This is a genomic window from Mumia xiangluensis (genome assembly GCF_010994095.1).
Lineage (GTDB): Bacteria > Actinomycetota > Actinomycetes > Propionibacteriales > Nocardioidaceae > Mumia > Mumia xiangluensis.
Genome location: NZ_WJYO01000003.1, coordinates 229,494 through 286,855, shown reverse-complemented (window position 1 = coordinate 286,855; position 57,362 = coordinate 229,494). Strand labels below are relative to the sequence as shown.

Below are 57,362 nucleotides of genomic sequence, written 5' to 3'. Positions count from 1 at the left end.
GCGACTCGTCGCCGGCACGCTCGAACCGGACAGCGGCCGGGTGAAGCGGGGCAAGACGATCTCGGTCGCCTATCTCTCGCAGGCCCTCGACGAGCTCGACCCGCAGGAGCGCGTCCTCGACTCGGTGAGCGGCCCCGAGCTGCGGGCGACGTCGTTGCTGGAGGGGTTCGGCTTCACCGGCGACCTGCTCACCTCGCGCATCGGCGACCTGTCCGGTGGCGAGCGGCGCCGGCTCCAGGTGATGCGGCTGCTGCTGTCGGAGCCGAACGTCCTCCTGCTCGACGAGCCGACCAACGACCTCGACATCGACACCCTCACCGTGATCGAGGACTACCTCGACCGGTGGCCCGGGACCCTGGTGGTCGTCTCGCACGACCGCTACTTCCTCGAGCGGGTCACGGACACCGTCTACGAGCTGCCGGGCGACGGGTCCGTACGCATGCTCGTCGGCGGTGTGGACGCGTACCGTCCCCGCGATGCGGCGGCGCGTGGGGCCGCCGCAGCAGGTCCGACACCGATGGACCTGGTCGCGGGAGCGACGGCCGCGGCGCCAACCGAGGGTGCTGGTCTGTCCGGCGCCGAGGAGCGTGCGGCTCAGAAGGAGATGGCGCGGATCGACCGTCGCCTGGCCAAGATCTCGGAGCTCTCGGCCGCGGTCGCTGAGGAGATGACGGCCCACGCGACCGACGGCGCGAAGCTGTCCGAGCTGCAGGCCAGGCTGACCGAGCTCACCGACGAGAAGGCCTCCTTGGAGTCAATCTGGCTGGAGCTCGCAGAGGTGTTAGGTTGACCGGGCCCATCGCCCGTCAGCACCCCCCTCCGGAGTAGAGCGTGGCCCGTTCCGAACCCGCCCGAGGCTCGCACTCACGAGTCCGGTGGGTCCTGCCGGTCGTCGTCGTCATCGTCTGGCTCGTGCTCGGCGGGCTCGCCGGCCCGTTCGCCGGGAAGCTGGGCGAGGTCGCGGAGAACGACACCGCAGCCTTCCTCCCCGAGAGCGCGGAGTCGACGGAGGTCGCGGCGATCCAGGCGAGGTTCGCCCCCGACTCCGTGCCGCTCGTCATCGTGTGGGAGTCGGACGAGCCGATCTCTGCCGAGGGTCGTGCGGCTGCGGCCGACCAGCTCGCCGCCGTCGGCAGGATCGACGGCATCGAGGGGCCCGGACGCGGACCCGTCCCGTCGGAGGACGGCCGCGCGCTCGCCGGCTACGCACAGATCGACCCTGAGGCTGCGGGCGAGGTGGAGACCGTCGTCGACGACGTCCGGGCCACTGTCGACGACGTCGACGGCGCCACCGCGTACGTCACCGGTCCGGGCGGGTTCGCCGCCGACATCGGTTCCGCGTTCGGCGGCATCGACGGCCTGCTCCTGGGCGTCGCCCTCGTCGTCGTCCTCGTCATCCTGCTCGTGGTCTACCGGAGTCCGCTGCTGCCGTTCGCGGTGCTCCTCACCTCGGTGCTGGGCCTCGGGCTGGCGGCGTTCGTCGTCTACCAGCTTGCCGACGCCGGCGTGCTGGATCTCAACGGGCAGAGCCAGGGGATCATGTCGATCCTCGTCGTCGGGGCTGCGACCGACTACGCCCTGCTCCTCGTCGCGCGCTACCGCGAGGAGCTGCGCGCGCACGAGGACCGCTTCACCGCGATGCGGGTCGCCTGGCGCCGCGCGCTGCGGCCGGTCCTCGCCTCCGGCAGCACCGTCATCCTCGGCCTGCTGTGCCTGCTGCTGTCAGACCTCACCTCGAACCGCAGCCTCGGTCCGGTCGCCGCCCTCGGCATCGCGGCGGCGATGTTCTCGGCGCTGACGTTCCTCCCGGCGGTGCTGGTGCTCCTCGGACGCGCCGCGTTCTGGCCGTTCCGCCCGCACGTCGGGAGCGCCAAGCCCGAGGAGTCCGGCATCTGGGGCTCGGTCGCACGGCTGGTCAAGAACCGCCCGCGCCGGCTGTGGGCCGGTGCCACGCTCGCCCTCGTGCTCGCAGCCGCGTTCGCGCCCACCTTCAGTGCTTCGGGCGTCTCGCAGAGCGACATCCTCCTGGGCGAGTCGGAGGCCGTCACGGGCCAGGAGGCGGTCGCGCGTCACTTCCCGGGCGGGTCCGGCTCTCCCGCGGTCGTCGTCGCTCCCGAGGGTGACCTGGAGGAGGTCGAGCGCATCGTCGCGCAGGTCGACGGCGTCGCGACCATGGCGCCGATGCCGGCGGGCGGCGACGCCGACGCGGCCGACGCGCCACCGAAGGTCGTCGACGGGCTGGTGATGCTCGAGGTGACCCTGGCGGACCCAGCTGACAGCCACGCCGCGGAGGAGACCGTGCGCAACCTGCGCACCGAGCTCCACGAGCTCGGTGACGGCGTCCTCGTCGGGGGCGAGACCGCCCAGCAGGTCGACGGCAACGACGTCGCCGAGCACGACCGTACGCTGATCATCCCCGTCGTTCTCCTGGTGATCCTGCTGGTGCTGATCGTGCTGCTCCGGTCGGTGCTCGCTCCCGTCCTCCTGGTGGCGACGACGGTGCTGAGCTTCTTCTCGACCCTCGGGGTCGCCGGGCTCGTGTTCGACCACGCGTTCGGCTGGCCGGGAGCCGACCCCTCGGTGCCCCTGTACGCGTTCGTGTTCCTCGTCGCGCTCGGTATCGACTACAACATCTTCTTGATGACCCGGGTCCGGGAGGAGTCCGTACGGCGGGGGACCCGTGAGGGCATCCTGCACGGGCTGGTCGTGACGGGCGGCGTCATCACGTCCGCAGGTGTGGTGCTCGCGGCGACGTTCTCGGCGCTCGCCGTGATCCCGATCCTGTTCCTGGCGCAGATCGCGTTCCTGGTCGCGTTCGGGGTGCTCCTCGACACGTTGATCGTGCGGTCGCTGCTCGTGCCGGCGCTGTCGTACGACATCGGGTCGCGCATCTGGTGGCCCAGCGGGCTCCAGCGCCGGCGCTGAGCGAGTCCGGTCAGGACCCGTCGGGGGCGTCGAACGGGAGCAGCAGGCCGCGCAGCAGGGCGGAGAGCCTGCCGGCGTCGTCGTCGCCGAGCGCCGCGAGCAGCTGACGCTCGCGGGACAGCAGCGCCTCCAGCGCCGCGTCGACGACGGATCGGCCCTCGTCGGTGAGGCGTACCTGGACGCCGCGACGATCTGCCGGGTCCGGCAGGCGTTCGACGAAGCCACGCGACGTGAGCCGGTCGATCCGGTTTGTCATGGTGCCGCTGGTGACGAGGGTCTCGCGCAGGAGCTGGCCGGGCGAGAGCTGGTACGGCTCGCCCGCGCGCCGCAGCGCCGAGAGCACGTCGAACTCCCACCCGTCGAGATCCTGGTCGGCGAACGCCTCGCGGCGAGCGAGGTCGAGGTGGCGGGACAACCGCGAGACCCGGCTCAGAACCTCCATCGGCTCGACATCGAGGTCGGGGCGTTCACGTCGCCACGCCGCGACGAGGCGGTCCACCTCGTCGTGCCCAGCACCGGATGCCCTTCCTGCGTCTCGCACCCGCCCAGCCTACCGTCAAGATTCTCGACGTCGAGAGTCTGCGTGCAAGCCGGCAGGAGTGCGCATCGAGCGCGTCAATGAATGTTGACGACCTGCAAAGCGTCAACTAGAGTTGACGCATGGCTGACATGGCAGGCACCACTGACCCCGACCCCGCCGTCGGGCTCCGCGCCGTCCGCGCGCTCGGCGAGCTCGCCGCACGACTGGAGCGGCTCCAGGTCGAACGGGCGCGCGAGCTCGGGTGGTCGTGGCAGCAGATCGCGGACGCGCTCGGGGTGTCGCGCCAGGCCGCCCACAAGAAGCACGGCGGCCTCGAGCGCCGAGGATCCGCACGACAGGGAGAGGACTGACATGTTCGAGAAGTTCACGGCGACCGCGCGCACCGCGGTCACGGAGGCTCAGGCGGAGGCGCACGACGTGGGGGACCGGCGCATCGAGCCGGTGCACGTGCTGGGTGCGCTGGTGAAGCACGATCCGGCTGACGGGATCCTGTCGCGCCACGGCGTCACGTACGCCGCCGTCCGTGCGCAGATCGCCGGCAGCGGCGACGGCACGCTCGACGCTGCCGCGCTCGCGTCCCTGGGCGTCGACCTCGACGCCGTCCGCGAGCAGGCGGACACGACGTTCGGACCGGGTGCACTCGACCGAGCGGGTCGCGGCCGTGGACATCTCAGGTTCGCTCGCGGCAGCAAGGCCGCGCTCGAGCAGGCACTCCGTGCGACCGTGGCTGGGCCCGGGCGGGAGATCGGCGCACCGCAGCTGCTCGCCGGCGTCCTTGCGGTGAACGACCCGCGGACGACGGCCGTGATCGCGGCCGTCTGCGACGACCCGGCGGCGCTGCGCGACGAGGTGGCACGCGCCGTCTCAGGAAAGGCGGCCTGAGTGCCCGGGTGGGACCCGAGCCTCTACCTCGCGTACGAGTCCGAGCGGGCGCGCCCGTTCCTCGACCTCGTGGCGCGTGTCCCGATCGAACCCCGCACGATCGTCGACCTCGGCTGCGGGCCGGGTCACCTGAGCGGGGTCCTGCGCCACCGGTGGCCCGATGCCCTCATCTCCGGCGTCGACTCGTCGCCGGAGATGATCGAGCAGGCTCGGCGCGATGGCGATGTCCCGGGAGTCTCGTACGCGCTCGGTGACATCGCCACGTGGGAGCCGAGCGAGCCGGTCGACCTCGTCGTCTCGAACGCCGCGTTCCAGTGGGTCCCGCGCCAGCTGGAGGTCGTCCCGAGGCTGCGTCGACATGTCGCGCCCGGTGGGGTGCTCGCGTTCCAGGTCCCGGACAACCACGACGAGCCGAACCACGTGCTGCTGCGTGAGCTCGCGGGGCGTGCGCCGTACGCCGCCCACACCGCGGGGCTCGCGGCGGCCCGTGGTGTCTCGCCAGCGGCGTACCTCGAGCGTCTGGTCGACGACCGCTGGGACCTGGACGTGTGGGGGACGACCTACTTCCACGTGCTCGACGGCGAGGACCCGGTCTTCCGCTGGATCTCGGGGACGGGAGCAAGGCCGGTGCTGCAGGCACTGCCGGACGACCTGCGCGCGCGGTTCACGGCCGACTACAAGGCCGCGCTCCGGGACGCGTACCCGAGACGGGAGTACGGGACGGTGCTGCCGTTCCCGAGGACGTTCGTCGTCGCGAAGCGGCGCGTCTGAGGGAGTCGCGAAGCGGCGCGTCTGAGGGAGTCGCGAAGCGGCGCGTCAGTCCTCGTCGTGGGGGGTGAGCAGGACCGGCTTCATGTCGAGGTTGGAGAGGCCGTTCCACGCGAGGTTGACGAGGTGCGCGGCCACGACGTCCTTGCTGGGCTTGCGCGCGTGCAGCCACCACTGGCCGGTGGTGGAGACCATGCCGACGAGCATCTGGGCGTACATCGGTGCGAGCTTCGAGTCGTACCCGCGTCGTTTGAACTCGCCGGCCAGGATGTCCTCGACGCGGCTGGCGATGTCGCCGATGATGCTGACGTACGACCCGGTGGGCGACCCGACGGGCGCGTCCCGTACGAGGATCCGGAAGCCGTCGGAGCTGGTCTCGACGTAGGTCAGCAGCGCGAACGCCGCCTGCTGCAGGAGCTCCCGCGGGCCGCCGCTGGTGAGGGCGGCGCGCATCATGTCGAGCAGGGTGCGGACCTCGCGGTCGACGACCACGGCGTACAGCCCCTCCTTGCCGCCGAAGTGCTCGTAGACGACGGGCTTCGAGACGGAGGCTCGCGCCGCGATCTCCTCGACGGTCGTCCCGTCGACGCCCCGGTCGGCGAAGAGCGTGCGCGCGATCGCGATCAGCTGTTCGCGCCGCTCGGCCGCGGTCATCCGCTTGCTGCTGCGCTTGGTCTCCGGCTCAGGGTTCTTCGCCACCTGGGCATTCTGCCGTACTCGGGCGAGCGGCTCCGCTTGCGTCATCGGCTCGACGGGTCGACCGTGGAAGGACAGCCTCGTGAAGGGGACGCCATGCACATCAGCAGACTTGCCAAGTGGGCCGCGGTCGTCGTGGTCGTCGCAACCTTCGTGATCTCCGGCCTCACGGTCCTCGCGCTCGCCCGCAGCGGCGCGATCGACAGCTATCCGTGGGAGTCGGTGGGCACCGCGCTCGCGATCTTCGGCGCGGTGACCGCGCTGATCGTCGGCATCGCCGAGGCAGACATCGGCACGCACAAGACCAAGCGGGACGCGCAGCCCCACTGAGTCACGGCCGAGGTCGTCCAGGACGCCGTACGTCGGTGGTCACCGCCGGCGTACGTGCCTATGCCGCCGCAGGTGCCTCGACGCGCTTGGACTCGAGCCGGGAAGCCACCGGCCAGCGGACGTCGCGGACCCAGCCCGCCTTCTCCATCAGCCAGATCAGCCGGGCCGAGATGTCGACCTGACCGCGCAGCACGCCGTGCCGGGCGCACGTGGGGTCGGCGTGGTGGAGGTTGTGCCACGACTCGCCCATCGAGGGGATCGCCAGCCACCAGACGTTGCCGGAGCGGTCGCGGGACTTGAACGGCGCCTCGCCCATCGTGTGGCAGATCGAGTTGATCGACCAGGTCACGTGGTGCACGAGGAAGACACGGACGAGGGAGCCCCAGAAGAACCCCGTGACAGCGCCCTGCCAGGACCAGGTGGCGAGCCCGCCGATCACGGCCGGTGCGGCGAGCGAGACGAACACCCACATCGGGAACTGGCGAGAGAGCCGGACGATGTCCTGGTCCTTCAGGAGGTCGGGGGCGTACTGGCGCTGAGGCGTCTGCTCGGCGTTGAACATCCAGCCGAGGTGGGCGTACGCGAAGCCCTTGGTCAGTGCCGGGATCGTCTCGCCGTAGCGCCAGGGCGAGTGCGGGTCGCCCTCGCGGTCGGAGAACTTGTGGTGCTTGCGGTGGTCGGCCACCCATCGCGTGATCGGGCCCTCGATCGCGAGGCTGCCCGCGACGCCGAGGGCGATCTTCACGGCACGGTTCGGCTTGAACGACTTGTGGGTGAAGTAGCGGTGCAGCCCGACGGTCACGCCGAGCGACCCGGTCAGGTAGAAGAAGACCAGCAGGGCGAGGTCCACCGGCCCGAGCCAGCCGCCCCACGCCACCGGGATCGCTGCCAGCAGGGCGATGAAGGGGACGCCGACGAAGACGGCGAGCGTCAGCTGCTCCGCCTTGCCAGGAGGCGCGCCTTCGGCACCGTGTCCGGCTTCGTTGCGTATCGGGGTCGCGACTTGGGTGGTGGACATCGGGATCTCCTCGAACTTTGGGCGACCTCAGAAGGATCCAAGACCTACGGTTGCGTAGGTTTCAGTGTCTCTGGTCGGTCGCGGAGCGGCAAGCCTGCGCGGCGCGTTGCTCGTCACGCCCTTCCGGTACCCCACGCCGTGGACGCGATGTATGCGCTCGGTCACGGATTCCGTACGCTGGGGGCGGATGATCCCCGGTTGGTCTGCCGGCAGGGCCCGCCGCACTTTGAATGCGGATAAAGCGACGTAGGTTCGACTCCTACCCGGGGAGCTCATCCGATCCTTGCGACGGCGGCAGAGAGGGACCCGTGAGCGATCAGGCTCCGACCACAGTGATCGTGCTGGCCGCCGGGGGCGGCACGCGGATGCGGTCCAAGACCATGAAGGTGCTGCACCCGCTGGCCGGGCGCACGCTGCTGGGCCATGCACTCCATGCAGCCCGCGGCATCTCGCCCGACCACGTCGTCGCCGTCATCGGCAACCAGCGCGAGCAGGTCGCCGAGCACCTCGCCCAGGTCGACCCGGACGTCGTCCAGGCGGTCCAGGAGGAGCAGCTCGGCACCGGTCATGCGGTCGCGGTCGGCCTCGCGGCGCTCGGGGACGCCGGCAGCGGGACCGCGGTCGTCCTGTACGGCGACGTGCCTCTGCTCGAGCCCGAGACGCTCGCCGCGTTCGTGTCCGACCATCGCACCGGAGGCCGTACGCTCAGCGTCCTCACCGCCCGCGTCGAGCAGCCCGCCGGCTACGGGCGCGTCCTGCGGGCCGCCGACGGCTCCGTCACGGCGATCGTCGAGGAGCGCGACGCCACGGACGAGCAGCGGGCTGTCGACGAGATCAACTCCGGGATCCTCGCGTTCGACCTCGCGTGGGCGCAGGAAGCACTGCGCACCATCGGCAACGACAACGCCCAGGGCGAGTACTACCTGACCGACCTCGTCGGCGTGGCCGTCTCGGAGGGACGCTCCGTCGGCGCCTTCCAGATCGAGGACGCGCTCCAGACCGAGGGCGTGAACACCCGTGTCCAGCTCGCACGCCTCGCCACGGAGGCCAACCGGCGCATCGTCGAGCGCCACATGCTGGCCGGGGTGACCGTCGTCGACCCGGCGACGACCTGGATCGACGCCGACGTCTCGATCGGCGCGGACACGACCGTCCTCCCGGGGACCCAGATCCTCGGCGCCACCAGCATCGGGGAGGACGCCGTCATCGGGCCGGACTCGACCCTGCTCGACATGGAGGTCGGCGACGGAGCGAGCGTCGTACGCACGCACGCCTCGCTGTCGGTCGTCGAGGCCGGCGCGAGCACGGGGCCGTTCACCTACCTGCGCCCCGGCACGACCGTCGGACCCGGCGGCAAGCTCGGCGCCTTCGTCGAGGCCAAGAACACCCGCCTCGGCGCGGGCGCCAAGGTTCCCCACCTGTCGTACGTCGGCGACGGTGACATCGGTGAGGGCGCGAACGTCGGCGCGGGCACGATCTTCGCCAACTACGACGGAGTGAACAAGAACCGTACGAGGATCGGCGCCCACGCCCGGACCTCGTCCAACAACACCTTCGTGGCCCCTGTGACGGTCGGCGACGGAGCCTTCACCGGCGCCGGCGCGACGATCCGTGAAGACGTCCCTCCGGGGGCACTCGCGGTGTCGGCCGGATCACAGCGCACCATGGAAGGGTGGGTGGCCCGGAAGCGTCCGGGCACCCCGTCTGCGGAGGCCGCCTCGCGCGCCCTCGCGGAGCACGAGAGCGACGACGACGTCCAGGAGACCACGCCGTGACCGGTATCAAGCGGACCACCGAGAAGAACCTCATGCTCTTCTCGGGCCGAGCCCACCCCGCGCTCGCCGAGGAGGTGGCGAAGGAGGTCGGGACCGCACTGGTGCCGACGTCGGTGTACGACTTCGCCAACGGCGAGATCTATGTGCGCTACCAGGAGTCGGTGCGTGGTTCCGACGCGTTCGTGATCCAGAGCCACGCCGCTCCGATCAACGAGGCGATCATGGAGCAGCTGCTGATGGTCGACGCGCTCAAGCGCGCCTCGGCGAAGCGGATCACGGTCATCCAGCCGTTCTACGGGTACGCCCGCCAGGACAAGAAGCACCGCGGTCGCGAGCCCATCTCCGCACGGCTCATGGCCGACCTGTTCCTCACCGCCGGTGCCGACCGGCTCATGGTCGTCGATCTCCACACCGCGCAGATCCAGGGCTTCTTCGACGGTCCCGTCGACCACCTGATGGCGATGCCGACCCTCACCGACCACGTCCTCGAGCGGTACGGCGACAAGCGTCTCGCCGTCGTCTCACCAGACGCCGGCCGGATCAAGGTCGCCGAGAACTGGGCCGAGAAGCTCGGCGGTGTCCCGCTGGCGTTCATCCACAAGACGCGGGACATCGACCGTCCGAACGAGAGCATCGCCAACCGCGTCGTCGGAGAGATCGCCGGCCGTACGTGCGTCCTGGTCGACGACCTGATCGACACGGGCGGCACGATCGTGCAGGCGTGCGAGGCCCTCATGCAGGCAGGGGCCGCCGACGTCGTCATCGCCGCGACCCACGCCGTCTTCTCCGGGCCGGCCATCGAGCGGCTCGAGGGCTGCTCGGCGTCCGAGGTGATCATCACCAACACGCTGCCGCTGCCCGACGAGAAGCGGTTCGCCAAGCTCACCGAGCTGTCGATCGCCCCGCTGCTCGCACGCGCGATCCGCGAGGTGTTCGAGGACGGCTCGGTCACGAGCCTGTTCGACGGCAAGGCGTAGAGCCCGTTTCGACAGGGCTCGGCCTGGCCTTGTAGGATGGGGAAGTTGCCTCGGCGAGGGTTGGCTTTCCGTCAGCCGTGATCGACTTGGTGTCTTGGACACTCCGTGTGTCGGACCGCTGCGCGATGCGGCCGTCCGAAAGACCACCGTCGCCGGGGTGCGACCTCTGAAGATCGTCCAGAATCCTGAAGGAGCAGTACCCCGTGTCCGAGATCAAGATCAAGGCAGAGACGCGTACGGAGTTCGGCAAGGGCGCCGCCCGCCGCATCCGTCGCGACAGCAAGGTTCCTGCGGTCCTCTACGGTCACGGCATCGACCCGATCCACGTCGTGCTGCCGGGCCACGAGCTGATGCTCGCGCTCAAGCAGCCCAACGCGCTGCTGTCGGTCGACATCGAGGGTGACGCGCAGCTCGCACTCCCCAAGCAGGTCCAGCGCGACCCGATCAAGGGCTTCATCGAGCACGCCGACCTGCTGGTCGTGCGTCGCGGCGAGAAGGTCACCGTCGACGTCCCGATCGTCGTGACCGGCGAGGTCATCAGCGGCGCGATGGTCGTCACCGAGCACGCGTCGGTCCCGATCGAGGCCGAGGCGACGCACCTTCCCGAGACCATCGAGGTCGATGTCGAGGGTCTCGACGCCGGTGCGCAGATCCACGCGTCCGACCTCAAGCTCGCCAAGGGCTCGTCGCTCGCCGTCGATCCTGAGCAGCTGATCGTCAACGTCGTCCCCGCACCGACGGCCGAGCAGGTCGAGGCCGAGCTCGAGACCGCCGAGGCCGAGGCCGGCGTCGAGCGCGACGAGCCGCAGGTGGTCTCCGAGGCTGCCGAGGACGACGCCACCGAGGCTGCTCCCTCCGAGTGATCCTCCGGCGGTTCCTCGCCGGACCGCCGACACCCCGCCGACGACGCGATCAGGAGAACCACGCCATGACGGAGTCGCCGTGGCTCGTGGTGGGACTCGGCAACCCTGGGTCCTCCTACGCCTCGACGCGTCACAACATCGGCTACATGGTCGCCGACCGTCTCGCTGAGATGGCCGGCGGCCGCTGGAAGTCGCACAAGCCCACGCGCACGGACGTCGTGGAGGGTCGCCTCGGTGGCCCTTCCGGCGTCCGTGTCGTGCTCGGGCGCTCCCGCGGCTACATGAACGAGAGCGGCGGTGGTGTCCGCGCGCTCTCCACCTTCTACAAGGTCCCCCCGACGCAGCTCGTCGTGGTCTACGACGAGCTGGACCTGCCGTACGAGACGATGCGGGTGAAGTTCGGCGGTGGCGACAACGGCCACAACGGGCTGAAGTCCATCCGGTCGTCGCTCGGCACCGGCGACTACTTCAAGGTCCGCGTCGGCATCGGCCGCCCGCCGGGTCGCCAGGATCCCGCCGACTACGTGCTCAAGCCGTTCAGCACCCCGGAGCGCAAAGAGCTCCCGCTGGTGGTCGAGACGGCGGCCGACGCGGTGCAGACACTCGTCGCCCGGGGCCTCGAAATCGCGCAGCGCGAGTTCAATTCTTGAGGCCGTGTGGGCAGGCCCACACCCCTTCCGCTAACCTTTCGGCTGCTTTGTGGAAAAGCGGCACGAGCGACCCTCCCGCCGTGCTTCACTCGTGGCTGGATTAGCAAACCAATCGGGGTGGAGGGCTTGACCGAGATGGAGATCGCGAGGGAGTCGGCGCTGGGACGGGCGGTCCCGGTGCTCGCGGACCGCACGACGTCGAACCTCGCGCGCAAGATGCGCAACCGCTCGAGGATGGCGGCGCTCGCCTTCGTCCTGTCGACCCTCGGTGCCGCCGTGGTCGCAGCAATCATTGCCCCGTATGCCGGACACCACGTGTGGCTCGTCGTCAGCGCGATCGGCGTGACGCTCACCGTCGAATATTTCACCATCCCCGCCTACGAGCGCACGCGGTCGCTCCGCCCGTCCAAACACCTCGTCGTGACGGGGAGCATCGTGGTGCTGGCGCTGACAATCCTCGAGGTCATCCGGCCGAGCACCGCGCGCGTGAGCATGCTCCTGATCGTCACGGCCGCCACGCTCTGTGCGGCCGCGGTGGTTCTCCGCCACTTCGTCGCGGCCCCGCGATCCACGCTGCTCGTCGGGGATCGCACGGGTGTCGGCCACTTCATCGCTCAATGGGGCGGACGCAGCGACATCGAGATGAAGGGCATCTGCCTCGTCGGTCTCGCTCCTGACGAGGTCGTGCCGCTCGCGCTCGGCGGCGTCCCGGTCGTGGGGGCCCTCGCCGACGTGACGGCGGCATCGGAGCGACTCGCCGTCGACGAGGTCGTGGTCTCGCCGGGCCCGAGCCTCAGCGCGTACGACGTCCGTCGGCTCACCTGGGCGATGGACCACTCGCTCGTGGAGCTGACCGTGGCGACCGAGGTTCACGGTGCGGTACCCCGACGCGTCCAGCCCCGGGTCCTCGGGCGCCGCCTGATGCTGTCGGTGCGCTCGCCGCGTCGTCCCGCCCTCGCCCTATGGATCAAGGGCGTGATCGATCGCGTCGGCGCGCTCCTACTCCTGCTCCTGCTCTCTCCCGTCTTCGTCGGCATTGCGCTCGCCGTGAAGCTCACGACGACAGGCCCGGTCTTCTTCCGACAGACGAGGACCGGTATCGGCGGTTCACCGTTCGACATGCTCAAGTTCCGGACGATGGTCGTGGACGCTGAGGACCGCCTGGTCGACCTGATGGACCTCAACGAGGGGTCAGGCCCCTTGTTCAAGCTTCGTGACGATCCTCGTGTGACGCCGATCGGCGGGTTCCTCCGCAAGACCTCCCTCGACGAGCTTCCGCAGCTGATCAACGTGCTGATCGGCGAGATGTCCATGATCGGTCCACGCCCAGGCCTGCCGTCAGAGGTCGAGACCTACGACGACTGGATCCGTCGTCGTCTCCACGTGAAGCCGGGCATCACCGGCCTGTGGCAGGTCAGTGGCCGCTCAAACCTCAGCTGGCAGGACTCGGTCCGTCTCGACATCGACTACGTCGACAACTGGACCATCCGCAGCGATTTCGCGATCGCCGCCAGGACCGCTCGAGCCGTCATCAAGGGCGACGGAGCGCACTGATGAGCACGCAGAACGAGATGGGGCGTCGTCGGCTCGCCGGTGTTGTCGGTGCGGCAGTCGGCGTGATCGTCATCGCGCTGGTCGTCGTCTTCCTCGTCACTCGGCCTTCGGACGGCGACGGCGACACTGGCGCGGACTCCGAGGCCTCGGCGCAGCAGCTTCCGGACAACCCGTCGAGCGACTTCACGCCGGGCTCGCTCGAGACGGTGCCGGTCGAGGAGGTCGAGCCGGCCAGCCCGGTCGGCCTGGACGAGAAGGCGGCCCTCGGGCCCGACATCTCGGCGACCTTGGAGGCCCTTCGGCCGGTCAAGGGCACGGCGCGCGGAGCGGGCGAGATCGCAGGCCCCGCGCTACAGGTCAAGATCGCCGTCACGAACGGCTCCGACGAGAAGATCGATCTCGGCCGCGCCGTCGTCGAGGTGACGTACGGCAAGAAGCGCACGCCAGGGATGGAGCTCAGCGGACCGGGTGCCGCACCCTTCCCAGCTGCGCTCGCAGCAGGAGACACCGCCGAGGGGACGTACGTCTTCGGTGTGCCGAAGGACGCCCGCGGACGGGTGCAGGTCACGATCGCGTACACCGCTGGGCAGCCGCCTGCGGTGTTCGAAGGAGACGCCTCGCAGGAGGGGCGATGAAGCCCGGAACGTGGCAGGAGCCACGTCGTCGGGCCGACCGCGGGGCGTCGACCGCCCTCGCGGGCCGACTGACTGACGTCAGTGCCGGACGGGAAGGGCCCGTCGGCAGAACGGTGGTGGAGAGATGTTCACCCAGAGCTTTCAGCAGCACGCGGGACGACGCACGCGCTCGGTGGCGCGACTGGCGGCCGTCGCCGCACTGACAGCGGCCGTTCTCGTCCCTGCCGCCCCAGCGCTCGCCGACTCCCAGCCGGCCGACCCCACCGATCCCGCGACTCCGACGACCGTCACCTCCGACGCCTTGCCGACCGTCCAGATCAACGGTGTCGTTTGGGCGCAGGCGATCGCGGGCAACCGCGTGTACGCCGGCGGCAGCTTCACCAACGCCCGCCCTGCAGGTTCGCCGGCCGGCAGCAACACGGTCGCACGCAGTCACCTGCTCGCGTACGACGTCCAGACCGGGGTGCTCGTCAGCAACTTCGCGCCGACCCTCAATGCCCAGGTGACCGCGGTCGCCGTCTCGCCCAACGGGGCGCGCGTCTACGTTGGTGGCAACTTCACGACGGTGAACGGTCAGACCCGACGCAGGATCGCGGCATTCGATGCCGCCAGCGGTGCACTGATCGCAAGCTTCGCCCCGTCCGTGAACGGCTCGGTCGATGCGATCGCCGCGACGAACACCACGGTCTACGCCGGAGGCAGCTTCCTCGGCGTCGGCAACCAGGACCGCTACAACGTCGCCGCCTTCAGCGCCACGAACGGTGCGCTCCTCGACTGGGCACCCGTGACGGCGGGCGGCACCGTCGAGGCTCTGGCGATCAACCCCGAAGGCACCAAGGTCGCGGTCGGCGGCTCGTTCACCTCGCTCAACGGCTCCTCGAACCCGGGCTACGGCCTCGGTATGGTCGACGCGACGACCGGCGCGAACCTCCCCATGGGAGCCAACACGGTCATCCGCAACGGCACGGTCGACGGCGCGATCCTCACCCTGAGGGCTGACGCCGACAACGTGTACGGCGCCGGCTACACCTACGGCAAGTCCGGCGGGACGCTCGAGGGTGTCTTCGCTGCGGACTGGGACGGCGGTGACCTGACCTGGATCAACGACTGCCACGGTGACAGCTACGACATCCTGCCGCAGGGCGACGTCATCTACCAGGCCGGCCACTTCCACTACTGCGAGAACATCGGCGGCTTCATCCAGGGCGACGGAGGGGTCGGCTCCTACCCGTACAACCGCGGCACAGCCATGAGCAAGGCGGCGACGCGGACCGCGACGTGGGAGCCCGACCAGGGCCGTTACTACTCCTACCTCGGACAGCCCGCTCCCGAGCAGCTGACCTGGTTCCCGGACCTGAACGCCGGCAGCTACACCGGTCAGAGCCAGGGGCCGTGGTCGCTCGCCGGCAACAGCAACTACGTGGTGATGGGCGGCGAGTTCACCCGCGTCAACGGCGCCAACCAGCAGGGCCTCGTCCGGTACGCGATGCGCGGCCAGGCTCCCAACGACCAGGGACCCCAGCTGGGGGGCGCGTCCTTCCCGTTGAAGGCCGTGTCGTCCAAGCCCGGGGAGGTCCACGTGACGTTCGGGGCGAACTACGACCGCGACAACGAGAACCTCACCTACCGGCTCTACCGTCAGACGCAGAACGCGGCGGGGCTCATCGACACCCGCGTCGTGCGGACCCCGTACTGGCGCCTCCCCGTCCAAGGTTTCACCGACACCGGTCAGCCGCCGGGCTCCACCCGCCAGTACCGCGTCACCGCGACCGACCCTGCGGGCAACGTCGCGCAGTCGCCGTGGGTGAGCGTGACCGTGGCGACTGCCAACACGTCGAGTGCCTATCGCGAGGCGGTCCAGCGCAGCCAGCCCGACCACTACTGGCGCTTCAGCGAGCCGACCGGGACCGCGGGTGACCTCGTGGGCTTCACGGCGCTCAACGTCAACGCAGGCGTGACGCGCCCGGCCAACGGCGCCATCGGTGGCGACAGCGACCCTGCGGCGACCTTCAGCGGGACGACCACCGGATACGCCACCACACCGGCGACCGGCAACCCGCTCGACGTGCTCACCGTGGAGGCGTGGTTCAAGACCACTTCGACCACCGGCGGCAAGATCATCGGCTGGGGCAACCGCAACGACCGCAACTCGTCGAAGGCCGACCGTCACGTCTACATGGACAACACCGGACGGATCCACTTCGGCGTGAAGCCCGACCAGACCCGCAAGGTCGTGACGAGCCCGGGCACGTACAACAACGGCCAGTGGCACCACGTCGCGGCGACGCTGGGGCCGGACGGGATGAAGCTCTACCTTGACGGGACGAAGGTCGCCGACCGTGCGGACGTGACCGTCGGCGAGCACCTCTCGCGCGGGTTCTGGCGCGTCGGCGGAGACACGCTGAACAACTGGCCGTCGGCCTCGAGCAGTGCGTTCTTCGCAGGCGACATCGATGAGGCCGCGGTGTACTCCTCGGTCCTCAGCGACAGCGAGATCGCCGCGCACTACGCCGCGGCGACGGGCGCACCGATCCCGAACCTGCCCCCGACGGCCGCGTTCCCGACACCGACCATCGACGGCCTGAAGGTGACGGTCAACGGTTCGACGTCGTCGGACTCCGACGGGACCATCGCGAGCCACGCGTGGACGTTCGGTGACGGAACCACGGCGAGCGGCGCGACCGCGACCCGCACCTTCGAGGCCGCCGGCACCTACACGATCACCTTGACGGTGACCGACGACGACGGTGCGACCCACCAGACGTCGCGTCAGGTCACCGTGGCACCGCCGCCGCCAAACCAGCCGCCGACGGCGTCGTTCACGACACCGACCGACGGTCTGACCGTGAACCCCAACGGCAGCGGTTCGTCGGACACCGACGGCACGGTGCAGGCCTACGCGTGGACGTTCGGCGATGGTGGCACGGCGACCGGCGTCAATCCGACGCACACGTACGCCGCCGCGGGCACCTACCCGGTGACCCTGACTGTCACGGACGACGATGGCGCGACTGCCTCGCTCACGAAGGACGTCACGGTTGCCGGTGCACCCGCACCGTTCGCACGGGACCTCTTCGCGCGCACGGTGGCCGACGGGTGGGGCAGCGCAGAGATCGGTGGCGCGTGGACGCGCTCGGGCTCGGCGACCAACTTCTCGGTGTCGAGCGGGAGCGGCAAGATCCGGATGGGTACGCCCGGCGCGGGCCCAGGCATGTCGCTGAACGGCGTCTCCTCTAGCAGCACCGACCTGACCCTGACCACCAGCGTGGACAAGGCCGCGACGGGTGGCGGTACGTACCTCAGCTTCCATCCGAGGCGCATCGCCAACGGTGACCACTACTTCGCCGATGTGCGGCTGGTGGCAGGCGGCACCGTCTCACTGAGCATCGGCAAGATCGTCGCAGGCGCGGAGACGGCCCTGGCGAGCGGCACGATCACCGGCCTGAGCGTGGCTGCAGGAGAGGCGCTGCAGGTGCGCGTCGCAGCATCGGGCACGTCACCGACAACCCTGCGGGCAAAGGTCTGGAAGGCCGGGACCGCGGAGCCGGCGGCGTGGCGCTTGACCGCGACGGACACCGCTGCGTCCTTGCAGACGGCCGGTGGACTGGGACTGGGGACCTACCTCTCCAGCTCGGCGACCAATGCGCCGGTCGTGGCCAGCTTCGACGATCTCGTCGCGCGCACAGAATGAGCGCGACCGGATCGTGAAAACGCCCGTGGCACGGGGCCTGCTCCAATAGCCTACGGTTGCGAAACATCGTCAACGTCGGCGCTGCCGACACATGTCTCGGGTGGGGAGAACTCATGTCGACAGCTCGTCCACTGCGCCAGGCTGTGCGCCGGATCACCGGGGTGATGACGGCGACGCTCGTGGTCGCTGCCGCCATCACTGCATCGGCCCTTCCGGCTGCGGCGGACTCTGCGCCGGCGGACCCGACGGATCCGCGCACACCGACGACGGTGACCGCCGACGCCCTCCCGACCGTGCAGGTCGACGGGGTCGTCTGGTCGCAGGCTGTCGTTGGCGGTGCGGTCTACGCGGGCGGCAGCTTCAGCAGCGCCCGCCCGGCAGGTGCCGCAGCCGGAACCGGTGAGACGCCGCGAGGCAACTTGCTGCGCTACAACCTGTCCACGGGCGTGCTCGACTCGACCTTCTCGCCGAGCTTCAATGCGCAAGTGCGGACCGTCGCGGTCTCACCGGACAAGTCGCGCGTGTACGTCGGCGGTGACTTCACCGCGGTGGACGGGACGACGCGCAACCGCATCGCCGCCTTCGACGCCACCACCGGAGCCCTCGTCGCAGGCTTCGCCCCGCCGGTGAACTACCACGTGTACTCGATCGTGGCCACCGACGACGTCGTCTACGCGGCGGGCAACTTCCTTGGTGTCGGGACCCAGTCGCGCGGCAACCTGGCGGCGTTCGACGCGCAGACCGGCGCCCTCCTCGCCTGGGCACCGGTCGCCGCGGGTGGCCTTGTGACATCGATCGTCCTGTCACCCGACGGCACGACCGTCGTCGCCGGCGGCAGCTTCACGACGATGAACGGATCCTCCGACCCCGGCTACGGTCTCGCTGCCGTCGATGCCTCCACAGGGGCACTGAAGCCCTGGCTCTCGAACAGCGTCGTGCGCAACGGCGGCACCGAGGCCTCGATCACGTCGCTCTCCGCCGACGACCAGAACGTCTACGGCACGGGCTACGTCTTCGGGAGCGGCGGCAACGTCGAGGGCACCTTCGCGGCCCGCTGGTCCGACGGTGCGCTGCAGTGGATCAACGACTGCCACGGCGACACCTACGCGGCGCACCCCCAGGACGGAGTCGTCTACACCGCCGGCCACGCGCACTACTGCGGCAACGTCGACGGCTTCCCTCAGACCGAGCCGAACTGGTCGTTCTATCGGGCGATCGCCTTCGGCAAGCAGGCCACCGGCACCGTGACCAACGACCCGTACGGCTATGCCAACTTCGCCGGACAGCCCCGCTCGGAGCTGCTCGCGTGGTTCCCGACGATGAACGCCGGCACCTACACCGGACAGAACCAGGGCCCGTGGTCCGTCACGGGCTCGGGCGACTACGTCCTCATGGGCGGCGAGTTCACGCGGGTCAACTACACCGGGCAGCAGGGCCTCGTCCGCTACGCCAAGCGTGCGGTCGCACCTCGTACGCGTGGCCCGCAGCTGTTCAGCACGACGTACCCGATCAACGTCGTCTCGACCGAGCCTGGCGCCGTCCGGATCAACTGGAAGGCCAACCAGGACGACGACAACGACTCGTTGACCTACCGCGTCTACCGCGACGACCAGAACGGCTCGGGCCTGATCCACCAACGCGTCGCACGGGCCCGCTGGTGGAACCGCACGACGATGGGCTTCACGGACCGAGGTCTGGCGCCCGGGTCGACGCACCGCTACCGCGTGGCGGTGACGGATCCCGACGGCAACATCGCCAACTCGCCGTGGGTCGACGTGACCGTGTCCGCGGCCGGCACGCCCAGCGCGTACCTGAACGCGGTGCATGCCTCCGAGCCGGAGTACTACTGGCGGCTCGGTGAGTCGAGCGGGTCCAACGCCGCCGACACGCTCGGGCAGGGCAACGTCGCGCTCAACGGCACCTACAGCCGGGGCGGCACCGGCGCGCTGTCGGGAGACTCCGACAAGTCGGTGACCTTCGGCAACATCCTCTTCAACGGCGCCGCGTCGACGCAGGTGGCCGAGACCCCTCCGAACGTGTTCACGCTGGAGACCTGGGTCAAGACCACCACTGGAAGCGGAGGCAAGCTGCTCGGCTTCGGCGACAAGATGACCGGCGCGTCGTCCAACTACGACCGCCATGTCTACCTCGACTCGTCCGGCCGCGTGCACTTCGGTGTCTATCCCGGCTCTGCCGCCGTCGTCTCGAGCACGGGCAAGGTCAACAACGGCCAGTGGCACCACGTCGTGGCGTCGCTCGGTCCGGACGGCATGAAGCTGTACATCGACGGGTCCAAGGTCGCCTCGCGGACCGACGTGAAGAACGGCCAGAACGGCTTCTGGGGCTACTGGCGTCTCGGCGGCGACAACCTGGCGTCGTGGCCGAACGCCTCGAGCTCGAGCGGCAACTTCAAGGGCAGCCTGGACGAGGTCGCGATCTACAAGTCGGTTCTCAGCGACGCCGACGTGGCTGCGCACTATCAGGCGGGCAAGACCGGTCAGGGGCAGAACGCTGCACCGACGGCGGCGATGACGACGTCGACGCAGGACCTCACGGTGTCGGTCAACGGCTCCACGTCGTTCGACGTCGACGGCTCGATCGCCTCGCACGCGTGGGACTTCGGCGACGGCGCGACGGCGACAGGCGCGACGGCAACGCACACCTACGCCGACTCGGGCACGTACGACGTCACGCTCACGGTCACCGACGGCGGGGGCGCGACCGACGTCCTCACCCGGCAGGTGACCGTGACCGCGCCGCCGCCGAACCAGGCGCCGACGGCTGCGTTCAGCACGACGAAGAACGATCTCTCCGTGAGCGTCAACGCCGGCGCGTCGAGCGACCCGGACGGCTCGATCGCGTCTTATGCCTGGAACTTCGGTGACGGCGCGACGGCGACCGGGGCGACGGCGTCCCACGGCTACACGACGCCGGGGACGTACGACATCACCCTCACGGTGACCGATGACGACGGTGCGACGGGCTCGGTGACGCATCAGGTGACGGTGTCAGGCCCGCCCGTGCCGTTCGCGGTTGACACTTTCGCTCGCACCGTCGTGGACGGCTGGGGCAGCGCCGAGACCGGCGGTGCGTGGACCAGGACGGGGTCGGCGACCAACTTCTCGGTCGCGGCCGGTACTGGCCGGATCAGGATGGGCTCAGCCGGTGCTGGACCGTCGATCGCCCTCAACGGTGTGTCCTCGACCAGCTCGGACCTGACACTGAGCGCGAGCCTCGACAAGGTGGCGACCGGCGGCGGGATCTACATCACGGCCAGCGCGCGGAGCATCGCAGGCGTGGGTGGCTATGGCTTGAAGACACGCTTCCTCGCGGATGGCAGCCTGTCGGCGGCGCTCACACGCACCGAGGGTGGCACCGAGACGGCGATAGCGACTGGTGCCGTCGCAGGGTCGCACGCGGCAGGAGACACCTGGCGGATCCGCGTCCAGGCCACGGGCACGGCCCCGACGACGATCCGCGCGAAGATCTGGCGTGCCGGCACCAGCGAGCCCGGGTCGTGGCTGGTCACGGCGACCGATTCCACGGCAGCGCTCCAGGCAGCGGGTGGGATCGCGTTCAACCCGTACCTGTCCGGTTCGGCAACCAATGCGCCGATCATCGCGTCGTTCGACGAGGTCAACGCGGTCGCACTGCCGTGACCTGCTCCGCGGGCTCGGCCGGGGTCAGCGCCACCGGCCGAGCACGCGGAGTCCACGGGCCCGTGAGGCCGCGGCTGCGACGCTGCTCGGGAGCGGTGACGCGATGCGGCGGGCCTTGCGGGCGACGTAGCGGGTCGCAGCGCCCGAGCTGGTGGCGACGCGCTGGCGCTTGACGTGCAGATGGCGCCGTTCCTGAGATGTCGCCCGCCTGAACTGCGCAATCGTCCGGAACGTCGCTGGATTGCGCGGGCCGCGTGACCAGACGACGAGCCACGCGGGCCGTCTGCCAGGGCGACGGTAGACGTTGCCCCTCGCGGTGACGCCCATCTGCCGAGCGGTGCGCCTGCCGGTGTAGTCCTCCACGCACAGCACGCACGTGGCGCGACCGGCCTTGATCGACAGGATGTTGTTGCGGACCGTCACCCGAGCGATGCGCCAGGTCATGCGTCGGTCGGGGAAGGCTCGGCGCGGGTCGCGTCCGGCGGTCGTCCGTGACGTCGGTCTTCGTGCGTCCTGCACGACGTTCACCGCCCGCCCGTTGCCGACGATGGTGTTGTTCCAGATCGAGACGCCGCTGGTGTTGTTGACCTTCACGCCGTGGCCGCGGTTGCCCGAGACGAAGTTGCCTGCGACCAGGACGTTGGCGGAGATCTCAGCGGACAGACCGTGGCGGAGGTTCTTGACCATCCGGCTGTCGAGCACCTTGGCGCCGTCCACCGACTCGTCCAGCCACAGGCCCGTCCCGCGGTTCCCGCGGAAGACGCTTCGGCGTACGGCCACGCCACGAGTACGCCCGATCTTCATGCCGCCGGCTACCGGCGAGGTGTTGAAGCGCTCGGTGTTGTTGCCACGGCTCTCCATCCGGGTGATCCGAAGGCCGTCTGCGTAGGTCGCGGTTGCGCCGATCATGCCGTTGGACCGGGTACGGACGCGGTCGAGGACGACGTTGCGTGCGGCGACGTGAAGACCGGTCGTCGCGTTCTCGTCGATCGACATGTCCACGAGGCGTGTGCGGGCGCCCGTGATGGTGACCGCACCCATGTGCGGGACCGATGGCGCATACCGCCGCACATCGATGCCTCTGATCTCGGTGCCAGGCGACCGGAGGCTGAGAGCCTTGGCAAGCGCGCTCGCCCGCACCTCTCGCTTGCCTGGAGACTGACCGAGGAAGAGCCGACCGCGGGCGTAGTCCACGTAGAACGTTCCCGGTCGCAACGCAGCCACCGAGCCGACCTGCCGCAAGCGAGCAGCGCCCACCCATACCTGGTCGGGGTGCGCGGCCATCGGGTAGCGGCGACTGACGAACTGCCAGCCTTCCTCGCTGTTGTCGGGAACACCCCACGAGTAGGTCGGGCTGGAGTCGAAGCGCGTCGTCCAGCTGGTGACGACGTTCTTCCCGGACCTGCTCCAGCCGGTCACGCGCCGGCTCCCGTCGAGCACGACCCTTTCGCCGGCGTGGGCACGCAGCACGAGACGCTTCGCATCGGGGACCTTCACCGACTCGTGGTAGGTCCCCTTCCGGATCGCGACGGTGTCTCCGGAGCGAGCTCGAGCGACGGCCGCGCTGATCGTACGCATCGGAGCACTGATCGAGCCCACAGCGCGGTCGTTCCCGTTCGTCGCCACGACGTAGGTCCGCCCTGCGGCTGCGGCGAGCACGATCCCGGAGCGGGACTCGACGGACGCCCGCTCAGGGGACGCGCTCCCCGCCTGCGCGGGTGGGCTCCCGCCCGGAATCAGGGCGATCGCGAGCGCGGAGGCGGCGAGAATCGGCAGGATGAACGGACCGGGCGCCGTGTCGGTGCTCGATGTGCGTGCCAGTTCCGGCATACGCCACTACCCCCTGGTGACGACGGAATCCCGCGAGCCATCCCTCCCTGCATTCTGTGCATGAGGGGACGTACCCGGCAATCCGGACCGAAAGGGACGTGGCGACCGATGGTGTCGCTGGGTCTACGACGCGTCGCGTCGGAAGCGCTCGAGCAAGGGGTCGAGCTTCTCCTCCTTGTAGGCGACGGCACGCTTGGCGGCGGCGCGACCGCGGTCGTCGGCCCGCTCCCACTGGTCGAGCAGAAGGCCACGGGCGGTGCGGGGCGCGGTGGTGGATGACACCGGGCGCCCGACGGCCCCGAAGCTCGCCTTGTACGGTTCGTCACCGAGTGTCAGGTCGAAGACACGCTCACCACGGTCGTACGATGCCCGGATCTCGTCCTCGACCACCAGTAGACCGAGCGCCTGTCGCTTGTAGCGGTTGAAGTCGTAGCCGACCAGGAGCCACACCAGCCGGTCCGGCTCAAGGAGACCGAACGAGACTGCGGCGTACGCGTCGTCGACCGTGATCGCCGCAGTGCGGCCCGGCCCGCCCTCGGCGGCGCTGGTCTGGGCGACCTTGAGATAGAAGTCGAAGCAGTCGGGGTCCTGGACGAGATCGATGGCCCGCCGGTCCGCGAACCGGTCCGCGCGGAACCGTCGCATGTCGTCGAACGCGTCGGCGATCTGGGACGGGTCTGTGAGCTCGCGGAAGTCGATGACGCCCTTGGGGCGGAGCTTCTTGCGACGGCTCACGAGGTGCCGCGCGAACGCCGGGTCGAGCGACGCGGTCCAGTCGTCGAAGGTCGGGGGGTCGAGCGGGACAGGCCAACGGCCGTAGCGGTGGCGGCGTGGCCGGCGGGTCCCGAGGAGTGCGTGCACCTCGTCGGGGCGGAATGCGATCTTGTCGATGCGCAGGAGGTCGTACCGACCGAGGCACCGCCGGATCTCGCCGGGCACCCCGGACTTGACGAGGTCACCGACGTCGAGCGAGCCGTCAACCACCGGGCTCGCGTAGTCGCTGACTCCGAGGTCGGCGAACTCGATCCGGCGGAACGGGCCGGTTCGCCGGCGCACCAGGGGGAGGACCAGCAGGAGGCGTCCCGTAGCCGCGTCGCGTCCGGTAACGACCAATGGGTCGGCGCCGCGCCTGGGTGCGAGGTCCGCGTACAGGTGGTGCAGCCACACGGGGTGCTGGAACGCGGTCGCACCCGCCGAGTCGTACAGGCGGTGGTACTCCTCCGAGCGGAAGTCGAAGGGTGTCTCGATCTGGATGTCGAGCATGGTCAGGTCCTTTCGGCGGCGGGTCGTCGGCGGATCCGCGGCGACCGTGCGGAGCCGTCGATGCACTCCAGCCGTCCTGCGCGGTTGAGGGTGTGCAAGCGAGACCCTCCCCAGGTACCGCCGGGGGAGAGCGATGCGACGTGACGCTGCTCGAAGGCGGTCTCGTCGAGCCGCGTGATCTCGGTGAGCGCGAGGGCTGCCCCGTAGCCCGTGCGGCCGTCCTGCACGGGGCGGAGAAGTCGCCCCTCGCGCTCGACGACCCGCCCTGCGGGTCGGGCGGTCGCGATGTCGACCAGGACGGGGTTGGCCGCATGGGCCGTCCACGGCCCGCGGAGGCGGTCAGCGTGCCAGACGTGGAGCGTGTCGGAGAACGAGCCGCCGTGGCGCACGGTCGCCGTCATCCACCATCTGCCCGCGTGGCGGAACGGTGTGGCGTCGCTGATCTCGGCACCCTCGAGGAGGGTCGCGACATGCTCCCACCGGTCGGGAAAGGCAGCCGCGCGGTAGATCTCGAGCGTGCCGGCAGCCGACGACTCGGGGATCATCCACAGCTCGCCCTCGTCCTCGCCGACCCACGGGTACGACAGGTGGTAAGGGCGCTCGAGGACGGGGTACGGGGTGCCGACCGGGCCCTCCGGCGTCATTTCGACGACGGAGACCACGCCCCGGCCGACCCGGTGGTCGTAGTCCTCCACGAAGAGGTGGTGGCGTCCGTCGTGGAGGAAGGGGAAGGGGTCTGCATAGAAGTGGTAGCCGTCGTCGGGGAGGCGGTTCCACTGCGTCGTCGTCACGGTCTCGAGGTCGATCACATCCTCGGCGTCGACGAATCTCCAACCGACTCGCCAGTGCGGAGCACGGAACAGTCGGCGGTAGACGCCGTGGACGCCCGCATGGAATGCAGTCTTTGCCACGCGGCGAGACCACGAGGTCGCGACGCCGTTTGTCGCGCGGTCCTCGGGAGCGGTGCCCCGCAGGTCGGGGGAGAAGCCGGGTACGTCGGCGCCAGGGACATCACGCAGCCTGATCGCGGTGGTGATCAGAGTGGTGACGCCGGCAACGAGGTCGTCGAGCGCGCGAGGGAGCAGCCCGGGGTGCTCGCTTCCAGGCCGTCCGCTGGCGAGCGTCGTCCCGTCGACGCGATCGATGACCGCGACCACCGGAGGTCGGCGGGCGAGCAGGGCGGCGACGGCGGCGTCGTCTCCCGCACTGCCGTCGAACGTCAGCCCCCAGGTGGGACCGCCGTGGACATCCGCCCCGACGACGTCGAGGGTGAGGTCCGGCTGGAGAGAACCGGCCCCCGTGCGGGCCTCGAGCGGAGCCGGGTCCGCCAAGGCCCAGCGGCCGGCAGGGAGGTGGTGGAGACGACGGTCGGTGCGCAGAAGACGCTCCAGGCGTGGGTCGGGATCGTACGCCCCTGTCACCCACGCGGTGCTGACGCCGTCGACGACGTCGAGTGCGTCGAGCGCAGCCACGAGGTCGTGGTGCCAGCGCCGAACGCGGTCGCGGCGCAGCAGGATCTGAACGTGCACGGTCCCCCGTCCGGAAGTCGAGAGGGCATGGCAGAAAGTCCGACCAACGGCCCCTCCTGTCGGAACCGAAATCATAACCATCGTCGGGGGCCCTCCGGGCCGTTTCGCGGAGTCTGGCTCGCCCGAGCGGGTGACTTCACCACCTTCGAGACAGTGGCCCAGCAGGTCACTATGCTGGAGAGGCTCGGGGCACGGTGTCGTCGGGCGTCGAGAGAGAGCCGGAGGTGACGCGTGACTTTCTCGGAGTACGCCGCCATCCTTCAGCGGCGTTGGCGTGTGTGGGTGTCGTTCCTCGTGGTCGGCATCCTCGCAGCCGTCGCGTACAACGCGACCGCGACCGTCCGCTACACCTCGACAGCGACGGCCTTCGTGAACGTCTCCGACGGCAGCAGCGGCCAGCAGGCGCAGAACTTCCAGAACTCGCAGTTCGCCGTGCAGCGGGTCAAGTCGTACACCTCGCTCGTCGACAGCCCGCGGGTCCTCGAGCCGGTCATCATCGACCTGCGGCTCGACCTGACCGTCCGTGAGCTTGCTCGAAAGACCTCGATGACGAGCCCGCCTGACACGGTGGTGATGGAGGTCTCCGTCGTTGACGAGGATCCCGATCAGGCGGCTCTCATCGCAAACGCCGTGACCGAGTCGCTGGGCGCCGTGATCGAGGACATCGAGAGCAACGGCACCGTCTCACGCACCGGCGAGCCGGAGAGCAACGTCAGGGTCTCCATCACCGCGCCGGCGACGCCGCCGATCTCGCCGTCGTCGCCGCGGACGCTGATCAACCTCGTGCTGGGTGCGCTCCTCGGCCTCTCGGCGGGCATGGTGGCGGCCGTCGTCCGCAATCACTACGACCGACGGATCAAGAGCGCGGACGACGTCCGTGAGGTCACCGGCATCTCGCCGCTGGGCACGACGTCCCACCAGGCGGCCTCGCAGCGCATGCCGCTGGTCGCGCTCGACTGGCGGTCGGAGGCTGCCGAGCGCTTCCGCACCATCCGTACCGCGCTGCGGTTCGCCTCGATCGACCGCGAGGTGCGGCACTTCGTCGTCACATCACCGTTGTCGGGCGAGGGCAAGAGCACCGCTGCGTGCAACCTCGCGATCAGCCTCGCCCAGGGCGGTGCGTCGGTGTGTCTTGTGGAGGCCGACCTGCGCCGTCCACGCGCCGCCGGCTACCTGGGTGTGGATGGCAACCTCGGCCTTTCGGACGTGCTCGTCGGAGCGGCGACGCTCGACGACGTCCTCGTCAGCTGGAACCACGCCCTGCTCCAGATCCTGCCGGCCGGCTCGCTTCCCCCAGACCCCGTCGCGCTTCTGGAGTCGACGGCGATGGGCAACCTCGTCGAAGCCCTGTCGGAGCGCTTCGACGTCGTCGTGTACGACGCGCCGCCCATGCTTCCCGTCACCGACGCCACCGTGCTCGGGGAGAAGGTCGACGGACTCCTGCTGGTGGTCCGCTCAGGCAAGTCGCTCAAAGAGGACCTGACCCGCTCGCTCGACAAGGCAGACGCGGCACGGGTCAAGGTGCTCGGCACCGTGGTGGTGGGGGTTCGCCGCGAGGGGCGCTCAGGCGAGCACGCGTACGCCGCCGACGTGACATCACAACGCACGGAGCTGTCTCCGACCACCAACGAGCCTCCCGCCCGGGGCGAGGGCATCACGCACGCAGACGTCGAGGACGACGACCACCACCAGCCGCCAGCGGTCACCACCGCGATCATGCCCGCCGTCACCGATGCGCTCGCCCGTGGCTACCACTTCGAGCACGATGAGCACGACGAGGTCGACGGCGACGATGCCGACGATGCCTCAGCTGACGCGGTGTCCGGACGCGTTCAGCCCAGCACGTAACGGGCCTGCCCGGGCCCGGTGCCGTCGGAGGCGGATCGGACGACCGTGCTGAGCACGGATGCCATGGTGCTGGCGTTCTCGATGATCATGCGCGACACGACGGCGTGCGAGACAGGATCGACGGCCTTGTGTGCATCTGGCACGTCGTTGCCGTGCACCTCGACGCGTCGCCAGGGCTTGCGAGGAACGCGGTGCCGAGTGCTTCGTGGCATCTCGACGGTCCCCCGCAGGTCGGACATCTCGGCGACGAGCGCGAGGAGCGCATCGACAGGGTCGTCGTGCGTGGGGCGTTCCGTGCCGACGGCGTGCTCGGCGAGAACGGCCGCCTCGCGGAGGGTGAACGCCCGGGCATGCGACGTGGGCTGCAGTCGCACCACCGCGGCCCGCGACGGACGGTCGGCCGCGAGCACGAGGTCGGCAGCCTCGACGGCCCGCGTGGAGAGGGTCGTCGCCCGGTGAGCGATGAGCTCGGCGTCGGAGGTCCCGTGATCCTGCGCGACGACGGTGCAAGCGTGTTGCCCGTCGGCGGCGTTCTCGCCGGCACTCGCCACGACGAAGTGGGTGGGGCTGTCGGCCAGAGCACGGCTCAGCAACGTCTCGATGAATGGCGAGCGGCAGACGTTGGCGGAGCACACGGTGAGGATGCGGAACTTCATGCCATCTGCTTTCGCTTCGGGTGGGCGTAGATCGCCAGCGTTGTCGTGAAGAACACGATAAAGCTGACGGACGTGTCGAAGAGGCCGCTTTCCAAGATGCTGACGAGGGCCAGCATCACGATCACGGCAACGAAGAAGCCGCGCGTCGTGGGTCCGCAGCGGCGCGCCGCCACCAGGGTCGTGACGATCGCCAGCACCAGCGCGAGCACCCCGAGCAGGCCGACCTGCAGGTACGCGGACACCCACGTGCTGTCGAGGATCTGGGTGTCGCGGTACATCGCGGACACGGGGATCTGACGCAGGGCCAGCCCGCCGCCGATCAGGCGTTCGAGGAGGTTGCTCGGATAGTCGATCGCGGCGGACCAGGCGACCGTACGAGAGTTCAGGGTGAGCAGACTCGCGGTGTCACCTCGCCCGACGAACTCCGCCATCACCGAGGTGAGGCCGACGACGGCGGCGACGGCGGGGACGCTCATCACAGCGGCCGCGAACACGGGGATCGAGATCCTGGGCGCCAGCACCACGATGATCGCCATGGCGAGGACGAGGGCCGCCAGACCGGTCCGGGAGCCCGTCGCCCACACGAGCCCGAGCAGCAGGGGAAGACTGACGACGTCGAACATGGTCGCCGACCCGAAGATGCAGCGGTGCGCGACCGCGAGGGCCGGCAGGCTGAACATGAGGCAGACCTGGTTGGGGCCGATCGGCGGGATACCGCCCTCCAGCCGGCCGCTGGCGAGCGTGCCGACGCCGGTCAGGGTCGCGAACACCACGACCACCAGCATGGCGACGAGCATCGCGTTGACGACCTCGTCCCACGGTCGTGCCCGAGCCAGGAGCACGAGCGCCGCAGCGAGCATCGACAGCCGGATGACGAGGATCATCGACGCGACGGTCTCGTCGCTGATCAGCAGGGAGCTGATGACGGCGATGGAGAGGTATCCGAGCAACCCGAGCACGGGCGTGACCTCGACCTGGCTCCAACGGCGGTCGGGCTTCGGCAGTGTGAACGCCAGGCCGAGCGCGATGACGGTGAGCATCGCTTTGGCGACGACCACGACGTCGGCCCCGCCGGAGTAGTAGACGCCTCGTCTCCAGGAGATCGCCGAGACGACCAGCAGGATCATGATCAGCTGGAGCCGCGTGAACCGGATCCGCAGGCTGAATGGGCTGCCGTCGGCGGTCGGATTCGACGGCGCTCGCGTGTCGAGGGACGTGGCCGCGCTCATCGGACGACCGCTCGAGGCGTGTCCGTCGCGGGAGCTTCCCGCCGGACGACAGGGACGATGAGGAGCTGGCGGCAGAGGATGCCGCCGGCGAACGAGCCGAACGAGATCCACAGCGGGGCCCACTGCGTAGGTGACCCCAGCTGGAGGGCGAGAACGAGCAGAGCGATCGACAAGACGGAGTCAGACACGCGGATGCCGAAGACCTGGCCCGGGCGGCCGCGGACAGCTGCGAGGCTCCCGTACGGCAGGACGGCCGCGCACGATCCCGCGTAGACGGCCCACCCCACGACGGCGATGACGTCGATCTCGAACGAACCGCCGGTGACCACCGGCCCGAGAACCGGGAGCGCCACGACGGAGAGAAGGCTCGCACCGAGGGTGGCTGCGAGCATGGTCGCCGCTGCGCGGTCGGCTCTCGTGAGCAGCGCTTGCAGGGTGTGGTCGCTGCTGGCCGCGTACGACGAGAGCAGGTACGAGCCGAAACCTTGGACGACCAGCATCGCGGGTGCTACGTAGACACGCGCTGCTTCGAGCTCGCCGACGGCCGCCGCGCCCGCGGCCGCGAGCACGGTCCACCGCATGACGTTGAGCATCGTCGGACGCACGAACTGCTGGGCGGCGCGCCACGTGCCGAAACGGAGCACGCGGGCGAGGTCGGGTCGCGCCCAGGGGCGTACGGAGCGCTCGTGCCGGGGGACAAGCAGCCAACCCGTCACGCCGGAGGCGGCCTGCCCGGCAGCGAGCGCGAGCAGGAACCCAGCGACCGTCGGGGCGCCCGGCTGCGCGAGCACCGCGACGACGACCCCGGCCGTCACGACCAGCGAGACGAGGTCACCCACGACCAGACGCCAGAAGTGCATTGTGGCCATGAGCAGGCGACGTACAAGGTCGGCCGCGACGAACGCGCCAGTGGCGACCGCGAAGGTGAGGCATCCCGAGGGAGAGAGCGAGGTCCAGACGATGGCGCCCGCGTACGACAGCACGGTCGCGGCCACGACACTGGTCGCCGCAAGCACGACAAGTGCTGAACGCGTTCGCGCATCGCGGCGGTCGAGGACCGTGAGGCTGTCGCCGACGAGTCCCGTCGTCACCGCCGTCGTCATGACCACGGCACCGAAGAGGAGGGCGTACACGCCGAACCCGTCCGCGCCCAGGGAGCGGGCGGCGGCGACCTGAAGGAGGAAGCTCACGCCCGTCTGGGTGGCCTGGGCCACCAGCGCCACGAGCGCGGTCGGGACCCGCCGGCCGCGCGGAGCGTCGTCAGTCGGCGTGGCCAAGGCGACGCCCCGATGCTGCGCCACGGGTGGAGTACCCACGGGTCAGTCGTTCGAGCAGGTCGGCGTAGGCGTCTGCGACGTCTTCCCAGCGGTAGCGGCGCGAGGCCCGCTCCTGCAGCGATCGACCCAACGCGCGCGTCCCCTCCGGGTCGCCCTCGGCCTTCTCGACGAGTCGGGCGAGATCGTCGGGCGAGCTGAACACCGGTGCGGCGTCGCCGAGGACCTCACGGTTGAACACGACGTCGAAGGCGATGACCGGCGCTCCGGCTCCCATCGCTCGCAACAGCGACGGGTTGGTGCCGCCGACGGAGTGGCCGTGGAGATAGGTTGCAGCGTTCGCGTACAGCTGGTCGAGCTGAGCCTGGTCCCAGACCCCGCCGACCAAGCGGATGCGAGGGTCGTCGCTGGCGAGCGCCTCGATCTCGGCGGTGTAAGCGTCGGCGTACGGGGCCGACCCCACCACCACCAGGGGATGGTCGGCGCGCGACGCGCGATAGCCGGCGACGATCTCGCGGACGTGGTTCTCAGGCTCGAAGCGCGCCACCACGAGGTGGTAGCGACCCGGCGTCAGGTCGAGTTCAGCGATCCGGTCGGCGGCCGAGGAGTCGAGGATCGGTGCGCCGTACGGGACAAACGTGGTCTCGACGCCGAACTCGTCCTCGTAGTAGTCGGCGATGCCGACGGCGTCGGCGATCAGCGCGTCGGCCCACCGGACAGACGCGGACTCGGCCGTCCGGTAGTAGCGCCGACCCGCGCCGCTCCACTTCGCCCGCTGCCACTCCAAGCCGTCCACGTGGACGGCCACGGGGGTCCGACGCAGCCTCAGCCCCGGGACGAACGGCGCGTTGGCGGCGTTGAAGACGACCGCCGCGTCGAAGCGCCGTCTGCGGGTCACCGCGTGCGCGACGGACAGCGCGGTGTGGGACAGCGTCTCGAGGGTCTTGCGGCGGACCGCCGGCAGGTGGACGAGGTGCATCCCGAGGTAGGTCCGCGGGCGGTCCTCGTCCTCGACGGTGCGGCAGTAGACCCAGACCTCGTGGCCGGAGTCGGCGAGACGTCGCCCGATCTCCTCGACTGCGGTCTCGAAGCCTCCGTACCGGGCGGGGACCCCGCGGGTGCCGATCAGTGCCACCTTCATCGGTCCATCGCCTTCAGTTCGCGCCACCACTTGCGGAGGACGACCACCAGGACGAGCGCGTTGATCGCGAACAACGCGGTGTAGCCGGCGAAGTAGAGAGTCGGCCATCCCATCAGCACGAAGACCCAGCAGAAGATGCCGTAGTCGGTCGGCAGGATCGCCCACGTGCGGAGCGGGTTCTCCGGAGTCAGGTCGTCGGACGGAGCCGGGGTGCCCTGGCGCAGCAGCGGCATCATGATCAGCCCGAAGAACGTCACCATGTCGACGATCTGGAACCCGACCGGGACGAGCAGCGCCCACTCGGGCTCGACCGGGGGGAAGCGGTAGAACGAGATCAGCACCGCGAGGTGGAAGCTACAGGTCTTGAAGCAGTCCACGGTGTGGTCGAGCCACTCGCCGCTGCGCGAACCGGTGCCGGTGAGCCTCGCGATCTGCCCGTCGACCGAGTCCATGACGTACCCGCCGGCGAGCAGGAGGGACACGGCGATGCCGACGCCGAGGCTGGGGTCGGCGAGGCAGAGGAGCAGGAGGCCTGAGAACGAGAGCGTGGCGCTCACGGCGGTGGCCTGGTTGGGCGTCACCCCGAAGGCCGCCGCGACCGCCGCGACACGCCGACCGAGCGGGCGGTTCACGTAGCGGGAGTACGCGGCGGTGCCTCGCGACGGCTTCTGAGCGGCCGACAGCGCCGCCACGTTGGAGCGGATTCGTGACGTGCGCGACATCTCGGTGACAGGCATGGGGACTCTCGGTGAAGGGTGCGGTCTTCGCACGACAGTCTCCCACCTGCGTGGGCCGAGCCGCGGCGGAACGCGAGGATTCGGGCGGCCCCTGGCCGAGCGGGGGCGATTATGGACATTCCGCGACGAGATGCCCCTCTGTCGCTCTACTCTCGTGCTGGAAGTCTCGGAGAGGGGATGCCATGAGCCACGTCGTCGGGTACGCACCCGGGGTCTACGACCTGTTCCACGTCGGCCACCTCAATGTGCTCAAGCAGGCCAAGGCCCGCTGCGACTTTCTCATCGCCGGCGTCGTCTCCGACGAGATGTGCGCGCACGCGAAGGGCTTCGAACCATTCGTGCCGGTCGCGGAGCGCGTCGAGATCGTGCGGCACATCAACGTGGTGGACGATGTCCACGTCGAGGTCGTCCCGGACAAGCTTGCGACGTGGGAGGTGCTGCGCTTCGACCGCATCTTCAAGGGCGACGACTGGCGCGGCACACCGCGGGGAGACAAGCTCGAGCGTGACTTCGCGACCGTGGGCGTGGAGGTTGTCTACTTCCCCTACACGGTGCACACGTCGAGCACCCAGCTCAGGCGCGCGCTGCGTCAGGTCGGCGGCGCCCCCGCGCTGGCGGCCGAGGCCTGAGACTTCCGGCTCAGCGGTCTGCCGCTGACGCGATCACGTCCTGCATCTCCTCGGCGTAGCGCTGCGGCGAGAACATCTCCTCGGCGCGCGCTCGACCGCCGGCGACCAGCGCGGCGTACAGCTCGGGATCGTCGAGGATCCGCGCGACCTGCGACGCCATCGCGTCTGCGTCGTCGACCGGCGCCAGGAGTCCGGACTCACCGTCGACGACCGACTCGAGATGTCCCTGCACGGCGGTCGCCACGACCGCCCGACCGGCGAGCTGAGCCTCGATCACGGCGTTGCCGAGCGACTCCCCGCGCGAGGGTGCGAGCAGCACGTGGGCCCGCCCGAGCTCAGGCCAGACCGGTGCCACGTGCCCGGCGAACTGCACCCGCCCGGCCAACGGCGAGGTCGAGGCGCGCGCGTGCAGCTCCGCCTCGTACGCCGCCTGGTCGGGGAGTGCGCTCCCGCAGAGCGCGAGCTCAACGTCCCGCCCCTGTGCGAGGAGCCGCTCCAGGACGTCGAGCGCGACGTGAGGGGCCTTGCGCACGGACAGACGCCCGACGACGACCAGACGCCGAGGGCCCTCGGGCGGGGGTGCCTGGATGGGACCCGGCCCGCGTACGCCGTTGTGGACGAGCCGGACCCGCCCGCCGAGTCGGGGGTTGACGTCGGCGAGCTCGGCGATCGTGGCGCTGCTGTTGGCGACGACCGTCGTCGCCAACGAGAGCGGACGGGCGAGGGCGATCCGCAGCGGACGCGGGTCCGACTGCTCGGCCTCGTGGACGTGGCACACGACAGGGACGCGGCACGTGCGTGCGAGGGCGGTCCACCACGGGAGCGTGAGCGTGTTGACCAGCACGACATCGGGACGGGTACGGCGCACGAGCCGCCAGGCGCGGGGTGCCGCAGCCGCGACGTCGCGCACCAGGCGCAGGAGGCCGACCGGGGATGCGTACGCCCTCCGCAGCGCAGGGAACCCGAGGGCGGCGGCCTCGGCGCCCTCGGCCTGCATCATCGCGACGAGAGGGCCGTCGCTCCCGGTGGCCACGCGGACCCGCCAGCCGGCTGCGACCAGGGCGCGAACGGTCTCACGCAGCTGCAGGTCAGAGCCGTAGACGTCGGCCGACGGCGTGGCTACCAGCACTGTGCCGCGAGGCGTCCTGGACGGGGGCATGCGGTGTGGTCCTCCTCGTGTCGCGCCACGTCAGCGTAGCGGGCGCGGCGCCCGAGGGGGGGGCTAGGTCGAGTGATCGCCAGCGCACGACAGAATGGCCGCATGACCTTCGCTGACGACGGCGCCCTGGCAGTCTGGCTGGCCGAACAGGCCGGTACGGAGCTCTTGGAGGTCCGCCGCGGCGGACTGGAGGGAAAGGCGCTCAAGGACGCCGGGGACGCGGCCAGCCAGGCGGTGCTCGCGCGGCTGCTGGCGGAGCACCGGCCGGACGACGCGGTGCTCAGCGAGGAGGCTGCCGACGATCGGGTGCGGGTCTCGGCCGAGCGCGTGTGGATCATCGACCCGCTCGACGGCACCCGCGAGTTCTCCGAGCCCCCGCGCGACGACTGGGCCGTCCACGTAGCGCTCTGGGAGCGTGGCGACCTGACCGTCGGCGCGGTCGCGCAGCCCGCCCTGGGGGAGATCTTCAGCACGGCGTCGCCGCTGAGCGTCCCGCCGCGACGCGACGGGCCGGTGCGGATCGCAGTCAGCCGCAGCCGCCCGCCCGCCTTCGTCGGTGAGCTCGCCGAGGAGATCGGGGCCGAGCTGGTCCCGATGGGGTCGGCAGGCGTGAAAGTGATGTCGGTCGTCCGCGACCTGACCGACGTGTACGTTCACGCCGGCGGGCAGTACGAGTGGGACTCGGCCGCCCCTGTGGCGGTTGCGCGAGCCGCCGGGCTTTCCACCAGTCGCGCCGACGGCAGTCCGCTCGAGTACAACCGAGAGAACCCGTGGCTCCCAGACCTCCTCGTGTGCCGCCCCGAGCTTGCCGAGACCGTCGCGACGTTCGTCGCGAGCCGTCTCGGTTGAGGTCAGCCTCACCCCGTCGATCGGCTCGTTCGCGCGCGGAGAAGGCACCGACATGCGTACGCTGACGCTGCGATGAACGAGAGCCCTACGACCGACGAGTCCACGTCCGACGACGCGTCGCCGCCGACCGAGCCCGCACGCCGAAGGCACACCCTGCGTAAGGTCCTTCTCGGCCTACTGGCGTGCCTCGTGGTGCTCGCGCTCGCCCTCGGCGGCACCGCCTGGTACCTGCAGGAGCGGCTGGTGGGCCAGGTCGACCGCGTCGAGGACGCGTTCTCCGGCTTGGAGAACCGCCCCGCCCCGGCGAAGGGCGACGGGGTGAACATCCTCGTCATGGGCACCGACCGGCGGTCGGACGAGCCCACGACAGGCGACGACGCTGAGGCACCCGCATGGCTGCCGGGCGAGCAGCGCACCGACTCGCTGATGGTCCTGCACGTCGACGCGGACCGTGAGGGTGCGTCGATCGTGTCCATCCCGCGTGACTCCTGGGTCACGATCCCCGGGTACGGCCAGAACAAGATCAACGCGGCGTTCTCCATCGCGGGCCCGTCCCTGGCCGTCGCGACCGTGGAGCAGTTGACCGACCTTCGCATCGACCACATCGCGATCGTCGACTGGGATGGTTTCCGCGAGCTCACCGACGAGCTGGGCGGGGTCGAGGTCGTCGTCCCGGAGACCGTCCACGACTCCGCACGGAACAAGACGTGGGAGGCGGGCAAGCACCGGATGAACGGCGACGAGGCGCTGCTCTACGTCCGTCAGCGGTACGGACTGGCGGGTGGCGACTTCGACCGGATCAAGCGGCAGCAGAACTTCCTCCGTGCGCTGATGCGGCAGACGCTGTCCAGCGACACGCTGGCCAGTCCGACGAAGGCCTACGGCGTCCTCGATGCGGTGACGAAGCACTTGACCGTCGACGCCGAGTGGACCACCGGCGACATGCGAGGCCTCCTGATCTCGCTGCGCAGCTTGCGCGCCGCCGACGTCGCCTTCACCACCGCACCGGTCAGGGGCACGGGACGCGAAGGCGCGCAGAGCGTCGTACGCCTTGACCGCGACAAGGGGCGTGAGCTGTGGGGTGCGGTCCGCGAGGACCGCGCCGACGAGTGGGTGGAGGCCCACGGCGCGGGTCTGCCGGCGTCGGTGAGCTGACGACCGGTCGAAAAGGATCTCGCCACGAGTTGGTGAAATGTCTGGATGGTGGCGCTCTGGCCTGTGTCAACCTGACCGAGTTGTCCACCGGTCGGTCTCGGGCGACCTCGAATCACACCGGGGGAACCACACCATGAGACGAGCACCCGTACTCGTCGTCGGTGCCGCAGCCGCGATCGGCCTGGCCCTGACGATCTCACCCGCTCAGGCGCACGGCGGCCACAAGCCGCCGCCGCCTCCGACGCCGACGACGCTGGCCGAAGGGCTGCTGACGCCGCTCAGCCTCGCGGTCGGAGCCGACGGTACTTCGTACGTCACCCAGAACTTCGCAGGGACCTTGAACAGGGTCCCCAGGCGCGGCGGCGCGCCGACGGAGCTGTACGCCTCCGGCGGGGCGGAGGTCGGCGGCGTCTCCGTGAAGGGCCGCACCGTCTACTTCGCCGAGACAGGCTTCACCGGCGACCCGGCCACGAACGGGTTCACCGGGATCAAGTCGATCGACTCGCGCGGCAAGGTTCGCGTGCTGGCCGACACGGGGAAGTACGAGGAGAAGTACAACCCGAACGCAGACGTCGAGTACGGCGCGCGGGACATCAGCGACGAGTGCCTGGCGCAGGTGCCGACCGGGCCGGAGTTCCCTCCCGTGAAGTACACCGGCGACATCAACCCGCATCCGTACGCGACGCTCCCGGCCGCACACGGCACCGTGTTCGTCGCCGACGCCGGCGCCAACACGATCCAGCGGATCAGCGCACGCGGCAAGATCACGACGTTGGCGCTGCTGCCGCCGATCCCGGCGACCGTGACACCCGAGATCGCCGCGCAGTTCGGGTTCCCCGAGTGTGTCGTTGGTCTGACGTACTGGGGTGACCCGGTCCCGACCGACCTGGAGTGGGGGCCGGACGGCTGGATCTACGTCACGCTCCTGCCAGGTGGCCTCGAGGCGCCGGGAAGCGGCGCGGTCTACAAGGTCCACCCGTGGACGGGGAAGTTCAAGAAGGTGGCGTCGGGCTTCACCTCGTCGACGAACCTTGCGGTGGACCGCAAGGGCAACATCTACGTGTCCGAGCTGTTCGGTGGACGGATCGCCGTGCTGAAGAAGGGAGCAAAGACGCCGTCGACCTTCGTCGAGGCTCTCATGCCAGCAGCCGTCGAGCTGTCGCCGAAGGGTCTGTACGCGACGACCGGCGCGCTGATCGGCGCACCGACCGGACCTGAGCCGCCGACCGACCCACCGGGCGGCATGGTGGTGAAGTACCCGCTGCCGAAGTGGCACGGCCACCATCACCGGTAGGTCCCGGAGCTGGCAGGGGTGCGGCGGGACGGGTCCCGTCGCACCCCTGATCAGGCCCCGCGTGCCAAGCGGACGTCCGTCGGCGCAGCGCGTCTGACCGGCGGACTATCCTGGGGGCCTATGTCTTTGCACGCCTTGGCCGAGGCCGTCGCAGCCGACTCCACCCTTGCCCGCGTGGTCTCCGACCGCCGGTCCGGAGTGACCGCCCTCGACGTTTCCGCCCCACCGTCCGTCCGCCCTTTTCTCGCCGCCACGCTCGTGCCGGCGAGCTCCTGCGTCCTCGTCGTGACCGCGACCGCACGCGAGGCCGAGACGTTGACCGAGGAGATCGGGTCCTTGATCGGGCCCGACAACGTGGTCGACTTCCCGGCCTGGGAGACGCTGCCGCACGAGCGCCTCTCGCCGCGCTCCGACACGGTCGGACGCCGCCTCGCGGTCCTCCGCCGGATCGTCCACCCCGGCTCGACGCCGGACGCCAAGCCGCTCCAGGTCGTCGTCGCGCCGATCCGGTCCGTGCTGCAACCGCAGGTGAAGGGCCTCGCGGACCTCGAGCCGGTGGCGCTGCGCCGCGGCGAGGACGCCGTGCTCGAGGACGTCGTCCGCGGTCTGGCGGACGCCGCGTACACCCGGGTCGACCTCGTCACCAAGCGCGGCGAGTTCGCGGTCCGCGGCGGCATCATCGACGTGTTCCCGCCGACCGAGGACCACCCGCTCCGCGTCGAGTTCTTCGGCGACGAGGTCGACGAGATCCGGCACTTCTCCGTCGCAGACCAGCGCTCGACCGACCCGGTGGAGCACGTGTGGGCGCCCCCGTGCCGCGAGCTGCTGCTGACCGACGACGTCCGCGCGAAGGCACGCGAGCTCGCCGAGGCCCACCCCGAGCTCGGCGAGATGCTCGAGAAGCTCGCCGAGGGACAGTCCGTCGAGGGCATGGAGTCCCTCGCGCCTGCGCTGGTCGACGGCATGGAGCTCCTCGTCGACCTGCTGCCGGCCGACGCGACGATCCTCGTCTGCGACCCCGAACGCGTCCGGACCCGGGCGCACGACCTCGTGGCGACCAGCGAGGAGTTCCTCGCGGCGTCGTGGGCGGCGGCCGCGGGCGGCGGCAAAGCACCGATCGACCTCGGGGCCGCCGCGTACTGGTCGCTCGCCGACGTTCGCCAGCACGCGCTCGCGTCGGGGCGTGCGTGGTGGTCGACGTCGCCGTTCCTGGTGGACGAGGGTCTCGATACGCCCTCGCCTGGCGGCTCGGGCTACTCGACCAGCGGGGGGAGTGCTGGCGGCTCGGGCTACTCGACCAGCGGGGGGAGTGCTGGCGGCTCGGGCTACTCGACCAGCGGGGGGAGTGCTGGCGGCTCGGGCTACTCGACCAGCGGGGGTGAGACGGAGGTTTCGCCGGTTGAGCGAGCGAAGCGAGTCGAAACCGACTTCGACCGCTACGACACCGACGGCGTGAACCTGCCGTTCGCGCCCACCCCGTCGTACCGCGGCGAGGTCGAGCGCGCCCTCGTCGACCTCAAGGGGTGGATGGCCACCGGGACGCGTGTCGTCCTGGTCACCCCCGGCGAGGGCCAGGCGGCGCGCAGCGTCGAGGTGCTCGCGGAGCACGACATCGCCGGGCGCTTCCACGCCGAGCACCACCAGCCAGCCGTGACGGTCGATGACCTGACGCCGCACGTCGTCCACGTGATGTGCGGCGAGATCGACCACGGCTTCGTCGCCGAGGGGATCAACCTCGTCGTCCTCACCCAGGAGGACCTGGTCGGGCAGACGGCGGCGACCGCGCGCGGCGAGCGCAAGATGCCGTCGCGCCGCCGCAAGCAGATCGACCCGCTCGAGCTCGCTCCCGGCGACCACGTGGTCCACGATCAGCACGGCGTCGGCAAGTACGTCGAGATGATGCAGCGGACCATCCAGGGGGCGGTCCGCGAGTACCTCGTCATCGAGTACGCCGCCTCCAAGCGTGGTCAGCCCGCGGACCGTCTGTTCGTCCCGACGGACCAGCTCGACCAGATCACCCGGTACGTCGGTGGCGAGCAGCCGAGCCTCGACCGGCTGGGCGGCGCCGACTGGAGCAAGCGCAAGTCCCGTGCCCGCAAGGCCGTGAAGGAGATCGCGGGGGAGCTGATCAAGCTGTACGCCGCGCGGCAGGCGACCCAGGGGCACACCTTCGGCCCTGACACGCCGTGGCAGCGCGAGCTCGAGGACGCCTTCCCGTACCACGAGACCCCGGACCAGCTCGCGACGATCGACGAGGTCAAGCGCGACATGGAACGCCCGGTCCCGATGGACCGTCTGGTGTGCGGCGACGTCGGCTACGGCAAGACCGAGATCGCCGTCCGTGCGGCGTTCAAGGCGATCCAGGACGGCATGCAGGTCATCGTCCTCGTGCCGACGACGCTGCTCGTGCAGCAGCACTTCGCGACGTTCTCCGAGCGCTACGCGCAGTTCCCGGTGGTCCTGAGGGCACTGTCACGGTTCCAGACCGAGAAGGAGTCCAAGGAGGTCCTCGACGGTCTGGCGGACGGCTCGATCGACCTCGTCATCGGTACCCACCGGCTTCTGCAGAAGGGCGTCAAGATCCCGAAGCTCGGGCTCGTGATCGTCGACGAGGAGCAGCGCTTCGGTGTCGAGCACAAGGAGGCGCTGAAGACGCTGCGCGCGGCAGTCGACGTGCTGTCGATGTCGGCGACGCCGATCCCGCGGACGCTCGAGATGGCGGTGACGGGCATCCGTGAGATGTCGACGATCCAGACACCGCCCGAGGAGCGGCACCCCGTGCTGAGCTTCGTCGGCCCGTACGAGGACCGGCAGGTCGTCGCCGCGATCCGCCGCGAGCTGCTGCGCGACGGGCAGGCGTTCTACATCCACAACCGCGTCAACTCGATGGACAAGGCCGTCAAGCGTCTGAAGGACCTGGTGCCGGAGGCGCGGATCGCGATGGCGCACGGGCAGATGGGGGAGCACCAGCTCGAGCAGATCATGGTGGACTTCTGGGAGAAGAAGTACGACGTGCTCGTCTGCTCGACGATCGTCGAGTCGGGTCTCGACGTCTCCAACGCCAACACGATGATCGTGGAGCGGGCCGACATGCTCGGTCTCTCGCAGCTGCACCAGCTCCGCGGGCGCGTCGGGCGCTCGCGGGAGCGGGCGTACGCCTACTTCCTCTACCCGCCGGAGAAGCCGCTCACCGAGACCGCGCACGAGCGGCTCTCGACGATCGCGCAGCACTCCGAGCTCGGTGGCGGCATGGCGATCGCCATGAAGGACCTCGAGATCCGCGGAGCGGGCAACCTGCTCGGCGGCGAGCAGTCGGGCCACATCGCCGACGTCGGGTTCGACCTGTACGTGCGCCTGGTCGGCGAGGCCGTCACGGAGTTCCGCGGCGACCGCGGCGAGGAGGTTCTCGAGGTCAAGCTCGAGCTCCCGGTCGACGCGCACCTGCCGCACGACTACGTGGAGAGCGAGCGCCTGCGGCTGGAGATGTACAAGCGGCTCGCCGACGTGCGCTCCGATGCCGAGGTCGCGGAGGTCCGCGAGGAGCTCGTCGACCGGTACGGCGAGCCGACGGCGCCGGTCGAGGCGCTGCTCGGCGTGGCGCGGCTACGGGTGCGGGCGCGCGACGTCGGCATCTCCGAGCTCACCGTCGCCGGCAACAACATCCGCATCCTGGGTGTCGACCTGCCGGAGTCGCGCCAGCTGCGGCTCAAGCGGGTCTATCCGGGCTCCGTGGTGAAGGCGACCGCAAACCTCCTTCTCGTCCCGCGGCCCAAGACCGCGAAGGTCGGCGGTCAGCCGTTGCGCGACACCGAGCTCATGGACTGGTGCCGCACGCTGATCGACACCGTGATCGCCTCGTCCGCCTAGCGGGTGGTCAGCTCACGTCCGCGAACGAGTGGTGCTCGTGCGCGACGACCCAGCGACCGTCCTCGCGCGTCAGTCCGAGCGTGAGCCGGAGGTAGCGGCCCGGCGTCGCAGCCAACGCCTCCGGCGTGCCGCAGTTGAGCAGCGCCCACACGAACGCCACGTCCTCACCGGCGGTCACGTCCAGCTCGACGATCTCGAACGACGCGCCTCCGCGCTGCCACTGGAAGAACGGCGGCCACGTCTGCGCGTAGGCGTCGATCCCCCGCACGCCGACGTGTGGCGGAGGCACGTCGAACATCACGATGTCGTCGCGGTGATCGGCCAGGACTCGCGGGAGGTCACCGGCGTGGACCGCCTCGGCCCAGCCGGTGACGAGGTCACGGATCTCGGAGTCGTCCATGCTCGTACGACCGCGCGGCGCGCAGAAACTCATCTCCGCGCCGGCGAGTGGTCAGTGCGCGAGGATGCTGCCGAGGGTCTCGTCGTCGCGCGCGATGACCGTGGTGCCGTCGTCGGCGGTGATGATCGGACGCTGGATCGCGCGAGGGTTCGCGGCCAGGCCGGCGAGCCACGCCGTACGGTGCTCGGCGTCCTTCGCGATCGCGGTGAGGCCGGCCTCGCGTGCCTCCTTCGGCCGCGCGAGGTCCCACGGCTCGAGGCCGAGCCGGTCGACGACCGTCGCCAGCTCCTCGACCGTCGGCGGATCCTCGAGGTAGCGCCGTACGGTGTAGTCGACGCCTGCCTCGTCGAGAGCCGACACGGCGGTCCGGCACTTGCTGCAGGCGGGGTTGACCCAGATCTCCATGGCCCGAGGGTAGGCCGCTCGCGCTGCCCGTGAGCCGGGCGGTCTGATGGCCAGACGGTGCGCAGCGGCTCGACGACGCTCAAGCGCACGGTCGCCGTCGTACCGCGGCAGCCCGGATCCGCTAACCTGCCCGCAGGTTTCGTCGCTCGGAGGTTGTCATGAGACTCGGGTTCATGCGCGCGGTCGTGCTCGCCGGCGCCGCCGCGCTCACCACGGGGGCGGTGGCAGGTGCGCCGACGGCCGCCGCGACACCGGCGGGCACGGTGCTCGCCAAGACGGGCGCACTGACGACGTACACGGGGACCGTGCCCGCCGGGACCGCCACCGTCACCAGCATCACGGTCCGCCAGGACCTCCAGCACAGCACGCTGGCCGTCTCCGCGCGCTGGAGCGCCGGCACCGTCCCGAAGACGATCGCCGTCGGCTTCGGCAGGTGGAACGGCAAGGAGTGCGACGTCGACGGCGACGACGGAGCGCACGCCTATGCGGGCGAGCGTGGATTCGAGGTCTACATCCCCTTCTCCGGTGCTCCGGTGCTGGGGCAGGCCACCCGGGCAGCGCGCTCGGTGACGGCGTCGTTGCACGACACCCGGATCGCCTCGCGGGAGTGGACGTGCGCGATCGCCGCCCACCGAGGAGCGAACAGCGCTGACCTCCAGCGCTTCTCGCCCGTCAGCCTTGCCTCGGTGCGCGCGACCCCGCGGCTGTCGGCGAAGGCGGCGCCGAAGAAGCGCGTCGTGCGCGGCGGCACGTGGGTGAAGGTCAAGGTGACCGTCCGCAACTCCGGGACGGGGACGGCGAGCCGCGTGCGGGTGCGGGTCGCAGGCAGCAAGCGCGTGAAGGTCAAGGGTCCCCAGGCGCGTTCGTACGGGTCGGTGGTCGACGGCACGAGAGAGACGAAGGTCTTCAAGGTGCGGACCACCCGGAAGGGCCGGTACAAGGTCACCGTGACGGTGCGCAGCGGCTCGACGACGCTCAAGCGCACGGTCGTCGTTGTCCGGCGCTGATCGATCGCCTCCGGCGGTGTGACCGCCGACGTGCTTCCGCACGTGTGTGGTTAGGCTGTGCGTGCCGCGTGTGTCACGCGTCACGTGCAGCTCGTCGTACGAGAGGACCCTCATGCCCCGCCGCCTGCCGATCCGCCCGCTCCTCGCAGCCGCCGCCGCATCGCTCGTGCTGGCCGGGTGCGGCACCGTGCAGCCGGGTGACGCCGTCGTCGTCGGGGACTCGCGGCTCTCGATGACCAAGCTCGACGAGCTCGCCGACGCCGGCTGTACGTTCCTCGCGACCGCGGCGGCGTCGCAGGGTTCGGCTGTGCCGGGGCAGGGGGCGGTGCGCCAGGTGATCGTGACGCAGGCGCTCCAGCTCGAGGGGGCGCTCGCCGTCGCCGCCCGGGAGGGCATCGAGGTGCCGGAGGCCCAGTGGCAGCTGCCGCTGGCCCAGCAGGAGCAGCTGAAGGAGATGTTCAGCGGCGACGATCTCGAGACGGCCAAGGAGCTGCTCGAGCGCGACTACCAGAGCCTGGCGCTGCGGGCGGCGATCGGCGGTGCCGAGGCCGGTGAGCCGGTGACCCCCGAGAACACCCAGGAGCTCACGGAGCTCGGCTCGGCCGCCGTCGTCGAGGAGCTGAGCACCCTCGACGCCAGCGTCGACCCGCGGTTCGGCGTCGACGGCGTCGGGCAGCCCGATGCGGGCCTCAGCCTGTCCGCGTCGAGCGAGCAGCTGGCCGAGGTCGACCCCTCGACGCTCCCCGCGAACCAGCAGTGCCACGGCGTAGAGTCGAGCGAGTGAGGATCCTCGTCACCAGCCCCCGTGTTGCTCCGGGCCTGATGACCCTGGCGGCGTGGGACGCCGTTCGTGAGGCCGACCGGATCCTCGCCCCCGATGCCGACGACCCGACGGTCGATGCGCTGCGCCACTCGGGCTTCACCGTCGCCGTCGAGCCGTCGCCGCCGCTGCGGCCGACCGACGGCACGGAGACCCTGTGGATCGCGCCGACCGGTGACCTCGCCTGGGCGCGCCGGGTCGCGGACTCGCTCGTCACGGCGACCGGTGCGGACTCCGGCGCGGACCCGTCGGCCGGTGTCGAGGTCGTGTTCGGCTCGTACGACCTTCCTGGCGCGCGCCTGCTCGACCTCGTGGCCGTCATGGACCAGCTGCGCGTCGAGTGCCCGTGGACGCGGGAGCAGACCCACGCGTCGCTCCAGCAGTACCTCCTCGAGGAGTCGTACGAGGTGCTCGACGCCCTCGACCGCGGCGACACCGACGAGCTCCGTGAGGAGCTCGGCGACCTCCTGATGCAGGTCGTCTTCCACGCCGCCGTGGCGGCTCGGCCGGCCGAGCCGGAGGTGGACGCCGACGGCTGGGACATCGACGATGTGGCCGCCGGGATCGTCGAGAAGCTCGTACGCCGCAACCCGCACGTCTTCGCCGACGGCGACGCCACGACCCCCGACGAGGTCGACGCGGCCTGGCAGCGGCTCAAGGCGACCGAGAAGCAGCGCAGCTCCGTCCTGGACGGCGTGCCACCGACGTTGCCCGCCCTCGCGTACGCCGACAAGGTGGTGGGCCGCCTCCAGCGCGACGGTGCCCTCACCGGGACAGGCGGAGACTCACTGGGGGATCGACTCCTCGCGCTGGTCATCGAGGCTCGCGCGAGCGGCGAGGATCCCGAGGCCGCGCTCCGCCGGACGGTCAACGCCCTCGTCCCGTAGCCCGCGCTGGACGCCCGGCGCGCCACGGGACGCGCCCGAACGGTCCGGCAGCGTGGTCACCATAGGATGAGGACGACACAGACCATCCTTCGCTAGGAGTCCGTAGTGGCAAGCATCGAAGCTGTCGGAGCCCGAGAGATCCTCGACTCACGCGGCAATCCCACGGTCGAGGTCGAGGTTGCGCTCGACGACGGCACCATCGGCCGGGCTGACGTCCCGTCGGGTGCCTCGACCGGCAAGTTCGAGGCGGTGGAGCTGCGCGACGGCGGCGACCGCTACGGCGGGAAGGGCGTCCAGAAGGCCGTCGACGCCGTCAACGAGGCGATCCGCCCCGAGATCGTGGGCCTGGACGCCGACGAGCAGCGTTACATCGACCAGACGCTGCTGCGTCTCGACGGCACGCCGAACAAGGCGCAGTTCGGCGCCAACGCGATCCTGGGTGTCTCGCTCGCGGTCGCGCGTGCGGCCGCGGACTCCGCCGGGCTCCCGCTGTTCCAGTACGTCGGCGGCTCGAACGCCCACGTCCTGCCGGTGCCGATGATGAACATCCTCAACGGCGGCGCCCACGCCGACACCGACGTCGACATCCAGGAGTTCATGATCGCGCCGATCGGCGCGTCCAGCTTCGCGGAGGCGCTGCGCCAGGGCGTCGAGGTCTACCACGCGCTGAAGTCGGTGCTGAAGTCCGACGGTCTTGCCACGGGCCTCGGTGACGAGGGCGGCTTCGCCCCGAACCTCAGCTCCAACCGCGCTGCGCTGGATCTCATCGCGAAGGCGATCGAGACGACCGGCCTGAAGCTCGGCACGGACATCGCCCTCGCGCTGGACGTCGCCGCGTCGGAGTTCTACAGCGACGGCGCGTACCGCTTCGAGGGTGCACCGAAGTCGGCCGCGGAGATGACCGCGTACTACGCGGAGCTCGTGGCCTCGTACCCGATCGTGTCGATCGAGGACCCCCTCGACGAGGACGACTGGGAGGGCTGGACGACGATCACCGGCGAGCTCGGCGACAAGGTGCAGCTCGTCGGCGACGACCTCTTCGTCACCAACACCGAGCGTCTCCAGCGAGGCATCGAGGAGGGCGCCGCCAACGCGCTGCTCGTGAAGGTCAACCAGATCGGCACGCTCACCGAGACCCTCGAGTCCGTCGACCTGGCGCACCGCAACGGCTACCGCTGCATGATGAGCCACCGCTCCGGCGAGACCGAGGACACGACGATCGCCGACCTCGCGGTCGCCACGAACTGCGGCCAGATCAAGACCGGCGCCCCGGCACGCTCGGAGCGGGTCGCGAAGTACAACCAGCTCCTGCGCATCGAGGAGCTGCTCGACGACGCCGGCACGTACGCCGGGCGCGGTGCCTTTCCGCGGCTGAAGGCCTGACGCGGTGCCGCCGACGTCGCGACGTCCCGTCACGAGACGCCCTGCCGCGAGGCCGGGCTCATCGAGGCGTGGCCGTGCCGCGACGCCGGCGGCCTCCGACGAGGTCGTCACGACGTACGGCGCCCCGCGGGTCACGCGCCGCATGGCGGTGCTGCTCCTCGTGCTCCTGGTGCTCGCGATCTCGTACGCCTCGAGCCTGAAGGCGTTCCTCCAGCAACGGGACGCTCTCGCGACGGCGCAGGCGCAGATCGCCGAGTCGAGCGCCGCCATCAAGGAGCTCGAGGGGCAGAAGGCGCGGTTCGACGACCCCGAGTACGTCGAGGCGCTCGCGCGGTCGCGCTTCGGCTGGGTCAAGCTGGGTGAGATCGGGTTCACCGTCATCGATGCGGACGGCAACCCTGTCGGCAAGGGGCCCGAACTTCCCGCCGCGACGCAGGAGGCGGCCGCGCCCGAGTGGTACTCCACGTTGTGGACGTCGGTCGAGGTCGCCGGCGGTGTGCCGCAGAAGACGAGCCCGGCCACCACGGACGAGGTCGTGAAACCCCAGAAGCAGGACGAGGACCAGTGACCGACGTACCCCCGAGCCAAGCCGATCTCGACGCCATCCAGGAGCAGCTCGGTCGGCCGGCCCGTGGCGTGGTCTCGATCGCCAGCCGGTGTCCGTCCGGCCACCCGAACGTCGTCAAGACGGAGCCGCGGCTCCCCGACGGCACGCCGTTCCCGACGTTGTACTACGTCACGTGCACCCGTCTCAACGGCATGATCGGCACGCTGGAGGGCTCGGGCCTCATGCGGGAGATGAGCGAGCGCCTGACCGAGGACCCCGAGCTCGCAGCGGCGTACGCGCGTGCGCACGAGGACTACCTGGCGACGCGTCGGGCGATCGCGGAGGTCCCGGAGATCGACGGCGTGTCGGCGGGCGGGATGCCGACGCGGGTGAAGTGCCTGCACGTGCTGGTCGGGCATGCGCTCGCCACCGGGCCAGGCGTGAACCCGCTCGGCGACGAGGCCGTCGTGCTCCTCGGTGACTGGTGGACCGGCAGCACGTGCGACGGGCCCGGCGCACCGTCCCCGCAGTACGTTGCCGCGCATTCCGCTCCGCCGGAAGACGCGCGGTGACCCGCAGGGTCGCCGCGGTCGACTGCGGGACCAACTCGATCCGTCTGCTCGTCACCGACCTCGACGCCGACGCCGGCACGGCGGACGACCTCGTGCGCCGGATGGAGATCGTGCGGCTCGGCTACGGCGTCGACCGCACGGGACACCTCGACGAGCGGGCGCTCGCGAGGACCTTCGCCGCGTGCGAGGACTACGCAGGCGTGATCGCCGAGGCAGGCGTGGAGCGGGTGCGGTTCGTGGCGACGTCGGCCACCCGTGACGCCGACAACGCGGAGGAGTTCGCGGCAGGCGTGCAGGAGCGGCTCGGCGTGCGTCCCGACGTCGTGAGCGGCGCCGAGGAGGCAGCGTTGTCGTACGCCGGCGCGGTGCGCGACCTGCCGGGTGTCGAGCAGCCTGTGCTCGTGGTCGACCTGGGTGGCGGCTCTACGGAACTGATCCTCGGGCACGACGGCGTCGCCGACGCGGAGCACTCGCTCGACATCGGGTCGGTCCGGATGACCGAGCGTCACCTGCGCAGCGACCCGCCGACCGCCGACGAGATCGCGGCCTGCGTCGCGGACGTCGACGCGGCGCTCGAGGGTGTGCGGGTCGACGTCGGGACGGCTCGTACGCTCGTGGGCGTCGCGGGCACGATCACGACCGTGGCTGCCCTGGTCCTCGGGCTCGAGGAGTACGACTCCGCCCGCATCCACCACGCACGCCTCGCCGTGCCCGACGTGGTGGCCGCGTGCGACAGGATCGTCGCTGCCCCGGTGGAGGAGCGGCGGTCCTGGCCGTTCATGCACCCCGGCCGCGCGGACGTCATCGGCGGCGGCGCGCTGATCGTCGCGCGGCTGCTGCGCCGTACGACGCCGGACACCCTGGTGGTCTCGGAGCGCGACATCCTCGACGGCATCGCCTGGTCGCTCGCGTAGGCCGCCGGGCGCTGACCCCGCTCAGGCGCCGATCGCCGTGACGCCCTGCACTGTCCACAGCTGCCTCAGGATCCCGTCGAGCACGTGGGCGCGGTCGAACTGCAGCGCGTACGCCCGCGCGGCCTCGGCCTTCCGGGCGCGGTCCGCAGGGGTGCTGCGCAGGACGGCGCCGTCGATCGCGGTGGCGATGGCGTCGGGGTCCTCGACGCCGACGATCGTCGCGTGGTCGCCGACGGCCTCGCCGATCCCGCCGGTCTCGGTGGTCACGATCGGCCCGCCACCGGCGAGCATCTTCTCGACCAGGGCGATCCCGAACGTCTCGACGAACTCGGGGCGCGGCTTGCTCGGCAGGACGAACGCCGCGCACCCCGCCATCAAGAGCGGCTTCTCCGCGTCGTCGACGTCGTCGAGGAAGATGATCCGGTCGGCGACCGGCGACGCCGCCGCGTACGCGCGGAGCTCGGCCTCCTCGGGTCCCCGTCCGGCGACGACCAGGCGCACCGTGTTCGCGGCCGTGCTGCGGGCGTACCCGTCGATCAGGTCGTCGACGCCCTTGGCGGCGGCGAGCCGCGACAGGAAGAACACGTAGCCGTCACGCTCCAGCCCGCGCGCCGCCACCGCGTCGTCGACCGCGTCGGGGTCGAGGTCGGTGTAGGCGCGGGTGTCGATCGCCGGGTACGAGATGCCGATCCGGTCGCGGCACTGCTCCGCGAACCGCGTCCCGTGGCGCGCGTCGACCTCCTCGGCGCACGCGACGACGAGGTCGCGCGTGTACGCGGAGACGGCGAGGCACACGTCGTTGCTCAGGTACGTCGTCAGCACCTGGGCGGCGGCGCCGAAGCGGTCCTCCGCGATGCAGGAGCGTACGACGCCGGTGACGTCCGACCCGACGGCTTCGGCGACCGTGGTGACGTCGACCGGCAGACCGGTGGCGCGGGCGATGCGTACGGCGTCGGTGACCGCCGTCGTGTGCGGGCTGAGGTAGAGCGACAGCGCGACCGTCGGGACGCCGTCGGTGAAGAGCTCGACGAGCCGGCCGGTGATCCCCGCGAGGTAGCGGCCGTCCGGAACCTTGTAGTCGCCGACCGGGTCGGGGCGCTCGACCGTGATGCCCGGCGAGTACGGGAGGACAGAGTCGAGCGGCTTGAGCGGGAGCCCGGCCTCCTGGAGCCGGTCGATCGGCCACGTGACGATCCGGATGTCGGTGAACCCTCGAGCGAGCGCCGCCTCGGCGAGGTTGCGGGCTTCCCCGGAGTGTCCGCAGATCACGGGATCTGCGCGGACGACGATGACGAGACGGTACGGCGGTTGCATGATCATGACACCCCGATCGATGGAGAGACGGCGAGGACGTCCCCTTCGACTCGCTTCGCTCGCTCAGGACGGCGCCCGCGGCGGGCGCCGGCGGGGAAGGACGGTGGAACGCACTCGGGGGCCCGGCCCCAGGAGCCGGGTTCGGGTCCGAGCTCGAGGAGGAGTCGCCCGCCTCGGTAGAGCTCGGTGCCGTCGAGCCACGTGCGGTTCAGCGGTCGGCCGTCGAGCCACGCCGCCTGCACGTACTGCGGGGGAGTGTCGCGGCCGGGTTCGGTGAAGCCCGTCGTCTCGATCTCGAGCCGTGCGTCGGCGAGGTTGACGGTGGCGGCGGAGAACGACGGCGCGTTGACGAGGAAGATGTTCTGCCCGGCGACGGGGAACAGACCGAGCGCGGCCCACACGTACCACGAGCTCAGCCCGCCCGAGTCGTCGTTGCCGGGGAGCCCACCGTGCCCGGTTCCGAAGCGCTGGTGGATCACCGCGTGCACGATCTCGGCCGTACGATCCGGGCGCCCCGCGTAGTGGTACGCCCAGGGGGCCTCCATGTCCGGCTCGTTGTTGAGGCCCTCGAAGCGGTCGAGCGCGTAACCGGCCGCCATCTCCGCCTTCGAGGGGCGCACTCCCGGCTGCTGCACGGCCTCGGCTCCGTACCCGAAGAACCGGTCGAGGAGCGCGACGAACGCTTCCGCGCCGCCGGCCAGGACGATCCGGGCGGCCATGTCGTGGACGAGGCGGAACGAGTAGTTCCACCGTCCACCCTCGTAGAAGGTCGAGTCGAGCAGGAGGCCGGTCGCGGGGTCGAACGCGCTCGACCAGCCGGCGGCGTACGGCTCGAGCTCGCTGACCAGCGCCTTGTCGCCGACGTGCTGCGCGACCTGGAGCGTGCACCAGTAGCCGAACGCGAGGTCGAGGGTGTGGCTGATCGGGTGGGCGACGCCACGCAGGAGGTAGTCCTCGCCGTACGCCCGCCGGAGGTCGTTGTGCATGTGGACGAGGGCCCAGTCCCAGTCGATGCCGCCGATCCCGAGCGCGCACAGGTCCGCAAGGAACGTCTGCGCGAGCGCGCTGGCCTGGCGTGAGAACACGTCGGCGCCGCGCGCCATGCGGTACCCGATGGGGAGGTTGCCCTCCTCTTCGCAGACGTGCAGGAGGGCGTTGGCGAGCTCGGCCGCCCGCGCGGGCACGAGCGCGGTCAGCAACGGGAGCTGCGTCCGGTAGATGTCCCACATCGTGCTGATGTCGAACGCGAACGGACCGTCGCTCGGCCAGAACGGGCTCTCGTTCGGTGCGAGGCACGGCTTGACGAGCGAGTGGTACAGCGCTGTCTCGAAGACCGTGCGGCGCTCGGGATCCGGGCACGTCACGTCGATCAGGCCGAGGTGGTCGCCCCAGGCGCGGGCGGTGGCCTCGCGGCGTACGGCGAAGCTGGACCGGCTCGGTCCACAGTCGGCGAGGAGGTTCTCGCGCGCCTGCTCGGTGCCGCGCAGCGAGAATCCCAGGCGGAGCTCGACGACCTGCTCTGCGGCGGTCGGCCCGGCCCACATCACGCCGAACGGACGGAGGGTGGTCGTCCGGATGTCGTGGAAGTCGAGCCGGCTGCCGCCCGCCATCAGCCGTCGGTCGTACCAGAGCATCTGGCGCCAGCGCTCGGCGTCGCACTCCAGATGGACGGCGAGCGGTGCGCCCTCGACGACGATCTCGCCGCGCGCCACCCCGGGGGAGACGGCCTCGAGGTGTGAGCGCAGCGGGACGGTGGCGCCGTACGGGATGGCTAGCCCGCCGAGCGAGAAGTCGACGACGAGGCGGGCGTCGTGGTGCGCGGGGAAGGTGTAGCGGTGGACGGCGCTCTTGGGCCCGACGGTGACCTCGCAGCGGACGCCCGAGTCGAGCGTGGCGGCGTACCAGCCCGGCTCGGCCTCCTCGTCGTGGAGCCGCCACGTGCGGCCGAGGGCGTCGAGAGGCTCGAGCATCGGGGTGACCCGGAAGTAGTTGTAGTACTTCCGGATCGCCCCGGTGCCCGACTGCTGGAAGTGCGTGACGCCCGAGGCCACCTGGTCGTCGAGGATCGCGGTCGGCACGCCCTCGGTGCTGAGGTCGTACCGTCCGTAGCCGGTCGGGTAGGCACCCGAGTAGGCGCACGCCGACACCATCCCGAGCGGGTGGCACGCGCCGGGGTGGGTGTTGCCCACCTGGGGCTTCGGTGACCACCACGTGGCCGCCAGCCCGGTCGAGGGCGGCAGGTCCGTGGCGGACGTGCCGATGAAGGGGTCGACAGCCATCGGGGCCTCCCCTCGTCCGGCGCCGCGGTGGCTCGCACCGCCACGAGCCCGTGGCGTGGACGCTACGTACGCCACGTGACGGGCAGATTTCACCGAGGTGAAGGTTCGCTCGCGCCCGATCGTTGCTCGCCGCGACTAGGCTGGGACACGTGCCTGCTCGGACCGGATTCACCTCGCCCGTGACACCGGGCACCGGGTGGCCGGACGACGTCGCCACACCCGCGACGCCGGTGGCTCACGACGCGGCGGAGGTCGGTGAGCTGGCCGCGGGGGCGGGTTCGCTGCGCGAGCTCGACGCGCGTGTCTCGGTCTGCCGCGCCTGCCCACGGCTGGTGGAGTGGCGCGAGGACGTCGCGGTCACCAAGCGGCGCGCGTTTGCCGACGAGCCGTACTGGGGCCGTCCGATCCCGGGCTGGGGCGAGGCCGAGCCGAGGGTCCTCGTCGTCGGTCTCGCACCCGCCGCGCACGGCGGCAACCGCACCGGCCGCATCTTCACCGGGGACCGCTCCGGCGACTGGTTGTTCGCGTCGCTGCACCGTACGGGGCTGGCCGCGCAGGCGACCAGCGTCCACGCCGGCGACGGCCAGCGCCTCATCGGCGGCCGCATGGTCGCCGCGGTCCGCTGCGCACCCCCTGCGAACAAACCGACCACGGATGAACGCGACGCCTGTGCACCCTGGTTGGAGGAGGAGTTCCGACTCGTGCTGCCTTCCGTTCGCGTGATCGTCGCTCTCGGCTCCTATGGTTGGGACGCGACGTTGCGGACGATGGCAGCCCTGGGTGCGCCTGTGCCGCGACCACGGCCGAAGTTCGGTCACGCGGCGGAGGTCACGATCCCGAAACCTGCGGGGGATACGGTCCGTCTCCTGGGCTGTTTCCACCCCAGCCAGCAGAACACGTTCACAGGACGGTTGACCGAGCCCATGCTCGACGCCGTCATGGCCCGCGCGAAGGAGGTCAGCGATGACTGAGGAGATCACCCGGACGCATTCCACCGGCGTGGCCGGACGGCTGGTCGACCTGCTCGTCCAGGTGTACGGCGAGGCGCCGCCGGTCACGTTCACCGCGTGGGACGGGTCACGGGTCGATCCTGAGTCCGGCGACGTCGGGATCGCGGCGCACCTCGAGTCACGCCGGACCGTCCGCCGCCTGATGTGGTCGCCCGGGCAGGAAGGCATCGCCAAGGCCTACATCGCGGGCGAGCTCACCATCGACGGCGACCTCGAGACGGCTGTGCGGCTGATGCGCGACTACGTCGAGCAGGCGTCCGCGAAGCGCACCCTCGAGCCGGCCGACCGCCGTGAGGTGCTGCGCCTGACCGTGCAGCTCGGTGCGGTGGGTCCCGCGCCGCGGGGGCCTTCGGAGCCGGTCGATGCCGTGACCGGCTACCTCGACGTCCCAGGGCAGATGCGCACCGAGCTGCCGGCCGAGCTTGCCGATGCCGTGCTCGGGCACGCCGCTGGCGAGGACGCCGGACGGGCTGAGACCGTCTACACCGACCCGGAGCCGCTGAGCGCGTCGATCGGGCGGTGGGAGCAGGAGGGCCTCGTCGTCGACGCCGTACGCGAGGTGGTCTCCGAGGAGCGCGACCGCCTCCGGGACATCGGCGCGCGGCTCGAGGAGCACTGGGACGCGGTCGTCGATGCGGTCGGCGCCCAGCACGCCCGGATGTGGAGGGTGTCGCTCGTCCTCGTGCGCGACAACCTCGAGCGCCGGACGGTCCGCGCGTACGAGATCACCGGCACCCCCTCCGCCGACTGAGCGAGCCCCCCTTCCGCCGACTGAGCGAGCCCTCCTCCGCTGGTTGAGCGAGCGCAGCGAGTCGAAACCACCCGTACGCCACAATGGGTCCCACGCTCCTGTAGCCCAACCGGCAGAGGCAGACGGCTTAAACCCGTCCAAGGTGCGGGTTCGAGTCCCGCCGGGAGCACCCGTCAGTCGCCGATCTCCTGGTGGAGATAGAAGGCGCGCTCCCCGGTCTCGGGCTCGATCATCGAGAACCCGTGCCGCACGTAGAACCGTTGCGCGTCGACGTCGCCCTCGTCGACGTTGACCTCGACGAGGGCGACGTGCCGCTCGCGCGCGTGGGCCGTCACGAGGTCGAGCACCGTGGTCCCGATGCCCTGCCCGCGCAGGCTCGGGACGACGTACAGCTCGTCCAGCAGCGCCACCGGACCCTCGTACCAGACGTTGGGCCGCACGGTGACGAGCGCGACCGCCACCGCGGGCCGGCCAGCGATCACCGCGTACGTCGAGATCCCGCCGAGGAGGTTGCGCAGGCGCGGTGTCAGGACGTCGGCGCCGGGTGACGGCCAGGCGTACTCGGTGTTGAAGTCGTGCAGCAGCCTGGCGACCTCGTCGGCGTCGCCAGGCGTCGCAAGACGGGGCTCGTACGTCTCGGGTGGCGTCATCCGGTCAGGCTCCCACGCCCGTCAAGCCTGCGCGAAGAGACCATCCGGGTCGTGGGTGGACCGGACCGCCTCGAGCCGGGCCAGCACGTCCTGCGGCCAGGTCCGCGCGATCTGGGCGGCGTCGTACGGGTCGCTCATCCAGTTGGGGGAGAGGTGTGGCGAGCGCCAGGCCCCGATCGCTTCCTCGACCTGCGCGAACACCCCGGGGAGCACGTCGTCGAAGAGCGCCGGGTCGGGCACCCCGAGCACCGTCACGGTGTAGTCGAAGTCGCGGAAGCCAGCCGCCGACGACCCATCGGGCGCGCCTGCTGCCGAGGCCCCGCCCACGTGCCGGACCTCGAGGCCCATGATCGGGAGCGTGCTCCCTGGACCTGCGAGCGAGAGCACCGCGTCGGCGAGGTCGCGGTCGACCCGCGAGAGCGTCGCCCCGCGCAGGAAGGACGGGCCCGGCTCCGTGGGGTCGCCCGTGATCCGGGCGACCTCGCCCAGCGGCATCGGCCCGAGGTCGTCGAGGTGCACGTCGCCGAGCTCGCGCAGCGGCTTGGTGAGGCGTTCGCCGTCGTCGGCGGTCCCGGGGAAGGCGACGTGGAGCGCGAAGAGGTGCTTGCCGCGCATCGGGTCCGGGATGAACGGGAGGTCGGGGAACCTGATGATCATCCCGCTGGTCGTGACGTCCGCGGGCGCGGTCGTCGTCCAGTCGAGCCAGCGCGCGTACGGGTCGGTGCTCGCCTCCAGGTCGAAGAAGAGCGTCCCGGCGTACAGCGCGGGGACCGCGGAGAGCGCAACCGTGATCTCGGTGACGACGCCGAGGCCGGTCTTGCCGCCCCGCAGCGCCCAGAGGAGGTCGGCATCTCCCTCCGTCGAGGCCTCCACGACGTCGCCGGTGCCGGTCACAACCCTGGCGGAGACGACGTGGTCGGACCCGAAGCCGTGGCTGCGGGCGAGCGGCCCGATGCCGCCGCCGACGAGGAAGCCGACTACCCCGACGTTCGTCGAGGAGCCCGTGACGGGAGCCAGGTCGTGCTCGGCAGCGGCGGCGACGACGTCGGCCCAACGCGTGCCGCCGCCGATCGTCGCGGTCCGCGCCTGCGGGTCGATCTCGACCGAGGAGAGGGCCCCGAGCGCGAGGACGATGCCTGACGCGTACGCCGTGGGTGCGCCGTGGCCGGTGGTGTGCAGGTGGAGCGGCACGCCCTCGGCGCGCGCGAAGCGGACGGTCTCCACCACGTCGGCCTCGGTGGCGGCGTGGACGACCGCATCGGGGTCGTGCTCGATCGCGAGGTTGAACGCGGTCGCTCCCGCGGTGTGGTCCGGGACGTCGCGCGTGGTCAGCGTGCCGGTCAGGCGGGCGCGGAGTGCGGTGTAGTCGGTCATGGGGTGGTGCTCCTTCGTCCCTCGTGGTGTCTCACCCTTACGACGACGCAGCGCCCGGAATCGTGAGGTCTGTCAGTGCCATCGGTCAGGATCGGAGCATGCACCTGGTTCTCGAACGCGATGAGACGGCGGCGGGCGAGGCGCGCCAGCGGCGTTCGCTGATGGATGTCGGCTACCGCATGCTGGGCTCGGTCGCAGAGGCCGAGGACGTCGTCCAGGAGTCGTACGCACGCTGGTTCGCGCTGTCCGACGCGCAGCGCGACGCGATCGAGCGTCCGACGGCGTGGCTGATCCGGGTGGCGAGCCGCATCTGCCTGGACATCCTGGGGTCGGCGCGCGCCCGCCGTGAGCAGTACGTCGGCGAGTGGATCCCCGAGCCGCTCCCCGAGGGGGCACGCTGGTCCAGCCAGGGCGGCACAGGTGCGGTCGATCCGGCAGAGCGCGTCACGATCGACGAGTCGGTCGGCATGGCGATGCTCGTCGTGCTCGACACCATGACCCCGGCCGAGCGGGTGGCGTTCGTCCTGCACGACGTGTTCGCGTTCAGCTTCGCCGAGGTCGGCGAGATGCTCGACCGCAGTCCTGCGGCCTGCCGACAGCTGGCGTCGTCGGCACGGCGCCGCGTGCGTGAGGCCGACGTCGAGGACGCCGTGCAGCCGGGTGCCGGCGGCGTGGTGGCAGCGTTCCGCGAGGCTTGGGAGACCGGCGAGATGAGCTCCCTGCTCGCAGTGCTCGACCCCGACTCCACGGTGGTCGTCGACGGCGGCGGCAAGGTCGCTGCCGCGCTGCATCCCGTCTCCGGAGCGGAGGACGTCGCGGCTTTTTTTCTCGGTGTGCGCGATCGTGCGCCGGGGCTCGTGTTCGAGACGCGGCCGGTCAACGGTCAGCCGGGTCTGGTCGTGCGCGACGCCCGTGCGGTCGTCACGGTCCTCGCCTTCCAGGTCACACGCGGCCGGATCACCCGGGTGTGGGCGGTCCGCAACCCCGACAAGCTGGGTGCGTGGGCGCGGTGACGCTCAGCGAGCGATGCCGGTGAGGGCGATCGCCAGCCCGCCGAGCGCCCGGATCGTCTCGTTGGCGTCCTCAAAGGGATAGCCCCGGGTGCACACCGCCATCACGACGGCGTCAGGGCCGGGTGTGCCGACGAAGGCGACGTCGTGCCGGATCGCCTCGACCGATCCCGACTTGCTGCCCCACGCGACCCCGTCGGGCACGTCTGCCGCGATCAGCGGGTCCTCCTGCCGAGCGAGCAGGTCGACCATGAACCGTGTGCTCTCAGGGCCGGCAAGCCGTCCGGCGACAAGGGCGCCCATCAGTGCTGTGAGGTCGGCCGCGGTGACCACGTTGCTGGCGCCGTACGCGTCTGCTGCCGCCTGGTCTCCGTACTGCCGGGACATCCTGCTGTCGTGCGCGCCGGCGTCGGCCAGCACCGAGGCGATCGCGTCCAGCCCGACTCTCTCGATGACCATGTTGGTCGCCTCGTTCGACGAGACGATGATCATCCGCTCCAGCACCTCGCGCAGCGGCATGGGCTCTCCCGCGGGGGCCATGCCGTGGTCGACGTCGTCGGGCACGAGTCGGTAGTCCGGCGCGTCGGGCACCTGGCTCGTGAACGTGTCGCGGCT

At 70.6% G+C, this 57,362-nt stretch carries 49 protein-coding genes and 2 tRNA genes (2 of these 51 cut by a window edge); 32 read left to right on the top strand and 19 right to left on the bottom strand.

What is annotated here, in order from left to right:
* Together GH747_RS11660 and GH747_RS11655 are read left to right on the top strand one after the other, a co-directional pair.
* Positions 1–790: the end of an ABC-F family ATP-binding cassette domain-containing protein gene (locus GH747_RS11660; RefSeq protein WP_149769751.1), read on the top strand. It extends 983 nt beyond the left edge of the window; 790 of the gene's 1,773 nt are visible here — the last part of the coding sequence; its start codon lies beyond the left edge, outside the window; the stop codon is at positions 788–790.
* 41 nt (positions 791–831) lie between these two features.
* On the top strand, positions 832–2,925 hold the full coding sequence (locus GH747_RS11655; RefSeq protein WP_149769750.1) for an MMPL family transporter: 2,094 nt from the start codon (positions 832–834) through the stop codon (positions 2,923–2,925).
* 10 nt (positions 2,926–2,935) lie between these two features.
* On the opposite strand, the gene GH747_RS11650 is transcribed toward GH747_RS11655, so the two are convergent.
* Entirely contained in the window at positions 2,936–3,466 is a 531-nt protein-coding gene (locus GH747_RS11650) for a MarR family winged helix-turn-helix transcriptional regulator (protein WP_228552897.1), read from the bottom strand.
* Positions 3,467–3,585: 119 nt separating this feature from the next.
* Between GH747_RS11650 and GH747_RS11645 the strand changes: the two genes are divergently transcribed.
* Genes GH747_RS11645 through GH747_RS11635 form a run of 3 tightly spaced genes read left to right on the top strand, consistent with a single transcriptional unit; the run spans position 3,586 to position 5,119 of the window.
* Positions 3,586–3,816: a helix-turn-helix domain-containing protein gene (locus GH747_RS11645; RefSeq protein ID WP_149769749.1), complete on the top strand. Its 231-nt coding sequence runs from the start codon at positions 3,586–3,588 to the stop codon at positions 3,814–3,816.
* A 1-nt stretch (position 3,817) separates the two neighbouring features.
* A complete protein-coding gene (locus GH747_RS11640; protein ID WP_149769748.1) occupies positions 3,818–4,348 on the top strand; it encodes a Clp protease N-terminal domain-containing protein in 531 nt (176 codons plus the stop codon).
* Positions 4,349–5,119 carry a methyltransferase domain-containing protein gene (locus GH747_RS11635; RefSeq protein ID WP_149769747.1) on the top strand — a complete coding sequence of 257 codons (771 nt, stop codon included), beginning with the start codon at positions 4,349–4,351 and terminating at the stop codon, positions 5,117–5,119.
* Between the two features lie 45 nt (positions 5,120–5,164).
* On the opposite strand, the gene GH747_RS11630 is transcribed toward GH747_RS11635, so the two are convergent.
* Positions 5,165–5,860 (bottom strand): TetR/AcrR family transcriptional regulator, encoded by a 696-nt coding sequence (locus GH747_RS11630; RefSeq protein WP_149769746.1) that lies wholly within the window; start codon positions 5,858–5,860, stop codon positions 5,165–5,167.
* A gap of 48 nt (positions 5,861–5,908) precedes the next feature.
* On the opposite strand from GH747_RS11630, the gene GH747_RS11625 reads away from it, so the two are divergent.
* Positions 5,909–6,142 carry a hypothetical protein gene (locus tag GH747_RS11625; protein WP_149769745.1) on the top strand — a complete coding sequence of 78 codons (234 nt, stop codon included), beginning with the start codon at positions 5,909–5,911 and terminating at the stop codon, positions 6,140–6,142.
* Positions 6,143–6,200: 58 nt separating this feature from the next.
* On the opposite strand, the gene GH747_RS11620 is transcribed toward GH747_RS11625, so the two are convergent.
* Entirely contained in the window at positions 6,201–7,160 is a 960-nt protein-coding gene (locus GH747_RS11620; RefSeq protein ID WP_149769744.1) for an acyl-CoA desaturase, read from the bottom strand.
* 191 nt (positions 7,161–7,351) lie between these two features.
* Between GH747_RS11620 and GH747_RS11615 the strand changes: the two genes are divergently transcribed.
* From GH747_RS11615 to GH747_RS11575, 9 genes are all read left to right on the top strand, one after another.
* A tRNA-Gln gene (locus GH747_RS11615) sits at positions 7,352–7,431 on the top strand.
* A 37-nt stretch (positions 7,432–7,468) separates the two neighbouring features.
* Positions 7,469–8,935, top strand: a complete 1,467-nt coding sequence (gene glmU / locus GH747_RS11610) for a bifunctional UDP-N-acetylglucosamine diphosphorylase/glucosamine-1-phosphate N-acetyltransferase GlmU (protein WP_228552896.1) — start codon at positions 7,469–7,471, stop codon at positions 8,933–8,935.
* Complete coding sequence (locus tag GH747_RS11605) at positions 8,932–9,912, top strand: ribose-phosphate diphosphokinase (protein ID WP_149769743.1); 981 nt, start codon at positions 8,932–8,934, stop codon at positions 9,910–9,912. The genes glmU and GH747_RS11605 overlap by 4 nt, the downstream gene beginning before the upstream one ends.
* 203 nt (positions 9,913–10,115) lie before the next feature.
* On the top strand, positions 10,116–10,775 hold the full coding sequence (locus tag GH747_RS11600) for a 50S ribosomal protein L25/general stress protein Ctc (RefSeq protein WP_149769742.1): 660 nt from the start codon (positions 10,116–10,118) through the stop codon (positions 10,773–10,775).
* A gap of 65 nt (positions 10,776–10,840) precedes the next feature.
* On the top strand, positions 10,841–11,425 hold the full coding sequence (gene pth, locus GH747_RS11595; RefSeq protein ID WP_149769741.1) for an aminoacyl-tRNA hydrolase: 585 nt from the start codon (positions 10,841–10,843) through the stop codon (positions 11,423–11,425).
* Positions 11,426–11,560: 135 nt separating this feature from the next.
* On the top strand, positions 11,561–12,979 hold the full coding sequence (locus tag GH747_RS11590; protein ID WP_228552915.1) for a sugar transferase: 1,419 nt from the start codon (positions 11,561–11,563) through the stop codon (positions 12,977–12,979).
* The gene (locus GH747_RS11585) at positions 12,979–13,614 is read left to right on the top strand and encodes a hypothetical protein (protein WP_149769739.1); all 636 of its coding nucleotides are present in this window, start codon (positions 12,979–12,981) and stop codon (positions 13,612–13,614) included. Before GH747_RS11590 ends, GH747_RS11585 begins: the two co-directional genes overlap by 1 nt.
* Before the next feature lie 124 nt (positions 13,615–13,738).
* The gene (locus tag GH747_RS11580; RefSeq protein WP_149769738.1) at positions 13,739–17,305 is read left to right on the top strand and encodes a PKD domain-containing protein; all 3,567 of its coding nucleotides are present in this window, start codon (positions 13,739–13,741) and stop codon (positions 17,303–17,305) included.
* A gap of 113 nt (positions 17,306–17,418) precedes the next feature.
* On the top strand, positions 17,419–20,964 hold the full coding sequence (locus tag GH747_RS11575; protein ID WP_205602910.1) for a PKD domain-containing protein: 3,546 nt from the start codon (positions 17,419–17,421) through the stop codon (positions 20,962–20,964).
* Between the two features lie 24 nt (positions 20,965–20,988).
* Here GH747_RS11575 and GH747_RS11570 read toward each other — a convergent pair whose 3' ends face one another.
* The 3 genes from GH747_RS11570 to GH747_RS11560 all read right to left on the bottom strand — a co-directional run bounded on the left by GH747_RS11570 (position 20,989) and on the right by GH747_RS11560 (position 25,586).
* Positions 20,989–22,794: a right-handed parallel beta-helix repeat-containing protein gene (locus tag GH747_RS11570; RefSeq protein ID WP_149769737.1), complete on the bottom strand. Its 1,806-nt coding sequence runs from the start codon at positions 22,792–22,794 to the stop codon at positions 20,989–20,991.
* Between the two features lie 123 nt (positions 22,795–22,917).
* The gene (locus tag GH747_RS11565) at positions 22,918–24,057 is read right to left on the bottom strand and encodes a GNAT family N-acetyltransferase (protein WP_149769736.1); all 1,140 of its coding nucleotides are present in this window, start codon (positions 24,055–24,057) and stop codon (positions 22,918–22,920) included.
* A gap of 2 nt (positions 24,058–24,059) precedes the next feature.
* Positions 24,060–25,586 (bottom strand): glucosamine inositolphosphorylceramide transferase family protein, encoded by a 1,527-nt coding sequence (locus GH747_RS11560; RefSeq protein WP_149769735.1) that lies wholly within the window; start codon positions 25,584–25,586, stop codon positions 24,060–24,062.
* A gap of 231 nt (positions 25,587–25,817) precedes the next feature.
* Here GH747_RS11560 and GH747_RS11555 point away from each other — a divergent pair, with 231 nt between their 5' ends.
* The gene (locus GH747_RS11555; protein WP_149769734.1) at positions 25,818–27,434 is read left to right on the top strand and encodes a tyrosine-protein kinase domain-containing protein; all 1,617 of its coding nucleotides are present in this window, start codon (positions 25,818–25,820) and stop codon (positions 27,432–27,434) included.
* On the opposite strand, the gene GH747_RS11550 is transcribed toward GH747_RS11555, so the two are convergent.
* From GH747_RS11550 to GH747_RS11530, 5 genes are read right to left on the bottom strand one after another with little or no spacing between them, the layout of a single operon-like run.
* Positions 27,419–28,090: an arsenate reductase/protein-tyrosine-phosphatase family protein gene (locus GH747_RS11550; protein ID WP_149769733.1), complete on the bottom strand. Its 672-nt coding sequence runs from the start codon at positions 28,088–28,090 to the stop codon at positions 27,419–27,421. The genes GH747_RS11555 and GH747_RS11550 overlap by 16 nt on opposite strands.
* On the bottom strand, positions 28,087–29,319 hold the full coding sequence (locus GH747_RS11545; protein ID WP_149769732.1) for a hypothetical protein: 1,233 nt from the start codon (positions 29,317–29,319) through the stop codon (positions 28,087–28,089). Before GH747_RS11545 ends, GH747_RS11550 begins: the two co-directional genes overlap by 4 nt.
* Complete coding sequence (locus GH747_RS11540; RefSeq protein ID WP_149769731.1) at positions 29,316–30,596, bottom strand: polysaccharide biosynthesis protein; 1,281 nt, start codon at positions 30,594–30,596, stop codon at positions 29,316–29,318. The genes GH747_RS11545 and GH747_RS11540 overlap by 4 nt, the downstream gene beginning before the upstream one ends.
* Complete coding sequence (locus tag GH747_RS11535; RefSeq protein WP_149769730.1) at positions 30,580–31,734, bottom strand: DUF1972 domain-containing protein; 1,155 nt, start codon at positions 31,732–31,734, stop codon at positions 30,580–30,582. The genes GH747_RS11540 and GH747_RS11535 overlap by 17 nt, the downstream gene beginning before the upstream one ends.
* Entirely contained in the window at positions 31,731–32,471 is a 741-nt protein-coding gene (locus GH747_RS11530; protein ID WP_205602909.1) for a CDP-alcohol phosphatidyltransferase family protein, read from the bottom strand. The genes GH747_RS11535 and GH747_RS11530 overlap by 4 nt, the downstream gene beginning before the upstream one ends.
* Positions 32,472–32,653: 182 nt before the next feature.
* Here GH747_RS11530 and GH747_RS11525 point away from each other — a divergent pair, with 182 nt between their 5' ends.
* The gene (locus GH747_RS11525) at positions 32,654–33,100 is read left to right on the top strand and encodes an FAD synthase family protein (protein ID WP_149769729.1); all 447 of its coding nucleotides are present in this window, start codon (positions 32,654–32,656) and stop codon (positions 33,098–33,100) included.
* 10 nt (positions 33,101–33,110) lie between these two features.
* Here the strand turns inward: GH747_RS11525 and GH747_RS11520 are convergent, their stop codons facing one another.
* On the bottom strand, positions 33,111–34,259 hold the full coding sequence (locus GH747_RS11520; RefSeq protein ID WP_149769728.1) for a glycosyltransferase family 4 protein: 1,149 nt from the start codon (positions 34,257–34,259) through the stop codon (positions 33,111–33,113).
* Positions 34,260–34,361: 102 nt separating this feature from the next.
* Between GH747_RS11520 and GH747_RS11515 the strand changes: the two genes are divergently transcribed.
* The 4 genes from GH747_RS11515 (at position 34,362) to mfd (ending at position 41,424) form a co-directional block, all read left to right on the top strand.
* The gene (locus GH747_RS11515; RefSeq protein ID WP_149769727.1) at positions 34,362–35,108 is read left to right on the top strand and encodes a 3'(2'),5'-bisphosphate nucleotidase CysQ; all 747 of its coding nucleotides are present in this window, start codon (positions 34,362–34,364) and stop codon (positions 35,106–35,108) included.
* A gap of 72 nt (positions 35,109–35,180) precedes the next feature.
* Positions 35,181–36,263: an LCP family protein gene (locus tag GH747_RS11510; protein WP_149769726.1), complete on the top strand. Its 1,083-nt coding sequence runs from the start codon at positions 35,181–35,183 to the stop codon at positions 36,261–36,263.
* 133 nt (positions 36,264–36,396) lie between these two features.
* A complete protein-coding gene (locus GH747_RS11505; protein WP_163695535.1) occupies positions 36,397–37,557 on the top strand; it encodes a ScyD/ScyE family protein in 1,161 nt (386 codons plus the stop codon).
* Between the two features lie 120 nt (positions 37,558–37,677).
* The gene (gene mfd / locus GH747_RS22275; RefSeq protein WP_163695532.1) at positions 37,678–41,424 is read left to right on the top strand and encodes a transcription-repair coupling factor; all 3,747 of its coding nucleotides are present in this window, start codon (positions 37,678–37,680) and stop codon (positions 41,422–41,424) included.
* A gap of 7 nt (positions 41,425–41,431) precedes the next feature.
* On the opposite strand, the gene GH747_RS11495 is transcribed toward mfd, so the two are convergent.
* Positions 41,432–41,824, bottom strand: coding sequence for a YybH family protein (locus GH747_RS11495; RefSeq protein WP_205602908.1), 393 nt, complete (start codon positions 41,822–41,824; stop codon positions 41,432–41,434).
* Positions 41,825–41,875: 51 nt separating this feature from the next.
* The gene (locus GH747_RS11490; protein ID WP_149769723.1) at positions 41,876–42,229 is read right to left on the bottom strand and encodes an ArsC/Spx/MgsR family protein; all 354 of its coding nucleotides are present in this window, start codon (positions 42,227–42,229) and stop codon (positions 41,876–41,878) included.
* Positions 42,230–42,387: 158 nt separating this feature from the next.
* Here GH747_RS11490 and GH747_RS11485 point away from each other — a divergent pair, with 158 nt between their 5' ends.
* The 7 genes from GH747_RS11485 to GH747_RS11455 all read left to right on the top strand — a co-directional run bounded on the left by GH747_RS11485 (position 42,388) and on the right by GH747_RS11455 (position 48,359).
* Positions 42,388–43,236 (top strand): COG1361 family protein, encoded by an 849-nt coding sequence (locus GH747_RS11485; protein WP_149769722.1) that lies wholly within the window; start codon positions 42,388–42,390, stop codon positions 43,234–43,236.
* 112 nt (positions 43,237–43,348) lie between these two features.
* On the top strand, positions 43,349–44,020 hold the full coding sequence (locus tag GH747_RS11480; RefSeq protein ID WP_153816625.1) for a hypothetical protein: 672 nt from the start codon (positions 43,349–43,351) through the stop codon (positions 44,018–44,020).
* The gene (locus GH747_RS11475; RefSeq protein WP_228552895.1) at positions 44,017–44,943 is read left to right on the top strand and encodes a nucleoside triphosphate pyrophosphohydrolase; all 927 of its coding nucleotides are present in this window, start codon (positions 44,017–44,019) and stop codon (positions 44,941–44,943) included. Before GH747_RS11480 ends, GH747_RS11475 begins: the two co-directional genes overlap by 4 nt.
* Before the next feature lie 105 nt (positions 44,944–45,048).
* Positions 45,049–46,326, top strand: a complete 1,278-nt coding sequence (gene eno / locus GH747_RS11470; RefSeq protein ID WP_149769721.1) for a phosphopyruvate hydratase — start codon at positions 45,049–45,051, stop codon at positions 46,324–46,326.
* Positions 46,327–46,468: 142 nt separating this feature from the next.
* Entirely contained in the window at positions 46,469–46,894 is a 426-nt protein-coding gene (locus GH747_RS11465) for an FtsB family cell division protein (protein WP_149769720.1), read from the top strand.
* A complete protein-coding gene (locus GH747_RS11460) occupies positions 46,891–47,445 on the top strand; it encodes a DUF501 domain-containing protein (RefSeq protein WP_149769719.1) in 555 nt (184 codons plus the stop codon). The genes GH747_RS11465 and GH747_RS11460 overlap by 4 nt, the downstream gene beginning before the upstream one ends.
* Positions 47,442–48,359 (top strand): Ppx/GppA phosphatase family protein, encoded by a 918-nt coding sequence (locus GH747_RS11455; RefSeq protein ID WP_149769718.1) that lies wholly within the window; start codon positions 47,442–47,444, stop codon positions 48,357–48,359. The genes GH747_RS11460 and GH747_RS11455 overlap by 4 nt, the downstream gene beginning before the upstream one ends.
* Positions 48,360–48,380: 21 nt before the next feature.
* Here GH747_RS11455 and GH747_RS11450 read toward each other — a convergent pair whose 3' ends face one another.
* A complete protein-coding gene (locus GH747_RS11450; RefSeq protein ID WP_205602907.1) occupies positions 48,381–49,679 on the bottom strand; it encodes a glycosyltransferase in 1,299 nt (432 codons plus the stop codon).
* The gene (locus GH747_RS11445; RefSeq protein ID WP_149769717.1) at positions 49,676–51,952 is read right to left on the bottom strand and encodes a glycoside hydrolase domain-containing protein; all 2,277 of its coding nucleotides are present in this window, start codon (positions 51,950–51,952) and stop codon (positions 49,676–49,678) included. The genes GH747_RS11450 and GH747_RS11445 overlap by 4 nt, the downstream gene beginning before the upstream one ends.
* 149 nt (positions 51,953–52,101) lie before the next feature.
* On the opposite strand from GH747_RS11445, the gene GH747_RS11440 reads away from it, so the two are divergent.
* From GH747_RS11440 to GH747_RS11430, 3 genes are all read left to right on the top strand, one after another.
* Positions 52,102–52,923, top strand: coding sequence for a uracil-DNA glycosylase (locus GH747_RS11440; protein WP_149769716.1), 822 nt, complete (start codon positions 52,102–52,104; stop codon positions 52,921–52,923).
* A complete protein-coding gene (locus GH747_RS11435) occupies positions 52,916–53,713 on the top strand; it encodes a hypothetical protein (RefSeq protein WP_149769715.1) in 798 nt (265 codons plus the stop codon). The genes GH747_RS11440 and GH747_RS11435 overlap by 8 nt, the downstream gene beginning before the upstream one ends.
* Positions 53,714–53,807: 94 nt before the next feature.
* Positions 53,808–53,882 (top strand) — tRNA-Leu (locus GH747_RS11430).
* A gap of 4 nt (positions 53,883–53,886) precedes the next feature.
* On the opposite strand, the gene GH747_RS11425 is transcribed toward GH747_RS11430, so the two are convergent.
* Both GH747_RS11425 and GH747_RS11420 read right to left on the bottom strand, forming a co-directional pair.
* Positions 53,887–54,363 carry a GNAT family N-acetyltransferase gene (locus GH747_RS11425; RefSeq protein WP_149769714.1) on the bottom strand — a complete coding sequence of 159 codons (477 nt, stop codon included), beginning with the start codon at positions 54,361–54,363 and terminating at the stop codon, positions 53,887–53,889.
* Between the two features lie 21 nt (positions 54,364–54,384).
* A complete protein-coding gene (locus tag GH747_RS11420; protein WP_149769713.1) occupies positions 54,385–55,737 on the bottom strand; it encodes an FAD-binding oxidoreductase in 1,353 nt (450 codons plus the stop codon).
* Between the two features lie 98 nt (positions 55,738–55,835).
* Between GH747_RS11420 and sigJ the strand changes: the two genes are divergently transcribed.
* The gene (gene sigJ / locus GH747_RS11415; protein WP_149769712.1) at positions 55,836–56,750 is read left to right on the top strand and encodes an RNA polymerase sigma factor SigJ; all 915 of its coding nucleotides are present in this window, start codon (positions 55,836–55,838) and stop codon (positions 56,748–56,750) included.
* A 3-nt stretch (positions 56,751–56,753) separates the two neighbouring features.
* On the opposite strand, the gene GH747_RS11410 is transcribed toward sigJ, so the two are convergent.
* Positions 56,754–57,362, bottom strand: the 3' portion of a protein-coding gene (locus GH747_RS11410; RefSeq protein WP_149769711.1) for a serine hydrolase. The gene runs 195 nt beyond the window's last position; 609 of the gene's 804 nt are visible here — the last part of the coding sequence; its start codon lies off the right edge, out of view; the stop codon is at positions 56,754–56,756.

What these genes read in the sequence shown, in the direction of transcription:
- GH747_RS11530 (WP_205602909.1), bottom strand. Translation starts at nt 32,471, where the DNA reads ATGCCTGTCACCGAGATGTCGCGCACGTCACGAATCCGCTCCAACGTG.
- GH747_RS11580 (WP_149769738.1), top strand. Translation starts at nt 13,739, where the DNA reads ATGTTCACCCAGAGCTTTCAGCAGCACGCGGGACGACGCACGCGCTCG.
- GH747_RS11570 (WP_149769737.1), bottom strand. Translation starts at nt 22,794, where the DNA reads ATGCCGGAACTGGCACGCACATCGAGCACCGACACGGCGCCCGGTCCG.
- GH747_RS11465 (WP_149769720.1), top strand. Translation starts at nt 46,469, where the DNA reads ATGGCGGTGCTGCTCCTCGTGCTCCTGGTGCTCGCGATCTCGTACGCC.
- GH747_RS11445 (WP_149769717.1), bottom strand. Translation starts at nt 51,952, where the DNA reads ATGGCTGTCGACCCCTTCATCGGCACGTCCGCCACGGACCTGCCGCCC.
- pth (WP_149769741.1), top strand. Translation starts at nt 10,841, where the DNA reads ATGACGGAGTCGCCGTGGCTCGTGGTGGGACTCGGCAACCCTGGGTCC.
- GH747_RS11645 (WP_149769749.1), top strand. Translation starts at nt 3,586, where the DNA reads ATGGCTGACATGGCAGGCACCACTGACCCCGACCCCGCCGTCGGGCTC.
- GH747_RS11590 (WP_228552915.1), top strand. Translation starts at nt 11,561, where the DNA reads ATGGAGATCGCGAGGGAGTCGGCGCTGGGACGGGCGGTCCCGGTGCTC.
- GH747_RS11565 (WP_149769736.1), bottom strand. Translation starts at nt 24,057, where the DNA reads ATGCTCGACATCCAGATCGAGACACCCTTCGACTTCCGCTCGGAGGAG.
- GH747_RS11625 (WP_149769745.1), top strand. Translation starts at nt 5,909, where the DNA reads ATGCACATCAGCAGACTTGCCAAGTGGGCCGCGGTCGTCGTGGTCGTC.
- GH747_RS11575 (WP_205602910.1), top strand. Translation starts at nt 17,419, where the DNA reads ATGTCGACAGCTCGTCCACTGCGCCAGGCTGTGCGCCGGATCACCGGG.
- GH747_RS11515 (WP_149769727.1), top strand. Translation starts at nt 34,362, where the DNA reads ATGACCTTCGCTGACGACGGCGCCCTGGCAGTCTGGCTGGCCGAACAG.
- GH747_RS11480 (WP_153816625.1), top strand. Translation starts at nt 43,349, where the DNA reads ATGCCCCGCCGCCTGCCGATCCGCCCGCTCCTCGCAGCCGCCGCCGCA.
- GH747_RS11435 (WP_149769715.1), top strand. Translation starts at nt 52,916, where the DNA reads ATGACTGAGGAGATCACCCGGACGCATTCCACCGGCGTGGCCGGACGG.
- GH747_RS11450 (WP_205602907.1), bottom strand. Translation starts at nt 49,679, where the DNA reads ATGATCATGCAACCGCCGTACCGTCTCGTCATCGTCGTCCGCGCAGAT.
- GH747_RS11425 (WP_149769714.1), bottom strand. Translation starts at nt 54,363, where the DNA reads ATGACGCCACCCGAGACGTACGAGCCCCGTCTTGCGACGCCTGGCGAC.
- GH747_RS11550 (WP_149769733.1), bottom strand. Translation starts at nt 28,090, where the DNA reads ATGAAGTTCCGCATCCTCACCGTGTGCTCCGCCAACGTCTGCCGCTCG.
- GH747_RS11585 (WP_149769739.1), top strand. Translation starts at nt 12,979, where the DNA reads ATGAGCACGCAGAACGAGATGGGGCGTCGTCGGCTCGCCGGTGTTGTC.
- GH747_RS11505 (WP_163695535.1), top strand. Translation starts at nt 36,397, where the DNA reads ATGAGACGAGCACCCGTACTCGTCGTCGGTGCCGCAGCCGCGATCGGC.
- GH747_RS11490 (WP_149769723.1), bottom strand. Translation starts at nt 42,229, where the DNA reads ATGGAGATCTGGGTCAACCCCGCCTGCAGCAAGTGCCGGACCGCCGTG.
- GH747_RS11640 (WP_149769748.1), top strand. Translation starts at nt 3,818, where the DNA reads ATGTTCGAGAAGTTCACGGCGACCGCGCGCACCGCGGTCACGGAGGCT.
- GH747_RS11630 (WP_149769746.1), bottom strand. Translation starts at nt 5,860, where the DNA reads ATGACGCAAGCGGAGCCGCTCGCCCGAGTACGGCAGAATGCCCAGGTG.
- GH747_RS11525 (WP_149769729.1), top strand. Translation starts at nt 32,654, where the DNA reads ATGAGCCACGTCGTCGGGTACGCACCCGGGGTCTACGACCTGTTCCAC.
- GH747_RS11485 (WP_149769722.1), top strand. Translation starts at nt 42,388, where the DNA reads ATGAGACTCGGGTTCATGCGCGCGGTCGTGCTCGCCGGCGCCGCCGCG.
- GH747_RS11520 (WP_149769728.1), bottom strand. Translation starts at nt 34,259, where the DNA reads ATGCCCCCGTCCAGGACGCCTCGCGGCACAGTGCTGGTAGCCACGCCG.
- GH747_RS11620 (WP_149769744.1), bottom strand. Translation starts at nt 7,160, where the DNA reads ATGTCCACCACCCAAGTCGCGACCCCGATACGCAACGAAGCCGGACAC.
- mfd (WP_163695532.1), top strand. Translation starts at nt 37,678, where the DNA reads ATGTCTTTGCACGCCTTGGCCGAGGCCGTCGCAGCCGACTCCACCCTT.
- GH747_RS11545 (WP_149769732.1), bottom strand. Translation starts at nt 29,319, where the DNA reads ATGAGCGCGGCCACGTCCCTCGACACGCGAGCGCCGTCGAATCCGACC.
- GH747_RS11510 (WP_149769726.1), top strand. Translation starts at nt 35,181, where the DNA reads ATGAACGAGAGCCCTACGACCGACGAGTCCACGTCCGACGACGCGTCG.
- sigJ (WP_149769712.1), top strand. Translation starts at nt 55,836, where the DNA reads ATGCACCTGGTTCTCGAACGCGATGAGACGGCGGCGGGCGAGGCGCGC.
- GH747_RS11535 (WP_149769730.1), bottom strand. Translation starts at nt 31,734, where the DNA reads ATGAAGGTGGCACTGATCGGCACCCGCGGGGTCCCCGCCCGGTACGGA.
- GH747_RS11420 (WP_149769713.1), bottom strand. Translation starts at nt 55,737, where the DNA reads ATGACCGACTACACCGCACTCCGCGCCCGCCTGACCGGCACGCTGACC.
- GH747_RS11495 (WP_205602908.1), bottom strand. Translation starts at nt 41,824, where the DNA reads ATGGACGACTCCGAGATCCGTGACCTCGTCACCGGCTGGGCCGAGGCG.